Raw genomic sequence first — 56,272 nt, forward strand, 5'->3', positions numbered from 1 at the left:
CAGTACCTTGGCGAAGGTGAGACATCCTTTAACCTTTCCGGATTACTTTACCCGGAGCTCACGGGAGGGCGGCTTTCTCTCAAGGCGGTTGAGCTGATGGCGAATGAAGGGCGGGCATGGCCGTTGATAGACGGTACCGGCATCATTCACGGCATGTTTATCATTGAGAAAGTCACGCATACGCATTCGGATTTTTACAGCGATGGCACTGCCCGGAAAATTGATTTTACCCTGGTACTGAAACGCGTGGATGAATCGCTGATGACGACGTTTGGCGACCTGAGAACGCAGGCCTCAGAGCTGGTGGAAAGCGCACGTAATAGCATTGGAGGGCTGGTGGGATGATCACCGAAATGAATATCCGGGCGGGTGGGAAAATCGCCCCTGATTTTATGCTTAAGCTTGACGAGCGCGATATCACGCAAAATTTCAGCCATCGTCTTATTAGTTTGACCATGACCGACAAACGTGGGCTGGAAGCCGATCAGCTGGATATTCTACTGGATGATTCCGACGGGTTGTTAGACCTGCCTGCCCGGGGGGCAAGAGTGTCCTTATGGCTGGGATGGGAGGGAACACCGCTCCAGCCGAAAGGGGAGTTTACGATAGATGCGATTGAATTCCGGGGCACGCCGGACACGCTGACCATCCGGGGATGCAGCGCCGATTTTCGTGGGAAGCTCAACGTGCGGCGCGAACAGTCGTGGCATGACACGACGATCGGCGCGATAGTCAACACCATTGCTCAGCGTAACCAGTTTACCGCCAGCGTCGGGGCGGGACTTGCATCCATCGCCATTTCTCATATCGATCAGTCTCAGGAGACTGACGCGGCGTTTCTCTCCCGCCTGGCCGAACGTAATGGTGCATTTGTTTCAATCAAAGCCGGGAAGGTTATTTTTATGAAAGCGGGCCATGCCGTGACGGCCAGTGGCACACCGCTTCCCTTAATGATGATTGAACGTGGGGATGGCGATCGGCACCTTTTTTCCGTCGCTGACCGTGAAAATTATTCCGGCGTGACGGCCAAATGGCTGCAAACGCGTGACCCAAAACAACAAAATACTCAATTGAGCATTGCTCGTCAGCCCGGGGGGCAGCCGACAGAAGGACTACAGCACCCGGATGCCGCTACACCGGTAGCGGGAGCAGGAGGCAAGGCAGAGAAGCCGCAAGAGAGGCTGGTGGGATCGGCGGAAAACGTTTTTGAACTCACCACGGTTTATGCCTCTGAAGAGCAGGCGCTCAGGGCTGCGGAGGCGAAGTGGCGCGCGCTTCAGCGGGGTACCGTGAATTTTTCCATCCAGCTGGCGCTGGGACGTGCCGATCTGTATCCCGAAACGCCGGTGCTGGTCAACGGCTTTAAACGGGTCATTGACGAGCAGGCGTGGATTATCAACGAAGTGGTTCATACCCTCAGCGAGAGTGGATTTACCACGCAACTTAAGCTTGAGCTGAACGTCGCTGATGAAAAATTTTCTATCGCAAATGAGTAATGTATTTGCTATTGGTTTCTTTTTGGGTATTATCAATTCACAAATTGTGAATTATGTGGGGGTACATGTTTCATTGTCCTAAGTGCAAGCATTCCGCGCATGTGCGTACCAGTCGCTATTTAAGTGAAAATACCAAAGAGCGCTATCACCAGTGCACCAATGTGGACTGCAGCTGTACGTTCGTGACGATGGAGTCCGTGGAGCGTCTGATTGCGACACCTGGCGCCGCTGAGCGTGTCCGAACGGCTTCGCAGACCCACGGTTAGCGACTGCGCCACCGGCTCAAAAAAACCAATAAAAAAGCCACTCAATCGAGTGGCTTAATCATTTGATTCTACAGCTAAATTTGGTGGCCCCTGCTGGACTTGAACCAGCGACCAAGCGATTATGAGTCGCCTGCTCTAACCACTGAGCTAAGGGGCCGTGGCGGTGAATTATAGAGGAACTCCCTTCAGCAATCCAGCCATTCACACCTGCCTGCTGTTTTTATAAACAATGCATAATCAATCCTTTATACTTCCATAAGGATGTATCAATGGGAGTCGAGATGATCAACGATATTCTGGCCCCGGGCTTGCGGGTGGTGTTTTGCGGGATTAACCCTGGGAAGTCCTCGGCGCACACCGGTTTTCACTTTGCCCATCCGGGGAATCGCTTCTGGAAGGTTATCTATCAGGCCGGGTTTACCGACAGGCTACTGAAGCCTGAAGAGGAGCAGCACCTGCTGGATACGCGCTGCGGGATAACCATGCTGGTTGAGCGGCCCACGGTTCAGGCGAGTGAGGTGAACCTGCATGAACTGCGCAGCGGTGGGCGGGAGCTGATTAAGAAGATTGAAGATTATCAGCCGGCAGCGCTGGCCATCCTGGGCAAGCAGGCTTACGAACAGGCGTTCAGTCAGCGCGGTGCGCAGTGGGGCAAACAGGCCATCACCATTGGCGTCACGCAGGTGTGGGTGCTGCCAAACCCGAGCGGGCTTAACAGGGCAACGCTGGATAAGCTGGTGGAGGCGTATCGGGAACTGGATGAGGCCCTGGTTGTGCGTGGGCTGTAGGGCGGTGTTTCCTTGTCCCTGAGGGGCGGAGAAAATGCAAAAAAAAAAGCTCCCCAAAGGGAGCTTTTTCACTGACAGGATCGATTAATCGTCCAGGAAGCTACGCAGTACTTCAGAGCGGCTTGGATGGCGCAGTTTACGCAGCGCCTTCGCTTCGATCTGACGGATACGTTCGCGGGTAACGTCGAACTGTTTACCCACTTCTTCCAGCGTATGGTCGGTGTTCATATCGATACCGAAACGCATACGCAGCACTTTTGCTTCACGGGCGGTCAGGCCAGCCAGAACGTCGTGTGTTGCAGCACGCAGGCTCTCGGTCGTCGCAGAGTCCAGCGGCAGCTCGAGGGTGGTATCCTCGATGAAATCACCCAGATGCGAATCTTCATCATCACCGATTGGTGTTTCCATGGAGATTGGCTCTTTGGCGATCTTCAGCACTTTACGGATCTTGTCTTCCGGCATCAGCATGCGCTCAGCCAGCTCTTCCGGCGTTGGCTCGCGGCCCATCTCCTGCAGCATCTGGCGGGAAATACGGTTGAGCTTGTTAATGGTCTCAATCATATGCACCGGAATACGGATGGTACGCGCCTGATCCGCGATAGAGCGGGTGATAGCCTGACGGATCCACCAGGTAGCATAGGTGGAGAACTTATAACCACGACGGTATTCAAACTTATCAACCGCTTTCATCAGACCGATATTGCCTTCCTGAATCAGATCCAGGAACTGCAGGCCACGGTTGGTGTACTTCTTGGCGATAGAGATAACCAGACGCAGGTTCGCTTCAACCATCTCTTTCTTCGCACGGCGGGCTTTCGCTTCACCGATGGACATACGACGGTTGATGTCTTTAACCTGCTCAATGGTCAGGCCGGTCTCTTCTTCAATCTGATGCAGTTTCTGCAGGCCGCGGAACACGTCTTCTTTCACGTCATGCAGTTTTTCAGACCACGGCTTGTTCATCGCGATAGCCGCGTTGAACCAGGTTTCGCTGGTTTCGTTGCCGGTGAAGAGGGTGATGAAGTTCTTCTTCGGCATTTTGCACTGCTCAACGCACAGTTTCATGATGATGCGTTCCTGGGTACGTACGCGATCCATCATCACGCGCATGCTGTTAACCAGGTAGTCGAACTGTTTAGGCACCAGACGGAACTGTTTGAAGACTTCAGACAGTTTCAGGATCTCTTCCTGTGCGGCTGCGTGGCTGCGACCTTTTGCTTTGATGGTGTCACGCGTGACTTCGTACTGGGTACGCAGCTCGGCAAACTTCTCGCGCGCCAGTTCCGGATCGATGCTGTTGTCATCATCGGCGGTGTCGTCGTCGGCATCTTCCTCATCTTCGTCTTCGTCATCATCCATCTCTTCCTGAGACAGTTCAGAACCCACGTGAGTGGCGGTCGGTGCCATATCTTCTTCAGCGTTCGGGTCGACAAAACCGGTGATCAGGTCAGACAGGCGCGCTTCTTCCGCTTCAACACGATCGTACTGCTCCAGCAGATAGGTGATCGCTTCCGGGTATTCGGCAACAGAGCACTGAACCTGGTTGATCCCGTCTTCGATGCGTTTCGCGATGTCAATTTCGCCTTCGCGGGTCAACAGTTCAACGGTACCCATTTCGCGCATGTACATGCGGACCGGGTCAGTGGTACGCCCGATTTCAGATTCCACGCTGGACAGGACCTGTGCAGCAGCTTCTTCCGCATCTTCGTCAGTGTTGTTGGAGGTTTCAGCCAGCAACAGATCATCGGCATCAGGTGCTTCTTCCATCACCTGAATACCCATGTCATTGATCATTTGGATGATGTCTTCGATTTGATCTGAATCGACGATATCTTCCGGCAGATGGTCATTGACCTCGGCATAGGTCAGATAGCCTTGCTCCTTACCGCGTTGGACAAGAAGTTTCAGCTGTGACTGCGGGTTTTGCTCCATAAGACGGTATCCACACTTAATTCGTTTGATTGGTGTCGGCGATGGGGCTGCCAACCTTTAAAGCGAGGGCGTACTTATATTTGTGCCGCTGCCTCTCAGTGCGGCTGCCGGGGGCTTCCCGATCGATATTCGGCACTTAAGCCGTTGAATTCATTTTTTTGCCAGCTCCTGGTTCAGCATCCAGAGTTCCCGGCGTTCTTCGCTGCTTAAGCCGTGTGTGCGCTCGCGAGCTATCAACTCTTCCTGGCGCAGCTCAAGCATCGAATCAAACATATGGTTGAGTGAGTCGGTGAACGTTTTTTCTGCAATGTCCTTATCTGCTATATCGTCCCACATCGACAGTTTTTCAAGGGTAGCAGCCTCTTTTGTGCCGCGATAATGTTCTAAAAGTTGTCCGGTGGTCAGACCTGGCTGAGACAAACAAGTGTTGACCAATTCTGAAAATAAGCCAAGCCCGGGCAATTTTTCGTGGTTCAAACCCGCCAGCGATGGCACTTGCGGAGCAAGTTCGGGGTTTTGAACCAGTAACCCTATCAGTATACGCATGGTTGTGCGTTTTAGCTGAGGCGCGGGACGAACCGCACCGTTTTCAGACTGTTTAGGCATTAAACGTTCAAGCTGGCTGTCATCCAGAATGCCGAGCTTGTTGCCTAGCTCCTGACGCAGATAGATGCGCAGCGTTTCGCCGGGCACCTGACTGATTAACGGCAGCGCCAGCGTGCTGAGCTGCGCGCGCCCGTCAGGGGTACTCAAATCGACCTGCGGCATCAGGCTGTTAAACAAAAACGTGGAGAGCGGCTGAGCCTGCTCCATCCGCGCTTCAAACGCCGCTTTGCCCTCTTTACGCACCAGCGTATCCGGGTCTTCACCGTCGGGCAGGAACATAAAGCGTAACTGACGCCCGTCGGTCATATAAGGCAGTGCGGTTTCCAGCGCACGCCAGGCGGCGTCGCGCCCTGCACGGTCACCGTCGTAACAGCAGATGACATTGTTAGTCACCCTGTACAGCAGCTGAATGTGATCGGCTGTGGTCGAGGTGCCCAGAGATGCAACCGCATAATTGATGTCGTACTGCGCCAGCGCGACGACATCCATATAGCCTTCGACGACCAGAAGGCGCGGAGGTTCCGCGTTATCCTTCAGCGCCTCATAAAGACCGTAAAGCTGGCGGCCTTTATGAAAAATATCGGTCTCCGGGGAGTTGAGGTACTTCGGCAGGGCATCACCCAGCACGCGACCACCAAAACCAATCACCCGGCCACGCTTGTCGCGGATCGGGAACATCACCCGTTCGCGGAAGCGGTCGTAGCTTCGTCCCTGGTCATTGGTGACCAGCATGCCGGCATCGATAAGAGACTTACGATCTTCGCTATTGCCGCCAAAACGCTTTAACACGTTGTCCCAGCCGGGCGGGGCGTAACCAATAGCGAAACGCGCAATCACATCGTCACTCAGTCCGCGCGCTGTCAGGTACTGACGCGCAGGCTCAGCAGCAGCGTGCTTAAGAGACTGTTGATAAAACGAGTTCAGACCATCCATCAGTTGGTACAGCGTCTGCCGTTGATGGCGCTCGATCTGGCTTGGTCCACTGCCTGCTTCATACGGCACTTCAAGGTTGTGCATCGCCGCCAGCTCTTCGACGGTTTCAACGAACTCGAGCTTGTCGTAGTTCATTAAAAAATCGACAGCATTACCGTGAGCACCACAGCCGAAGCAATGGTAAAACTGCTTTTCACCGTTTACGGTGAAGGAGGGGGTTTTTTCGTTATGGAAAGGACAGCACGCATGGTAGTTCTTGCCCTGCTTTTTCAGCTTTACCCGCGCGTCGATGAGATCGACGATGTCGGTTCTGGCTAGCAGGTCATTGATGAATACGCGTGGGATTCGTCCGGCCATATGCCCCAAAAATTTTAGTAACTCATAAACGAAAACAAGCCGCGCATTCCTTCCGGAAGCACGGCCTTACGACTACAACTCTGTCTGTCATTGAGGGCTGAGGCCCTCAATTGATTAGTACAGACGAGTACGGCGTGCGTTTTCGCGAGCCAGTTTCTTCGCGTGACGTTTCACAGCAGAAGCTTTAGCGCGCTTACGTTCGGTCGTTGGTTTTTCATAGAACTCACGACGACGAACTTCAGCCAGAACACCTGCTTTCTCGCATGAACGTTTGAAGCGACGCAGTGCAACGTCGAACGGCTCGTTTTCACGTACTTTAATTACCGGCATGTAACTCTCACCTTTGATAAATTCGGTTTGCCGCTGGCATCAACGCCAGCTTATTTCAAAATGGTGCGGAATTTTACTGCAAATGCTGCTGCTTTGTAAAGCACCGACGCGTTTTTGAAAGGGACTTTAATAAGGGTGAGGAGTATACACGAGGCTTCTTCCTGGGGCGAACAAAGTTTTACATCAATCCGCATTGGCCCTACACTGCGCGGTATTGAAACGAGGTAAAACAAGTCATGCGTGTACTGGGTATTGAAACATCCTGCGATGAGACCGGCATCGCCATTTACGACGACGAAAAAGGGCTTCTTGCCAACCAACTGTATAGTCAGGTGAAATTACACGCTGACTACGGCGGCGTCGTGCCTGAACTGGCTTCTCGTGACCACGTGCGTAAAACGGTTCCCCTGATTCAGGCGGCGCTGAAAGAAGCCGGGTTGAGCTCTACTGATATTGATGCTGTAGCGTATACCGCAGGCCCAGGCCTGGTGGGTGCGCTGCTGGTCGGCGCAACGGTGGGCCGTTCGCTGGCATTCGCGTGGGATGTGCCGGCCATTCCGGTTCACCATATGGAAGGGCATCTCCTGGCGCCGATGCTGGAAGATAATCCGCCTGCGTTTCCTTTTGTGGCGCTGCTGGTTTCAGGTGGCCATACCCAGCTGATTAGCGTAACGGGGATTGGCAAGTATGAGCTGCTCGGCGAGTCCATTGACGACGCAGCCGGTGAGGCTTTCGACAAAACGGCCAAACTGCTGGGCCTGGATTATCCTGGCGGTCCGATGCTCTCGAAAATGGCATCGCAGGGCACGGAAGGGCGTTTCGTCTTCCCGCGTCCGATGACTGACCGTCCAGGGCTGGATTTCAGCTTTTCTGGTCTGAAAACCTTCGCGGCCAATACCATTCGCAATAATGACGATAGCGAGCAGACCCGTGCTGATATCGCCCGTGCGTTCGAAGACGCGGTGGTCGATACCCTGATGATCAAATGCAAACGCGCACTGGAAAAGACCGGCTTTAAGCGTCTAGTGATGGCCGGGGGCGTCAGCGCCAACCGCACGCTGCGTGCAAAACTCGCGCAGATGATGCAAAAGCGTGGTGGGGAAGTATTTTATGCCCGTCCGGAATTCTGTACCGATAACGGGGCGATGATCGCCTATGCGGGCATGGTGCGTCTGAACGCTGGCGCGACCGCCGATCTGAGCGTCTCTGTACGTCCACGCTGGCCGCTGGCGGAGTTGCCGGAGGCGTAATGTCTGACCCTCTCCCGCCAGGGAGAGGGGATTTATACGGTTACACCCGCAACATCCCTTTCTCTTCCAGAAATGTCACGATCGTCGCCAGTCCGTCGCCCGCCTTCAGATTGGTGAAGGTCCACGGGCGCTCGCCGCGCATGCGGTTGGTGTCACGCTCCATCACCTCCAGTGAGGCCCCCACATAGGGTGCCAGGTCGGTTTTGTTGATCACCAGAAAATCGGATTTGGTTATCCCTGGGCCGCCCTTACGCGGGATCTTCTCCCCTTCAGCGACGTCAATCACATAGATTGTCAGGTCAGCCAGCTCCGGGCTGAAGGTGGCGCTCAGGTTGTCACCGCCGCTTTCAACGAAGATCAGGTCCAGATTGCCGAACTTTTCGCTTAACGCTTCCACTGCCGCCAGGTTCATTGAGGCATCTTCGCGGATTGCGGTATGCGGGCAACCGCCCGTCTCCACGCCCACGATGCGCTCTGGCTCAAGGGCGCCCGCTTCGGTGAGAATGCGCTGATCCTCTTTGGTGTAGATATCGTTGGTCACCACTGCCAGGTGATAGGTGTCGCGCATTGCTTTGCAGAGTGCTTCCAGTAACGCGGTTTTGCCCGACCCCACCGGGCCGCCCACGCCCACGCGCAGGGGATGTTTGTAATCAGCCATGTTGTCTCCTCAGGAACGGAATAATCGTGAATATTGTGTTTCGTGGCGCGCAGAGGCGATGGCCGACAGCGGCGTTGCCGCACCCAGCGCGTCGTCGCCACGCAAAAAAGCCGGTTCAAGCCCGGCGGCAAAGTGGTCGCTCAGGTCGATAATCAGCTGCTGCGCCGCCTGTTGCCCGAACGGCACCAGCTTGACGCCTGCCATGACCGCGCTCTCAATCCAGCTGTAGCCCAGGCTCAGGGCCAGCTCATGGGCGCTAATGCCCCAGCGTACTCCGAGCCATGCCATGCCGCTGAGCTGGCTTTGCATAAACAGCGTCCGCCACTCTGCCGGACAGTCCGGCTCCCAGCTTTTGAGCAGGCGCGTAAAGGCCGCCCCGCGGTTGCGTTCCTCTTCACGCAGTTCACGCGTTTCCCGGCAGGCGAGAAGGTAGGCCGTCCAGCGTGTTGCCGTCGCCAAATCGTTTTGCTCGCACGCCTGATAAAGTCGGGAAAACAGCGGCAGATCGACACAGAAAAAGCTCTGCTCCATCTGCAGGATCTGCCAGTTTTTGAACGCCTCAGCATCGGGGACCCAGCCTGCTTCTACGGCCCACTCCAGCCCCTGCGACCAGGTGAATGACCCGACCGGAAGGCTGCTGCTGGAGAGCTGCATCAGGCGCAGCCGCTGGCGGACGTGCTCCATCAGCCCATCAGCGCCAGCAGCGCAGAGACAATCAGCCCGCCACCAAAGGTTTTACGTAACCCGTCGTGACGGCGCAGCAGCAACCCGGCGGCGAAGCTGGCGCACAGCACCGTGGCACTGGCAAACATAAAGCCGCTGGTGAAGAGCCAGAAGTTGTGGCCAGACATCTCTACCCCGTGCGCCCAGCCGTGGAACATTGCCAGCGCCGGCACGGCCAACAGCAGGCGATTTTCGGTTTTAAACATCATCGCGCCGCAGACCGCCAGCGAGGCGATAATCAGCATTTCCATGCCGCTAAAGCCGCCAAGCAGGCTGCCTGCAACGGCCCCGGCCAGCATCATGCCGAGAGTGGCAAAGGGCAGCAGCAGCTTGCGCCCGCTCAGGGCCGAAAGTACGCCCGCACCGGTTAGCATCAGCAGATGATCAAGACCCGTCAGCGGATGGAAAAAACCGGCCTGAAAGCTGTCTGTGCCGTGTCCGGGATGCGCCAGGGCAGGAAGAGAAAAGGCCAGCAGTAGCAGAGGTAAAAACGTACGCATGATGAATCCTTAATGTGAATGAGCGTGAGAGTGACTATGGCTGTGGGCATCGCTGGTATACGCCCCTGCTTCCGGTTCAAACGGGAGGGTGGCAAATGTCACCTCGAGCCCGAACTGGCGCAGCATGTCATCGAGCACATGATCGTGGTGGTAGCGCAGCTCGCCGGGCATGATCTGCAACGGCACGTGGCGGTTGCCGAGGTGGTAGCAGGCGCGGGCGAGCAGGAACGGATCGTCGCAGCGCACCACGGAGACCGATTCCGGCGCGGCGATCACCTCGATCACCTCGCTGCCGTCGTCAGTGGTCAGCAGATCTCCCCCGCGCAGCAGCAGGCCGCGCGGCAGCATCAGCCCGGCTTCGCGACCGTCATTCAGCGCCACGCGGGCACGGCTTTTCACCCGGACATCAATCGGCAGCGTGACGCTGGCGGTTATCGGATGGGCATGGTCAAGGCGTTGGGTCAGGTAGATCATCGTCACTCCTTAAAACAGGAAATAGCGTTGGGCCATCGGCAGAACGTCTGCCGGCTCGCTGGTAATGAGCTCGCCATCAACGCGAACCTCGTAAGTTTGTGCGTCAACGGTGATGTTGGGCTGCAGACTGTTGTGGATCATGTCGGCCTTTTTCACCGTGCGGCAGCCTTTTACGACGGCTATGCCGCTCTGCAGACTGAGCTGGTGCGAAATGCCCTTCGCATCGGCAGCCTGGGAGACAAACGTCAGCCGCGTCGCATGGCGTGCGGCACCCAGCGAGCCAAACATCGGACGGTAACGGACCGGTTGCGGCGTTGGGATAGAGGCGTTGATATCCCCCATCGGGGCGCAGGCGATCATCCCGCCTTTCACAATGGTGGCGGGTTTGACGCCAAAGAACGCGGGGGACCAGACCACTAAATCCGCCAGTTTCCCGGCCTCAATCGAGCCCACTTCATGAGCAATCCCGTGGGTCAGCGCCGGGTTAATGGTGTATTTGGCGATATAGCGTTTCACGCGGTAGTTATCGTTGTTCCCGGTCTCTTCCGGCAGTGCGCCGCGCTGAACCTTCATACGGTGCGCCACCTGCCAGGTACGAATAATCACTTCGCCGACGCGACCCATTGCCTGGGAGTCGGACGAGGTCAGCGAGAAGGCACCGATATCGTGAAGGACATCTTCCGCGGCGATGGTCTCCCGGCGAATGCGTGATTCAGCAAAGGCCACGTCCTCGGCGATATCCGGGTCGAGGTGGTGACACACCATCAGCATGTCGAGATGCTCGTCGATGGTATTCACCGTGTAGGGCAGCGTCGGGTTAGTGGAGGAGGGCAGAATATTCGGGTGCGCGCAGGCAGTAATAATATCCGGTGCATGTCCGCCGCCCGCCCCTTCCGTATGGAAGGTGTGAATGGTCCGTCCGCCGATAGCCGCCAGCGTGTCCTCAACAAACCCGGATTCGTTCAGCGTGTCGCTGTGCAGCGCCACCTGAATATCCATCTCCTCCGCCACCGCCAGTGAACAGTTAATGGCGGCCGGCGTCGCGCCCCAGTCTTCGTGGATCTTCAGCCCGATGGCACCCGCTGCGATCTGCTCGCGCAGGGCATCAGGGTTGGAACCGTTACCTTTGCCAAGCAGGCCGATATTCACCGGTAGTGTATCGGCCGCCTGCAACATTCGCGCGATATACCAGGGCCCCGGCGTACAGGTCGTGGCGTTGGTGCCTGCCGCAGGGCCCGTGCCCCCGCCAATCATGGTGGTGACGCCAGAGACCAGCGCCTCTTCCGCCTGCTGCGGGCAGATCCAGTGGATGTGCGTGTCGATCCCGCCGGCGGTGACAATTTTCCCTTCGGCGGCGATCACTTCTGTCGCTGCGCCAATCGGGATCGTGACCCCGGGCTGTATATCCGGGTTGCCGGCTTTACCCACGGCAAAGATCCGCCCGTTTTTTACGCCAATATCGGCTTTAACGATCCCCCAGTGATCGATAATCAGCGCGTTGGTCAGCACCAGATCCACGCAGCCGTCGGATGTCATCTGCCCCTGGCCCATACCGTCGCGGATCACCTTCCCGCCACCGAATTTGACCTCTTCGCCGTAGACCGTGAGATCGTTTTCCACTTCAACCCACAGCTCACTGTCGGCCAGACGCACTTTATCGCCAGTGGTGGGGCCGAACATATCGGCGTAGGCCTGGCGTGAAATTTCAGCCATTTTTCACCTCTCCCATCACCTTGCCGCGAAAGCCGAAAATACGCTGCGCGCCGCTGACCTGAACCAGCGTCACCTCGCGCTTCTGTCCGGGTTCGAAACGCACGGCGGTGCCTGCCGGAATATTCAGCCGATAGCCTTTGGTGGCTTCCCGGTCGAATTTCAGCGCCGGGTTAATCTCATAAAAGTGGTAGTGCGATCCCACCTGGATCGGCCTGTCGCCATGGTTTTCGACGATCACGTTTTGCGTGTCTCGCCCAACGTTGATCGCAATGTTTCCGGATTGGATCTGGTATTCGCCTGGGATCATCACGCGCTCCTTATACGATCGGGTTATGGACGGTGACGAGCTTTGATCCGTCCGGGAACGTCGCTTCCACCTGAATGTCGGGGATCATCTCCGGTACGCCTTCCATCACCTGGTCGCGCGTCAGGACGTGACGGCCCGCTTCCATCAGTGAGGCGACGGTTTCGCCATCGCGGGCGCCTTCCATAATAAACGCGCTGATCAGCGCGACTGATTCCGGGTAATTCAGTTTTACCCCGCGCGCAAGGCGGCGTTCGGCAACCAGCGCAGCGGTAAACAGCAACAGCTTGTCTTTTTCTCTGGGGGTCAGTTCCATAACGTTTCTCTTATGTCTGCCAGATACGCGGCGAACAGGCGGTTTTGGGGGTTAAAAGCGGGCGAAGCGACTGCCAGATATCGCGCATCACCCGCTGGCAAATCAGGTTGTCGTGGGAGAGAAAACGCACCGACAGCAGATCGTCTGTGAGCGTTGCCCCGGCAAAATGGCTCAGCGGCGTCAGCAGTTCGCGCACCGTTTCGAGGTGCGCTTCCCTGGCCGGAAAGAACAGCAGCGTGCCGACCCACGGGAGACCTGCAACGGGCGTGAGATCGCCATTGCTGAGGTGCTGACGTTCAATCAGCCGTGGCTCATCGTCGACCCAGATCTCAAGGCGGCTTTCCAGCGTGCCGTGGCTGAAGGTTTCGCCGATCACCGGGCGACCCAGACAGTACAGCTCCCACGCCAGCAGCGTACTGGAGGCCTTCAGATGAAAAACGGAACGCAGGGCGGCATTCGCACCGGGAAAGATAATGGTGTCCTGCGGCAGCCACTCCAGCGTAGCCTCATCACCGAGCCAGAAGTGCTGATTGAGACAGGCCTGCGGGCCGCTGCTGCGATAGAACTTGCTCGCGCCGGGCATGGTGATCAGCGCATGGCTTTTCGCGTCCAGATGCACCGAAATATCCAGCGTATCGCCGCCGACTATCCCGCCTGGCGGGTGCAGTAAATACAGGTGACAGGTGTCGCCTTCGGGATAAAAAGGTCGCTGTACGGTGAGGGGCCCGATGTGATGAGCAGCGTGCAGGAGGGTTTTCTCAGGGGTATAACAAAACTGCAGGGCAAGCGATGCCTGCCAGCCTTTGTAAGAATTATCAGTGACCTGAGCTGCTAACATGCTGCATCCATCTGCTCATCATCGGGAGACGTTTCAGTATGCCCTGGCAGAAATGAAGGCTGTCATATGAGTCGCTTATGGATAAAAAAACCGGCTCAAGGAGCCGGTTGAGAAGGTTATCGATAATCCTCTGCATCCACATCATAGCCGGACGGCTCCCAGCGGATTGCCAGCAGCGAAGCCAGCCCGATAAACGGTGCCAGGGCGATCACCCAGAACACGGCGGTATCAAGAGAGGCCACCAGCAGAGGGAACAGAAACAGCGAGAGCGTAGAACTGCTGCGCATCAGCGTCTGGTTAAGGCCCACGCCCACGCCGCGCAGAGAGGTGGGATAGCTCAGGGACGCAAACGTCATGGTATGGGCACCGGGCCCAAATCCCTGACCGAACAGGAACAGCGCCAGCATCGCGACGGCGATAACGCCTTCCGATACGCCTTCCGGACGACCAATCAGCGCCAGCCCCAGCAGAGCAATAAGCTGACAGGCGTAGCCCGCCAGCGACATCCGCCACGCGCCGAAACGCGGAACATAGCGCACTGCCAGCAATCCGCCGACGAAGGCAAACAGCAGGTTTAGCACCAGCGAGATCAGAATAGTGGTCAGCATCGACTGCACAAAGAAGCTGGAGATAATGACCGGCAGACCAAATGCGACGGCGTTATAGGCGAAAGACGACACCACCGAGAGCAGGGTAGCGAGCGTGGTACGTCGCAGATAGACGCCACGGAACAGGTTCAGATAATTTGCCCACTTCGCCTTGTTGACCACCGGTGCCGGTTGGTTAAGCGCATCCTGCGGCACGTGGGCGTTGATGTTATACGATTGCCGCAAGATAGCGGCCGCCTCTTTCAGGTTGCCCTGATTCGCCGCCCAGACCGGGGACTCGCTCATGTAGCGGCTACGAATGGCGATAATCATCAGCGCAGGCACCGCGCCAAACCCCAGGATTAAGCGCCACAGCCAGTCGCTGTGACTTTCTGGCAGTACGGCGTAGAAGAATAACACCAACAGGTAAGAGATGCTGATTGCGGCATACCAGGTTGGGCACCACATTGCCACGCTGGAGGCCTTGTTTCCGGGGCCTTTGAGCCTGGCGAACTCGCTAAGAAACGCCATCGCCACCGGCAGATCGATCCCCACGCCGAGGCCCATCACAAAGCGTGCGCCCGCCAGCGCATATTCGTTGGGTGCCAGTGCACAGGCGATGGCCGCTACCACGAAGAACAGCATATCGGCCATAAAGACGCGGTAGCGCCCGATCTTGTCCGTGAGATAGCCACCCAGCAGCGCCCCGACAATCGCGCCAAAGGTAATGGCCGAGGCCACCATGCCGGTACCGGCGGGGGTGAGATTAAATTCGCGGGTGATGTCTTTGATGCCGAACGCCAGCGCACCAAGGTCGTACGCATCAAGGAAAATACCGCCCAGCGCGATACCGACTACGATGCGGGCGTTGGCCCGACCCTGAGAACCGTCGTTGACCAGACGTGAAACGTCAGAGGCGTTACGTACCCACTTGATGTCGCCATCAGGCGAATGTCCTGCCGTTGAAAGGGGAGTTGTGTCTGTAATGTCTGCCATTTTCGTTTTGTGTGGTTGTGTTGTGTCATTAACAGTTACCACAGGCAGAGGGTGACCAAAATCACATTTGGTTATAAGGCATAACTAACCCCTTACGGGGCGTCTTTTTTCTTTCTCTTGAGCTTCGACCAAATTTTGGTCTCCTGGCGACGCCACAGGCGCTGAATATTATCGTGATGGCGCAGCAGGATGAGGCAGGAGAGCATCGACACCGGGAAGGTAAACTGCGGTTTGAACCACCAGACATAGAATGGCGCGATCAGCGCGCTGACGATGGCGCCCAATGATGAGTAACCGCTCAGCAGAATGGTCAGTAGCCAGGTGCCGGCCATCACGCCGGTTAAGTCCCAGCCGATAGGGGCAATAGCACCAAAGGCGGTGGCGACGCCTTTACCGCCTTTAAAACCAAAGAATACAGGCCAGATATGGCCGACACAGGCGGCGATAGCAATGAGCCCCAGCCAGAACGGCGTGACGCCCAGCGCATACGCTCCCCAGACGGGTAACATTCCTTTCAGAACATCAAAAATCAATACCGCTACGGCTGCTCCCTTGCCGCCAATTCGTAGTACATTGGTCGCCCCCGGATTCCCGGAACCACTTTCGCGCGGGTCAGGTAACCCGGCAATGCGGCAGACCAGAATGGCGCTGGAGATTGAGCCGCAAAGGTAGGCGAGGAGGATCATTCCAGGCGCGATTGCACTCATAACGCTGTTCCGTTTTGAAAATGTATCTGTATTCTCAGCATCTGTGGATAATACGCATAATTCGCCGGAAGTGGTATCCGGTTTAGCCAAAAAGCAGGCAGGTCGTGATGGATATTGTATTTATAGAGCAACTTTCGGTAATCACCACTATTGGTGTTTACGACTGGGAACAGACCATTGAGCAGAAACTCGTGTTCGATATCGAAATGGGCTGGGATAACCGCAAGTCAGCAAAAAGCGACGACGTGAATGACTGTCTGAGCTACGCCGATATCAGTGAAACGGTCGTGGGCCACGTCGAAGGGCAACGTTTTGCGCTGGTGGAGCGTGTGGCAGAAGAGGTGGCCGAGCTGCTGCTGAGCAAGTTCAACGCACCGTGGGTACGCATCAAATTGAGCAAACCGGGTGCCGTGGCGCGTGCCGCTAACGTCGGCGTGATCATTGAGCGTGGCACAAATCTGAAAGGGAAGATTTAACGTCATAATAGCTAAACCATTTTAGGTTATACCGGTCTTAAAGCTGTATCTTTCACGGTTGTCCGCGTGGGACACCGTTTTTTTATATCTTTTTAGGGGTTTATAGATGAGCGATATGCACTCGCTGCTGGTGGCGGCAATACTGGGTGTGGTCGAAGGATTGACGGAGTTTTTGCCGGTTTCCAGTACGGGCCATATGATTATCGTTGGCCATCTGCTGGGCTTTGAAGGTGATACCGCAAAGACGTTTGAAGTTGTCATTCAGTTGGGGTCTATTCTGGCGGTCGTTGTGATGTTCTGGCGTCGTCTGTTCGGGCTTATCGGTATCCACTTTGGCCGTCTTCCTCAGCGCGAGGGTGAAAGCAAAGGTCGCCTGACGCTTATCCATATTCTGCTTGGCATGGTTCCGGCAGTGGTTCTGGGCCTGGTTTTCCACGACACCATTAAATCGCTGTTTAACCCGATTAACGTCATGTATGCGCTGGTCGTCGGCGGTTTCCTGCTGATCGCGGCAGAACTGCTGAAGCCGAAAACGCCACGCGCGGAAGGTCTGGATGACATGACCTACCGTCAGGCGTTTATCATCGGTTGTTTCCAGTGTCTGGCGCTGTGGCCGGGCTTTTCACGCTCAGGCGCGACCATCTCTGGCGGGATGCTGATGGGCGTTAGCCGTTATGCTGCGTCGGAGTTCTCGTTCCTGCTGGCGGTGCCGATGATGATGGGCGCGACCGCACTCGACGTCTATAAAAGCATTGGCTTCCTCACCACGGGTGACATTCCGATGTTCGCCGTGGGCTTTGTCACCGCCTTTATTGTGGCGCTGATCGCCATCAAAACCTTCCTGCAGTTGATTAAACGTATCTCGTTTATTCCGTTCGCGATCTATCGCTTTATCGTGGCGGCTGCGGTTTACGTGGTCTTCTTCTGACCGACGGCCCTCAGTCTTTAGGCTGAGGGCAATGCTTTTCCTTCCAGTCCGACACCGCCTGAATTCGACGTTTCGTCAGCTCTTCCCGGATTTCCGGTCCCTTGAAGCCCGCCTCGACAACCGCTTTAGTCGGTACCGCTTTTGCCACGTCCCACGCTGCGCGTAACAGCCGCCCCTGCGGATAATCGCAGGCTTCAAAACCGGTGCGGCCACGTACGTCGGCTTCGCTGGTCAACGCGATCTGCTCGACGCGCTGGGGTTTGCGCCATGCGTCGATGTTATCAAACAGCTTAACGATGGTGGCCGGTTTGAGGATCGGGAAGGTGTGGATCAGGTCGTGAAATTCCGCCACCAGTCTGGCGAGATCGCGAATCTCATTGGGTACCCGCAGGCGCTGGCAAAGCCCTTCGACCAGCTTCACCCCGGCAGGACCGTGGCCATGGTGGCGCGGCCACATGGCTTTTGGCGTTAATCCTTTGCCGAGATCGTGGCACAGCGTTGAAAAACGCACATCCACCTCGGGGCTGAGCATGGCAGCCATACTCAGGGTCATCAGGGTATGCACGCCGGTATCGATTTCCGGGTGCCATTTCGCCGGGGCGGGCACGCCGAACAGCGCGTCAATTTCCGGGAACAGCACTTTCAGTGCGCCACAGTCACGCAGTACCTGGAAAAAGACCTGCGGGTTGCGGGTAGTAAGGGCGTTTTCCGTCTCTTTCCAGACGCGCTCTGGCGTGAGGTGGGCCAGTTCGCCCGCCTCGGTCATGGCGGTCATCAGTGCCAGGGTCTCATCGGCAATGCGGAAGCTCAGATGCGCGTAACGCGCCGCAAAGCGCGCCACGCGCAGCACGCGGAGCGGATCTTCAGAAAACGCCGGGGAGACGTGACGCAGCAGTCGATTACGCAGATCGTCCTGACCGCCATACGCGTCAATGATCTGGCCGTCTTCGTCCTGCGCCAGCGCGTTGATGGTGAGATCACGACGCAGGAGATCTTGCTCCAGCGTGACGTCCGGTGCGGCATAGCAGGTGAAGCCGGTATAACCCGAACCGGATTTCCGTTCGGTACGCGCCAGGGCGTACTCCTCACGACTTTGCGGGTGCAGAAACACGGGAAAATCGCGGCCTACCTGCTGGTAGCCCGCGTTAAGCATCTCTTCAGGTGTGGCTCCCACCACCACCCAGTCTTTATCTTTGACCGGCAGACCTAACAACGCATCACGTACCGCACCACCGACCAGATAACTCTTCACGCCCTGTACTCCCGTTTTCTCTTTTCGCAAGATAATACGTAAGTCTGGCAGAGAAGACGAATTAGTTCATCCAGCGGTCTTTACGCTTACGGCTTGGGATCAGGTGAGGAAGCACCAGACCCAGCACCAGGCCAACGCCCAGCACACCGCCACCGTACATAAACCACTGCATGATGATGGTACGTTGTTTGTCATCAAGTTGCAGATTGGCGGCGTTCACCTTCTTCTGCGCGACAATCAGCTCGTTTTTCAGTTTCTGATTCTCGTCTTTCAGACCGTTAATCACGCTGTCGCTCTGGGCCACTTTCTGCTGCATTTCCGCGGTACGCTGGTTCCAGGTACCGTCGATATTGTTCAGCTTGTCGGTCAGCGTTTTCACCTGATTTTCCAGATCCGGCACGCGGGTGCGCAGGCTTGGCACCGCGCTCAGCTCTTTCAGTGGGATCCAGGACGTGCGGCCGGTACTGTCGCGAACCTGACCATAATTGGTCTCCGCGTTGGTCTGTAACAGCGTCACTTCCTCGCCGGCATTGACCGTACCCACGAGGCGATAATTATCTCCAGGGCCACTGCGTACCCAGGTGTTCAGTTCGTCAGAAACGTAACGCTTCTCTTCAGCGTGCACGGCGGTTGCGGCGCTAAAAGCGAGGAAAGTAAGTCCAATCAGGCGTAATTTAAGCATCATTAGTCGTTATTTTCATAAATAGTGGAACGATAGTAGTGGCAACAGTGTCTCTACGCAAAGCATTCGTCAGCAATCAGAATCATCTGTGTCACGACCCTAAACATTTACGCCCGTCAAATTGCTCATTGCGTGGCAATTTGGCGCAAAATACTATGTACTGACAAACAAATGGCGAGGAAGTTCGCCCTCATTGACGCGTCTGTGACGCCTGCAAAAGTACAAGGCTATGGCTCAAGAAATCGAATTAAAATTTATCGTCGAAAAAGACAGCGTTGACGCACTCCGTCAGCATCTGCAGACCCTTTCCGGCGAACACCATGAACCGGTACAACTGCTTAATATCTATTACGAAACGCCAGACAACTGGCTGCGCCGCCATGATATGGGACTGCGCATCCGTGGCGCGAACGGGCGCTACGAGATGACGATGAAAATCGCTGGCCGCGTGGTCGGCGGTTTGCATCAGCGCCCGGAATACAATATCGACATCAATCAGCCAGAACTTGAGCTGGATCGTTTCCCGGCAGAAGTCTGGCCGAACGGCGTGCTGCCAGAAACCTTATCCGCCGAGGTGAAACCGCTGTTTAGCACCGATTTCTGGCGTGAAAAATGGCTGGTAACGGAAGGGAAAAGCCGCATTGAAATCGCCCTCGATCAGGGTGAGGTAAAAGCGGGTGAGCTTCAGGAGCCGATTTGCGAGCTGGAGCTTGAACTGCTGGAAGGTGAAGTCCAGGACGTACTGAAGCTGGCGCGTAAGCTGGTAAGTCAGCCGGGCCTGCGTCAGGGCAGCCTGAGCAAAGCGGCGCGGGGGTATCATCTGGCCGCCGGGAATGCGCCGCGCCTGCTGAAAGAGACGACTATTTTGCACGTGCCACCGAAAGCCAGCGTTGAGCAGGGCATGGAGGCGGCACTGGAGCTGGCGCTCTCACAGTGGCTTTATCATGAAGAGCTGTGGGTGCGTAATGTGAAAAACGCAAAAGCGCACGTGTTAGCGGCGATGAGCCTTGTGCGTCATACCCTGGCGCTGTTCGGCGGCATCGTACCTCGTAAAGCGAGCGCTCACTTACGTGACCTGCTGACCCAGACCGAAGCGCTGCTGCTCTCTGACGTATCCGCGCAAACGGCGCTCTACAGCCCGCAAAACGCCGCCGCCAGGCTGGCGCTGACCGAGTTTCTGGTGACGCGCAGCTGGCGTGCCTTCCTGGATGCAAAAGCGCAGGCCAAAATTGAAGATAACTTCAAACGTTTCGCGGATATCCATCTTTCACGCCACGCGGCGGAGCTTAAAACCACCTTTGCGTATCCGCTGGGAGACCAGTATGGCGATCAGCTGATCCGCCTGTCGCGCAATATCGACAGCATGCTGCTGCTGTCGGGTGCCTATGACGGCCCTAAAGCGCAGGCCTGGCTGGAGAACTGGCAGGGGCTGAAACATGCTATCGAAACCCGTCAGCACATAGAGATTGAGCATTTCCGCAATGAAGCCATTTCGCAGGAGCCGTTCTGGCTGCACAGCGGAAAACGTTAACTCTGGCAAGGAACCCTATAATGCCGCTTTCTTCGCAGTTACAGCAGCAGTGGCAGACCGTTTGCGAACGTCTGCCTGAGTCATTACCGGCGTCATCGTTAAGCGAGCAGGCCAGGAGCGTGCTCACCTTCAGTGATTTTGTGCAGGAAAGTATCACCGCTTACCCGGACTGGCTGGAGGCGCTTGAGAGCACCCCGCCGCAGGCAGACGAGTGGCGGCATTATGCGGGCTGGTTGCAAACCGCACTTGAAGAGGTCGCGGATGAAGCGACACTGATGCGCGTCCTGCGCCAGTTCCGCCGCCGGGTCATGGTGCGTATTGCCTGGGCTCAGGCGCTGGAACTGGTCAGCGAAGAAAGTACCCTGCAACAGCTGAGCGAGCTGGCACAAACGCTGATTGTTGCCGCACGGGACTGGCTCTATGCCGCCTGCTGTAAAGAATGGGGCACGCCGTGCAATGAGGATGGGGTTCCTCAGCCACTCTTGATTCTGGGCATGGGCAAGCTCGGGGGCTGCGAACTGAATTTCTCCTCGGATATCGACCTGATTTTTGCCTGGCCGGAGAACGGCTCCACACGCGGGGGCCGTCGTGAACTGGACAATGCGCAGTTCTTTACCCGTCTCGGGCAACGTCTGATTAAAGCGCTGGATCAACCTACCCAGGATGGTTTTGTCTATCGCGTGGATATGCGTCTGCGCCCGTTTGGCGACAGCGGTCCGCTGGTGCTGAGCTTTGCGGCACTGGAAGATTATTACCAGGAGCAGGGGCGCGACTGGGAGCGTTACGCGATGGTCAAAGCGCGGATCATGGGAGACAGCGACGATGCCTACGCCAACGAGCTGCGCGCCATGCTGCGCCCGTTCGTGTTCCGTCGCTATATCGACTTCAGCGTTATTCAGTCGCTGCGCAACATGAAAGGAATGATCGCCCGTGAAGTGCGTCGCCGGGGTCTGAAGGACAACATCAAGCTCGGCGCGGGCGGCATTCGCGAAATCGAATTTATCGTTCAGGTCTTCCAGCTGATCCGCGGCGGACGTGAGCCTTCACTGCAATCCCGTTCGCTGCTGCCGACGCTGTCAGCCATAGAGCAACTGCATCTTCTGCCGGAAGGCGACGCGCAGATCCTGCGTGAGGCCTATCTGTTCCTGCGCCGCCTGGAAAACCTGCTGCAAAGCATCAATGACGAGCAGACACAGACTTTACCAGGCGATGACCTGAACCGGGCGCGGCTGGCCTGGGGGATGCACGTCGACGACTGGTCAACGTTGACCGGGCAACTGGATGCGCATATGGCCGGCGTGCGCCGTGTCTTTAACGCGCTGATTGGTGACGATGAAAGTGAATCGCAGGACGATACGCTCTCTGAACACTGGCGCGAATTGTGGCAGGACGCGCTGCAGGAAGATGACACCACGCCGGTGCTGGCGCACCTGAGCGACGACGATCGCCATCGTGTGGTGGCGTTAATTGCTGATTTCCGTCTCGAACTGAATAAACGGGCCATTGGTCCGCGCGGTCGTCAGGTGCTGGATCATCTGATGCCGCACCTGCTGAGCAACGTCTGCTCGCGTGCGGATGCGCCGGTCCCGCTGTCGCGCATGATGCCGCTGCTGAGCGGCATCATCACCCGTACGACCTATCTTGAGTTGCTGAGCGAGTTCCCGGGCGCGCTCAAGCATCTGATTACGCTTTGCGCCGCCTCACCGATGGTGGCCAACAAGCTGGCGCGGTATCCGCTGCTGCTGGATGAGCTGCTCGATCCCAATACGCTCTACCAGCCGACGGCAACGGACGCCTACCGTGACGAGCTGCGTCAGTATCTGCTGCGCGTACCGGAAGAGGACGAAGAGCAACAGCTGGAGGCGCTGCGTCAGTTCAAGCAGGCGCAAATGCTGCGCGTGGCGGCGGCAGATATCGCCGGAACGCTGCCAGTGATGAAAGTGAGCGATCACTTAACCTGGCTTGCAGAAGCGATCATTGATGCGGTGGTGCATCAGGCATGGATTCAGATGGTGGCGCGCTACGGCCAGCCGAAACACCTTGCTGACCGCGAAGGCCGCGGTTTTGCCGTTGTGGGTTACGGTAAGCTCGGCGGATGGGAACTGGGATACAGCTCGGATCTCGATTTAATCTTCCTGCATGACTGCCCGGCAGACGTCATGACCGACGGCGAGCGTGAAATCGACGGGCGTCAGTTCTACCTGCGTCTGGCCCAGCGCATTATGCATCTGTTCAGCACCCGCACATCATCCGGCATTTTATATGAAGTGGATGCGCGTCTGCGTCCTTCTGGCGCGGCCGGCATGCTGGTGACCTCAACGGAGTCCTTCGCTGAGTACCAGAAGAATGAAGCCTGGACGTGGGAACATCAGGCGCTGGTGCGTGCCCGCGTGGTGTACGGCGATCCGTCGCTGAAAACGCAGTTTGATGCCATTCGTCGGGAGATTATGACAACCCCGCGTGACGGCAGCACGCTGCAGACCGAGGTGCGTGAGATGCGCGAGAAAATGCGCGCGCACCTGGGCAATAAGCATCGCGATCGCTTTGATATTAAAGCGGATGAGGGCGGCATTACCGATATTGAATTTATTACGCAATATCTGGTGCTACGCCATGCGCACGCTAAACTGAAGCTGACCCGCTGGTCTGATAATGTGCGTATTCTGGAACTGCTGGCGCAAAACGACATTATGGATGAGCAGGAGGCGCAGGCCTTAACGCGCGCCTACACCACGCTGCGCGACGAGCTGCACCACCTGGCCTTACAGGAGCAGCCTGGCCACGTCGCGCTGGACTGTTTCGCCACTGAACGCGCGCAGGTCACCGCCAGCTGGCAGAAGTGGCTGGTGGAACCGTGCGTAACAAAACAAGTGTGATATTATCGCGCGCAAATTGTGAATCTTTCTGGAGTCAGGAATGAAAGTAACACTGCCAGAGTTTGAACGTGCTGGAGTTATGGTTGTCGGGGATGTCATGCTGGATCGCTACTGGTACGGGCCGACCAGCCGCATCTCTCCGGAAGCACCGGTACCGGTAGTTAAGGTCGACACCATTGAAGAGCGTCCTGGCGGCGCGGCAAACGTGGCGATGAATATTGCCTCTCTGGGCGCGCAGTCGCGTCTGGTTGGCTTAACCGGCATTGATGATGCGGCGCGCGCGCTGAGCAAGTCGCTGGCGGACGTGAACGTGAAGTGCGACTTCGTTTCGGTTCCGACACACCCGACGATCACCAAACTGCGCGTTCTGTCGCGTAACCAGCAACTGATCCGCCTCGACTTCGAGGAAGGCTTTGAGGGCGTTGATCCTGAGCCGCTGCACGAGCGCATTAACCAGGCGCTGAGCACTATCGGCGCGCTGGTGCTGTCCGACTACGCCAAAGGTGCGCTGGCAAGCGTACAGCAGATGATTCAGCTCGCGCGTAAAGCCAATGTGCCCGTGCTGATCGACCCGAAAGGTACCGACTTTGAGCGCTATCGTGGCGCAACGCTGCTGACGCCAAACCTCTCTGAGTTTGAAGCGGTGGCGGGCAAATGTAAGACGGAAGAAGAGCTCGTTGAGCGCGGCATGAAGATCATTGCTGACTTCGAACTCTCTGCGCTGCTGGTGACCCGCTCCGAGCAGGGGATGACGCTGCTGCAGCCTGGCAAAGCGCCGCTGCATATGCCGACCCAGGCGCAGGAAGTGTATGACGTGACCGGTGCCGGCGACACGGTCATTGGCGTTCTGGCGGCGACGCTGGCGGCAGGGAACTCTCTGGAAGAAGCGTGCTACTTCGCTAATGCGGCAGCAGGCGTGGTCGTCGGCAAGCTGGGGACTTCCACCGTTTCGCCGATCGAACTGGAAAATGCGGTGCGCGGTCGTGCCGATACCGGTTTTGGCGTGATGAGCGAAGATGAGCTGAAAGTGGCCGTTGCCGCCGCCCGTAAACGCGGTGAAAAAGTGGTGATGACCAACGGCGTGTTCGACATCCTGCATGCCGGTCATGTCTCTTATCTGGCCAATGCGCGTAAGCTGGGCGACCGTCTGATTGTGGCGGTAAACAGCGATGCGTCGACGAAACGTCTTAAAGGTGAAACGCGTCCGGTGAACCCACTGGAGCAGCGCATGATCGTACTGGGTGCGCTGGAAGCGGTGGACTGGGTGGTGTCGTTTGAAGAAGATACCCCGCAGCGCCTGATTGCCGGTATTTTGCCGGATCTGCTGGTGAAAGGCGGCGATTACAAACCGGATCAAATCGCGGGCAGCGAAGAGGTCTGGGCCAATGGCGGTGAAGTGATGGTGCTCAACTTTGAGGACGGGTGCTCAACCACCAACATCATCAAGAAGATCCAGAAAGACAGCAAATAAAGTCAGCCAATAAAAAACGGGCCATCTGGCCCGTTTTTTTCACCCTCTCTTTGCAGGAGGGGGGTATCTTCGCAAACAGCCCGTTATACGCGGCTGTTATTCTGCTTCATCAACCGGTGGAATGGCCGGTGCCGGTTTTACTTCCGCTGGCGTATTGCGGTTTTCCAGCTCGTTCAGACGCTGCTCCAGCAGGGCCAGCTTCTCGCGGGTACGCAGCAGAACCTGCGTCTGCACGTCAAACTCTTCGCGGCTGACTAAATCAAGGCGAACCAACTGCGCCTGCAGCGTCTGGCGGATTTTCTTCTCTACGTCATCTCCAAACTCACGGATACCTTTTGGCATAGACTCATGAACCTGACGCGCAATTTGCTCAATTTTCTTCGGGTCAATCATTGTGGCTTCCCTTGATAAGACGGTGTTAATGAACATTGTAGCGCGTCATGCCCCAGGATAAAGGAGATTTTATGTCTGCGCATTGCCCAGGGTAATCAATCGCGTTATAGTTATCTCGCTTATTCTCAGGGCGGGGCGAAATTCCCCACCGGCGGTAAATCAGCGTAACGCTGAAAGCCCGCGAGCGCTTTGGGTCACCACTCAAAGGACAGCAGATCCGGTGTAATTCCGGGGCCGACGGTTAGAGTCCGGATGGGAGAGAGTAACGATCAAGTCGGGCCTGGCCCGCTCACGTTATCTTTTTGCCGCTTATACGGCGCTCCTAAGACTGCCCTGATTCTGGTAACCATAATGTTAATGAGGTTTTTTTACCATGAATCAGACGCTACTTTCCTCTTTTGGCACTTCTATTGAACGTGTTGAACATGCACTGGATGCACTGCGCGAAGGCCGCGGCGTGATGGTGCTTGACGATGAAAACCGTGAAAATGAAGGCGACATGATTTTCGCCGCCGAAAACATGACCGTTGAGCAGATGGCGCTGACCATCCGTCACGGTAGCGGCATCGTGTGCCTGTGTATCAACGAAGACCGTCGTAAGCAGCTCGACCTGCCCATGATGGTTGAAAACAACACCAGCGCCTTTGGAACCGGTTTTACCGTGACCATCGAAGCGGCACATGGCGTGACCACCGGCGTGTCGGCGGCTGACCGTCTGACCACCGTACGTGCCGCGATTGCCGATGATGCGAAGCCATCAGACCTGCATCGTCCAGGCCACGTCTTCCCGTTGCGTGCGCAGGCCGGCGGTGTATTGACCCGTGGCGGTCACACCGAAGCGACCATTGACCTCGTGACCCTGGCAGGCTTTAAACCTGCGGGCGTACTGTGTGAACTCACCAACGACGATGGCACCATGGCGCGTGCGCCGGAGTGCATCACCTTTGCCCGTCTGCATAATATGCCCGTGGTGACGATTGAAGATCTGGTGGAGTATCGCCAGGCGCACGCGCGCAAAGCCAGCTGAAAGGGCTGATGTGAAAAAGCCGGGGAAACCCGGCTTTTTTGTTGTGAGACGTTAATGCGCGATTGTTTTAGCCGATCCCTGCCGTTTGCAGCAGCACCAGGCTCAAGCCCATCACCGACATGCCGCACAGCACGCCATAGCTCGGGTTATTATTCGGATCGATCTCTTTCGCCAGCGGCATCAGCTCATCCACGGAGAGCGCCACCATTATCCCGGCCACGGCGGCCATGATAGCGGCCATCACCACAGGCGAGACCAGGCTGCCCAGAATCAACCACGCCAGCACGCCGCCGAGAATTTCGGCCATCCCCGAGATCCCCGCCCAGAAGACCGCGGTCCGTTTCGAGCCCGTGGCGGCATAAACCGGCCCGGCCACCGCCAGTCCTTCAGGAATATTGTGCAAAGCGACCGCCAGGGCGATACCAAAGCCCATCTCCAGATTGCTGCTGGCGGTGACATAGGTTGCCACGCCTTCCGGGAAGTTGTGCAGGCTTATGCCGAGCGTTAACAGAATGGCCGTGCGCTTAATATTGCGCGGCATCGGGGTCACGCTTTTTTGCATTAAATCCTGCGGATGCGCGTGCGGCAGCATGCGGTCGAGGGCAAAGTAACCAAGCAGGCCGAATACAAACATGCCATATCCCAGCACCGGAGACATGCCTTCGGTGCCCAGTGCGGCAGGGAGCATCTCCATCAGAGAGATGAGCAGCATGATCCCGGCAGCAAAGCCCAATGAGAAGGCCAGCACGCGGTTAGACGGCTTTTGACCAAGCACACCGAGAATGGCACCGATGAACGTTGCGGCGCCCGCCAGTATAGTCAGGATCAAGGGGACTGGCATGCATTGCTCCTTATGATAATGATTATCATTAATATTAATGGTTCATTTCGGTCAAAGCGAGAGGCGAAACCCTGCTTTACACATTCCTTACATTCAAATTTCCTGATGATGATCTTCACGCTTATCAGCGTTCATCCGGGCGAGATTGCGCGTAATGTAGAACCATTAAATTGACACCTTCTGTAAGGATATCACCATGACTTCTTCCCGTATGCCAGCACTGTTTTTAGGCCACGGTAGCCCAATGAACGTTCTGGAAGACAACGTCTATACCCGAGTATGGCGTCATCTGGGCGAGACGCTACCGCGTCCGAAAGCGATTGTGGTGGTGTCTGCACACTGGTTTACCCGGGGCACGGGCGTGACCGCAATGGAAACGCCAAAAACCATTCATGATTTCGGCGGCTTCCCGCAGGCGTTGTACGACACGCACTATCCGGCACCCGGCTCGCCAGCGCTGGCCCGACAGCTGGTGGAATTACTCGCGCCTGTGCCTGTGGCGCTGGATAACGAAGCCTGGGGCTTTGACCATGGCTCGTGGGGCGTACTGATAAAGATGTATCCCGAGGCGGACATCCCAATGGTGCAGTTGAGTATCGACAGCACTAAACCGGCGGCCTGGCACCTGGAGATGGGGCGAAAACTGGCGACCTTACGCGACGAGGGTATCATGCTGATCGCAAGCGGCAACGTGGTACACAACCTGCGTACAGCGCGCTGGCACGGTGAGAACACGCCATACCCGTGGGCGACGTCTTTTAACGATTACGTGAAAGCAAATCTGACCTGGCAAGGGCCGGTTGAGGAGCATCCGCTGGTGAACTATCTGGATCACGAAGGCGGTTCACTCTCTAACCCGACGCCGGAACACTTCCTGCCGTTGCTGTATGTACTGGGCGCGTGGGATGGTCAGGAGCCGATCAGCATACCGGTCGATGGCATTGAGATGGGAAGCTTAAGTATGTTGTCGGTGCAGATTGGATAACGTATGCGTGCCTTTCCCAAAGAGAAAGGGCCGGGGTGAGGGCTTCCACTCGCACCCCGGCACACTCGATCACTCGACGAAAATGTGCGGATAGAACCGTGACAGATCCTGCGTGATCAGCGCGCGATCTTCGCGGATGCCAATCCCGGCTGGCTGATCGTTGATGAGCCAGCTGCCAATCAGGGTATAGCTGTCACCAAACTTCGGCAGTTGATAAAACGCCTGGACGATCATTCCTTCCTCGCCGTAAGGCCCTTCAACGGCTTCCAGCGTTTTGCCATTTTCAATAATCAACACGTTCGCCCCTTCGCGGGAGAAGATCGGCTTAACGACGTATTTCTCCATCGGCGGGTGATCGTCTTCCGCAAAGTAAGCCGGCAGCAGATTCGGATGGTTCGGGAACATCTCCCACAGCATCGGCAGCAGGGCTTTGTTGGAGATGATGCTCTTCCACGCCGGCTCAAGCCAGCGCACGCCGGCGTCTTCCAGCTTGGTGGAGAACATTTCACGCAGCATGTATTCCCACGGGTAGAGCTTGAAAAGGTTGCTTATCACCTGATCCTGCAGGTCAGTAAACTGACCCTTCTCACCCAGGCCGATATCTTCGATATAGAGGAACTCGGTCGCCACTTCAGCTTCGGCCGCGCAGTCCTGCAGATATTGCACCGTGCCACGGTCTTCTTCCGTGTCGCGGCAGCAGGCAAGGTGCAGCAGATTAAAACCATGCTGTTCGCGCAGTTCGGCGAAACGCTCAATCAGCTTTTCCTGCAGGCTGTTGAACTGGTCGCTGCCTTGCGGCAGGTTGCCGGCATTGTCCTGGTCTTCCAGCCAGATCCACTGGAAGAACGCCGCTTCGTACAGCGAGGTTGGCGTATCAGCATTGTTTTCCAGAAGCTTAGGATCGCCCACGCCGTCCCATGCCAGATCGAGACGTGAGTAAAGCGAAGGCTGGTGGGTTTTCCACGACTGGCGGACGAAACTCCAGGTGTGCTTCGGAATGCGGAACTTCGCCATCAGCGCGTCGCTGTCGATGACTTTATCCACCACTTTCAGGCACATCTGGTGCAGCTCGGCGGTCACCTCTTCCAGTTTCTCCACCTGGGCAAGCGTGAGCTTGTAGTAAGCGTCTTCACACCAGTATGGCTCGCCGTACATGGTGTGGAAGTTAAAACCGTATTCGGTCGCTTTTTCGCGCCAGTCCGGGCGCTCGGTGATACTGACTCGTTCCATGATCAGCCGCCCATTGAGCGAGTGGACGTGCCTGACGCGCTACGCTGCATGCTGGTCTGTTTCGCCACAGACTCACCGAACCCGCCACGGGTAATGGTGCTGGTGGTCGCGGGTTTCGGAGCCATCGCCGTTTTCGGTACGGTTACGGAGCGGCCAGGGGTGGCTGCGCCATAGCCTTTGCCGCTGGCATCGGTATATTGACCATAAGCCGGGCTGGCCGGGTTTTTCGAGCTAAACAGCGGCTGCTGCTGGTAACCCGCACCACCACTCATCAGGCGGCCCATCATGTAACCTGCCATCAGCGGCATCCAGAAACTGCCGCTGGACTGGGCCTGAGCCTGGTTTTCAGGGGCTGTGCCTGCCTGAGCCGGCGCCTGCTGACACTGACCTTCACCGAACTCTGCCACGCAGTCTTCACGTGAAGCATATTTCGGCGCAGTACGTTCCGCCTCTTTAAGGGCGTTGGTATACGCCGTTTTACACTCTGCGGCGTTGCCGGTTGCAGCAGAGCAGTCGTCCGCGTTTTGATAAAGCGAAACTGTTTCATCGCTTTTCTCACAGCCTGCCAGCATAAAGACTGCCGTGACGGCCAGCGCAACAGGGGTGAGATGACGCGCGTTCCAGCTTTTGCGGAACGAAGCGTGATTGATAGATTTTGTCCGTTTCATCGTTGTCTTCCTGGACCCAGTGGTAATAACGCTCAGGATAGAGGATGAGTGGTTGAAAATGAAGCGATGATGGCCGGAATGAGGGGGATCTTTACGTTGGCTTACGTTCAGGTGTGATTTGCGTACGCCCTCTCCCGAAAGGAGAGGGGTATGGCGAAGGCATCAGGCCGCAGTGGGCCCGATGACATGCTTAATTGCGGAACGGATTGTTACCGCTGCTGGCGGGGGCAGTCGTACGTGCGGCAGCTGGCTGCGCGGCAGGTGCAGCACCGTTACCGTTGAAGTTATCAACGGCGGCAACCTGCTCAGGGTTCTCTGGCGCAACATTTTCCGGAGAAGTAGAGACAGGTTTACCCAGGGTGCTGTTCAGCATCTGCAGATCCTGCTCGTTCAACGTACCCAGCGCCTGTTTGATGTTCAGCTGGTTAATCAGGTACTGATAACGTGCGCTGGAGAGCTGCTGTTTCGCGTTGTACAGCGTGGTGGTCGCGTCCAGGACGTCAACGATGGTACGCGTACCCACGGAGTAACCCGCTTCCATGGCATCAAGAGAGCTCTGCGCAGACACGACGGCCTGTTTATAGGCGTTGATGCTGCTGATAGAGGCATTCACGTTGTTGAAGGACGAACGGACGGTCTGTACCACGTTGCGGTGGGCACTTTCCAGCTGTTCGCTCGCGCCAACAAAGTTGTACTGCGCCTGTTTCACCTGAGAGGTCACCTGGCCGCCCTGGTACAGTGGCAGCGAGAAGTTCAGACCCACTTTGTTCTGACCCATGTTGCTGTCGTCGTACTGGGAGGTGTTCGTTTTAGAACCACTGTAAGTGGTATCAGACACGCCGGTAGACGCGCTCAGGCTCAGGGTCGGCAGGTGGCCGTCCTGTGCCTGACGGATTTGCTCGCGGGCCAAATCCTGGCTCAGACGCGCCTGCAGTAACGTCAGGTTGCGGTTTTCCGCTTCTTTCAGCAGGGCGTTAACGGCCTGCGGTTTATCCGTTTTGAAGCTGTCGACGTTCAGCGACGCCAGCTCAGGGTAGTAATTCCCGGTAACCTGACGCAGGGATTCCAGCGCGTTATCGAGGTTGTTACGTGCGGTCACTTCGTTGGCCAGGACGCTATCGTATTGTGAACGGGCGTTCTGAACGTCAGTGATTGCCACCAGACCCACGTTGAAACGCTGGGTGGTTTGATCTAACTGGCGGTAAATCGCCTGTTTCTGCGCTTCGGTGTAGGAGAGCGAGTCAATTGCGCTCAGCACGTTGAAGTATGCGGTGGCGGTGTTCAGGATCAGCGTCTGCTGATCGGTCTGATACGTCACATCCTGGATGCCCGCGCTCTTTTCCTGCAGGGTCAGGGCACGCCATTTGGACATATCAAACAGCGTCTGTGTTAATTGCAGTGAGGCGCTGGTAGCATTGGAGTTAACGCCATTGGCGTCGCGGAAACCGTTGCTGTAGGTATAATCTGCACCTAAACCTAACTGTGGCAGCAATGGGCTACGCGCTTCGTTAATCTTTTCAAACGCAGCATCACGATCGGCCGCTGATTTACGTAAATCAGGGTTGCCCAGACGTGCCTGCTGGTAGACCTGTAACAGGTTTTCCGCCTGGCTCATTGCACTGAAGCCCGTCAGGCTCAGGCCGATAAGGATGGGGAGCAATTTCTTCATTTGCATTCCTTGTTGTGAAGCAGTATTAGCGCTGATCTAATTAAAAAATAATTGCCGATTCTAACAGAATCTTCCATACCAAAAGGTTGGCGTTACGTGCCATCTGGCGGTAATTTGCACCAATCTACCATATAGCCTTACAAACGGCAGCCAAACAGCCTTGAAATTCATAATTTCATCACCATTGCTACCAGGACTCGACTCATGCAAAAACCAGAAAACTTGCCCGTGACATTCGCGAAAAACGATGTAGAAATTATTGCACGAGAAACGCTTTATAGCGGTTTTTTTTCAATGGAACTTTACCGTTTCAGGCATCGCCTGTTTAACGGCGAAATGAGCGGTGAAATCAGACGCGAAATTTTTGAGCGCGGGCATGCGGCAGTCTTGCTACCCTTTGACCCAGTGCGTGATGAAGTCGTGCTGGTGGAGCAGATCCGTATTGCCGCGTATGACGTCAGCGCTAGCCCCTGGCTGCTGGAGATGGTGGCCGGCATGATTGAAGAGGGCGAATCGGTCGAAGACGTTGCCCGCCGCGAGGCGCTGGAAGAGGCGGGGCTGGTGGTTGGCCGGACAAAACCGGTGCTGAGCTATCTGGCAAGCCCAGGCGGCACCAGCGAGCGCTTGTCCATTATGGTGGGCGAAGTGGACGCCACGACGGCGGAAGGGATCCACGGTCTGGCAGATGAAAACGAAGATATTCGGGTTCATGTGGTGAGTCGGGAGCAGGCTTATCAGTGGGTAGAAGAGGGGAAAATCGACAACGCAGCGTCTGTCATCGCTCTGCAATGGCTGCAACTGCATTATCAGACTTTACGAAACGAGTGGAAAAAATGAAGCGTTATACACCTGACTTCCCAGAAATGATGCGCCTGTGCGAAACCAATTTCGCACAATTGCGTCGCCTGCTGCCGAAAAACGACGCACCCGGCGAAACGGTGAGCTATCAGGTGAGCAACGCGCAGTATCGATTAACGATAACAGAATCAACGCGCTACACTACGCTTGTCGAAATTGAACAAACGGCGCCCAGCATTAGCTACTGGAGCCTGCCGTCGATGACGGTGCGCCTTTACCATGACGCGATGGTCGCTGAAGTGTGTTCAAGCCAGCAGATCTTTCGCTTCAAAGCGCGGTATGATTATCCGAATAAAAAGTTGCATCAACGCGACGAAAAGCATCAAATTAACCAGTTTTTAGCCGACTGGCTAAGATATTGTTTAGCACATGGAGCAATGGCGATTCCGGTTTGTTAGCGTCATAAACCTACCTAAGGACACCATTTGGAAAGCCTGTTGAACCTGACTGTTGCTGGTGGGGCACCAGTCAGGATATTACAAATCACCGATACCCACCTTTTTGCCGAAAAGCATGAAACTCTGCTTGGGGTGAATACCTGGGAGAGCTATCAGGCGGTACTTAGCGCCATTCACGCTGAAAATCGCCCATGCGATCTGATTGTCGCGACGGGCGATCTGGCGCAGGACCAATCCTCCGCGGCCTACCAGCATTTCGCTGAAGGCATCGCGAGTTTTAGCGTGCCTTGCGTCTGGCTACCGGGAAACCACGATTTCCAGCCTGCCATGTACAGCTCGCTGCAGGATGCAGGGATCTCTCCGGCAAAATGTGTTTTTGTGGGTGAGCACTGGCAGATCCTGCTGCTGGACAGCCAGGTCTTTGGCGTCCCACACGGTGAGTTAAGCGACTTTCAACTCGACTGGCTTGAGACCAAACTGTCTGCCGAACCTGAACGTCATACGCTGCTGTTGCTGCATCATCATCCTTTGCCGGCAGGCTGTAGCTGGCTTGATCAACACAGCCTGCGCAACTCTGCCGCGCTGGACAGAGTGCTGGCGAAATTCCCGCGGGTGCAGAATCTCCTGTGCGGACACATTCATCAGGAGCAGGATCTCGACTGGAATGGCCGCCGACTGCTGGCCACGCCCTCGACCTGCGTTCAGTTCAAGCCGCATTGCGCAAACTTTACCCTGGACACCATCGCACCGGGCTGGCGCTGGCTCGAACTGCATCCCGATGGCCTGCTCACCACGGAAGTCTGCCGTTTAACCGGCGCAAAATTCCGCCCGGACACCGCTTCAGAAGGCTATTGATGTCTACGCTCCTCTATCTGCACGGATTCAACAGTTCGCCACGTTCTGCGAAAGCGACGCAGTTTCGCCAGTGGCTGAGCGAACATCACCCGCACGTTGAGATGATTATCCCTCAACTGCCGCCTTACCCGGCGGAAGCCGCAGAAATGCTGGAATCGGTAGTGATGGAACACGGCGGCGAATCGTTCGGCGTGGTCGGTTCTTCGCTGGGCGGATATTACGCCACCTGGCTCTCGCAATGTTTTATGCTGCCTGCGGTGGTGGTTAACCCGGCGGTTCGGCCATTTGAGCTGCTGCGGGACTTTCTCGGGCAAAACGAGAACCCCTACACCGGCCAACAATATGTGCTAGAGTCACGCCATATTTACGATCTCAAAGTTATGCAGGTAGACCCGCTTGAAGCGCCCGATCTTATCTGGTTGCTGCAACAGACGGGTGATGAAGTGCTGGATTACCGCCAGGCAGTGGCGTATTACGCATCCTGCCGCCAGACTATAGAAGAAGGCGGAAACCATGCTTTCACGGGCTTTGAGAATCATTTCACCCAGATTGTCGATTTTCTTGGACTGCACAGCCACTGACAATCAATGCGAACTGCTAGTTTAAATCATGACGCAAACCTATAACGCTGATGCCATTGAGGTACTCACCGGGCTTGAGCCGGTTCGCCGCCGCCCTGGGATGTACACCGATACGACACGCCCAAACCATCTGGGCCAGGAAGTTATTGATAACAGTGTGGATGAAGCGCTGGCTGGCCATGCCAAACGCGTCGACGTCATCCTCCATGCCGATCAGTCGCTGGAAGTCATCGACGACGGACGCGGCATGCCGGTGGATATCCACCCGGAAGAGGGTGTGCCAGCCGTTGAGCTGATCCTCTGTCGTCTTCATGCGGGCGGTAAGTTCTCCAACAAAAACTACCAGTTCTCGGGTGGTTTGCACGGCGTGGGGATCTCCGTGGTTAACGCCCTGTCCAGACGCGTGGAAGTCAACGTCCGCCGCGACGGTCAGGTGTATAATATCGCCTTTGAAAACGGCGAGAAGGTGCAGGATCTGCAGGTCGTCGGCACGTGCGGCAAGCGCAATACCGGAACCAGCGTCCACTTCTGGCCTGACGAAAGCTTCTTCGACAGTCCTCGTTTCTCTGTTTCACGCCTGACGCACCTGCTGAAAGCCAAAGCGGTACTGTGCCCTGGCGTAGAAATTACCTTTAAAGATAACGTCAACAACACCGAACAGACCTGGCGCTATGAAGACGGTCTGAACGACTATCTGTGCGAAGCCGTTAACGGCCTGCCAACCCTGCCGGAAAAACCGTTTGTCGGTAATTTCACCGGTGATACGGAAGCAGTGGACTGGGCGCTGTTGTGGCTGCCGGAAGGCGGCGAGCTGCTGACCGAAAGCTACGTCAACCTGATCCCGACCATGCTTGGCGGTACGCACGTCAACGGTCTGCGTCAGGGGCTGCTGGATGCAATGCGCGAGTTTTGCGAATACCGCAACATTCTGCCCCGCGGCGTGAAGCTGTCGGCGGAAGATATCTGGGATCGCTGCGCCTACGTCCTGTCGGTGAAGATGCAGGATCCGCAGTTCGCCGGTCAGACTAAAGAACGTTTGTCCTCACGTCAGTGTGCGGCGTTCGTCTCCGGCGTGGTCAAAGATGCTTTCACCCTGTGGCTGAACCAGAACGTGCAGGCCGCCGAGATGCTGGCAGAAATGGCCATTTCCAGCGCCCAGCGTCGTCTGCGTGCCGCCAAGAAGGTGGTGCGTAAAAAACTGACCAGTGGCCCGGCGCTTCCGGGCAAGCTGGCGGACTGTACCGCGCAGGATCTGAACCGCACCGAGCTGTTCCTCGTGGAAGGGGACTCGGCAGGGGGCTCTGCCAAGCAGGCGCGCGATCGTGAATATCAGGCGATCATGCCGCTCAAGGGTAAGATCCTGAACACCTGGGAAGTGTCGTCGGATGAAGTGCTGGCCTCGCAGGAAGTGCATGATATCTCCGTTGCGATCGGCATCGATCCGGACAGCGACGATCTGAGCCAGCTGCGCTACGGTAAGATCTGTATCCTCGCGGATGCGGACTCCGATGGTCTGCACATCGCCACGCTGCTGTGCGCGCTGTTTGTGAAGCACTTCAGGACGCTGGTGAAAAACGGTCACGTCCACGTGGCGTTGCCGCCGCTCTACCGTATCGACCTCGGCAAAGAAGTTTACTACGCGCTGACGGAAGAGGAAAAAGCGGGCGTACTGGAACAGCTCAAGCGTAAGAAGGGCAAACCGAACGTGCAGCGCTTTAAAGGGCTGGGCGAGATGAACCCGATGCAGTTGCGCGAAACCACGCTGGATCCAAACACCCGCCGCCTGGTGCAATTGACCATCAGCGACGAAGACGAACAGCAAACCAACGCCATGATGGATATGCTGCTTGCCAAGAAGCGTTCGGAAGACCGACGCAACTGGCTGCAGGAAAAAGGCGATATGGCGGATATTGAGGCCTGATATTGAGGCCTGATGCCCTCTCTTTACCCCTCTTCCACCGGGAGAGGGGATGGAACGAAGGCCCGGTAGGCGCTAGCGCCGCCGGGCTTTTTTACATCAAAATTCCATCTTCACCGTAAACTGCACTTCACGTGGATCGCCTGGCTGGTTGCCGAGGTTATTGGTCGCAATCGACGAGGTGTAGTAGGTCTTATCAAACAGGTTCTTCACGTTGACCTGCAGCGTCACCGGATACTGTAGCTTCATTTTATAGGCCGCAAAGGCATCAGCAACTACGTACCCTGGCAAATAATAATCCGCACCGTTGGTCGCGGAGCGACGGCTCACGCCGTGTCCACCGCCGCCAATTGTCAGGGTATTCCCGCCGATGACGTTGTGAATATCGTACGTCAGGAACAGCGAACCGGTATGGCGCGGCACGTTTGGCAGTGGTTTGCCGGCATAATCCGGGTCTTCCAGCACTTTCGCATCGGTGTAGCCATAGCTGGCAATAATATTGGTGTTCTCGGTCAGAGAGCCTGCCAGATCCACTTCCACGCCCTGCGAGCGCACGCGGCCAGCGGTTTTAGCAATGTTTTCACCCGCCACGCTTTCGGTGTACAGCACGTTGCGCTTGTGGATATCAAACAGCGCGATGTTGGCGGTAATACCGTTGAACAGGTCAAATTTAGCGCCGACTTCGTAGGCATTGGACGTTTCTGGTGGCAGGTCGCCAATGTAGCTCGCGATGGACGATTGCGGCATAAACGTCTGGGCGTAGTTCGCAAACAGCGAGACGGATGGCGTGAGCTTGTAGACCAGCCCCAGCTTTGGCGTCCACTGCTCGTCGCGGCTGTCGGTATTGACGTTGAACGGCCGGCCCTTGCCCGCGTACTGGGTGTAATACTGATAACGCAGCCCCGCGACGGCAATCCATTTATCCGTCAGGTACAGGGCGTCCTGAGCATAAGCGGAGTAACTCTCCTGCTTGAGCATCTGATCGCTGTCCGCGGCGGAAACGGTCGTACACTTGCTTAGATTGCCGTAAGACGGATGGTAAATATTGAAATCTTTTACATTCTTACAGCGAATCATATCCGTGCGCAGCAGGTCGTAATTCTCATACGACACGCCGGTCAGGATCTCATTGTAAAAGCCCGCGATATCCACGTTCCCCTGCAGGTCTGCACGGGTGGAATGCATGCGCTGCGTTGAGCCTTGCGTCGCATCGACACGACGGGTCAGGTTGCCGGTTTTCGCGTCATAGGCCATCACCCGCGCCTGGTTATCGCTGTATTTATCCTGGCTGTAGCTGTAATCGAACTTCGCCGTCCACTGGCTGTTAAGGCGGTATTCCGCGTTGAGCTGCGCCAGATCGGACTGGCCATCGGTAATGTTGAACGGCTCGTCAAACCGGGTTTTACGGTCAACATTCACCGGCTGTTTGGTCGTGAGATCGAAGATCGTGCCGCGATCGAACGGCGTCTTATAATCACGATGTGAATAGAGCACGGTCACGGTGGCGTCATCACCAAACCAGGTCAGCGAGGGCGCGATAAAGGTGCTGCGCGCCTTGCCGAAACTTCGCCAGTAATCTTCGTCCTGGTACTCGCCCGTCAGGCGGTAAGCCAGGCGCGTTCCTTCAATGGGACCCGTGACATCGAGCTGGCCGGTACCGCCGCCAAAACTTGAGGAGGTGCCCGAGATCGAACCGCCAAACTGTTTTTCCGGGCGTCGGGTGACCACATTGATAAGCCCTCCCGGATCGAGGATGCCGTACAGCGTTGAGGCCGGTCCCTTGAGGACTTCCACACGCTCGGTGGCCGCGTTAAAGCTGCGCGGCAGCACGGTGCGCAGGCCGTTGGTCATGATTGAGCCGTCGCGGTTCGCGCCAAATCCACGGCGTACAAACGCATCCTGCGTGCCGCCCAGCGTGTTGGTCTGCACCACGTTACTGACGTTATAGAGGGCCTCATCCAGCGTGGTAGCGTGCTGATCTTCCAGCACTTTATCGCTGACAGTATTTACCACCTGCGGGATATCCAGCATCGGCATGTTGGTCAGCGTGGCGGTGGAGGTGTTCAGCGGCTGATAGCCGTTGGTGGCATCGGCCACGGCATTAGGATCGGCGGTGACGGTAAGCGTTTCGCCGTCCTGAGCCGCGGTGTTGTCTGCTGCCTGCACCAGCGGCGTCATAAACAGCAGTGAAAAGAGCGCGCGCCCTTTTACCCCAGAGAGTGAAGGAGTGAACGTAGCCATTACATCTGTTTTCCCGAAATATCCCGCGAATGAAGCGTCACGGAAGAATGTGTGAGTCATTGCCCTTTACGGTCTGCTCGTTAGCCATCGCTGGCATCGAACATGTAATTGAGAATCATTCAATCATGCGCTGATGTAGTAGTAAATGGAAAAAAGCAAAAATCGACTACAGCAGCATGTCCCCTCTGATACTTAGCGTGGTAAGTAATTAACTTGTTGAAAATAAACTAATTAATGCGTTTAGCGGTTTTCCCATTTCTGCACGATAACCCTGGGGTTTTAAGGGTGTTTCTTCTCTTGACTACTACATGGCGCAGCGGCAAACTCTCAAAAGAGAATGAGTTTTATTTTTATTTGTTAGTTTTTTATTAAGTTGGCGTTCACGTGGCTCACAACACGAATAAGTCAGGGCTGGTTCTTGAGAACCTCTCTGCTGGCTATCAGAAAAAAATCATCGTCGATGAGATCTCGCTTGCGATCCCCCCACAGAAAATAACCGTTCTGGTGGGCGCGAACGGCTGTGGAAAATCCACGCTACTGAGCACGATCGCACGTTTGCTGCAACCTCTCGGGGGAGCTGCGCTGCTGGATGGCAAAGCCATTCACCAACAGCCAACCAAAGCGGTCGCCCGTCAGCTGGGCATTCTGCCGCAGTCACCGCTGTTGCCGGAAGGGTTAACCGTGTTTGAATTGGTTTCGCGCGGGCGTTTCCCCTGGCAAAATTTTATGCGCCAGTGGAGTGACGAAGACGAGCAGGCCGTGGAAGAGGCACTGCGCCTGACCGGTGCGGCGGAGTTTGCCCATTTGCCGGTGGAAAGCCTTTCCGGCGGCCAGCGTCAGCGCTGCTGGATTGCGATGGCGCTGGCACAGCAAACGCCCTATATCCTGCTCGACGAGCCGACAACGTTTCTTGACCTCCGCTATCAGGTGGAAATCCTTGAACTGCTGCATACGCTGACCCGTCAGCACGGGCGCACCGTCGTGGTGGTGCTGCACGATCTTAACTTCGCGGTGAACTACGGTGATTCCCTGGTCTTTTTACGCCAGGGGAAAGTCGAGGGCGTGCTTCACGAGGGCGATACCTGTACGCCGGAACTGATCAAAGCGGTGTTTGAGGTTGACGTACATATGTCAGTTAATCCGCTCACCGGCAAACCGTTCTTCATGCCGTTTCGCCAGGTCGCAGAAAAATCATGATACGAACGTCACTGGCTTTTCTGCTCTTTGCGTTACTGCTGGTGATGGGCGCAATTGCACACCTGGGCACGGGCGCGCGCGTTATTTCTCCCCTGACGGTCGTGCAGGCTTTTGTCGATTTCGACCCGCGCAATTTCGACCATAACATCATTATCAGGCTGCGCCTGTTACGCCTCCTTGCGGCCATGCTGACCGGCGCTGCACTTGGCGTGGCAGGCGTCTTGCTGCAGTCCGTTATCCGTAACCCGCTGGGTGAGCCACATATTCTGGGGCTGAATGCCGGTGCCGCGCTGGCCGTCGTGCTGACAAGCGCACTCGGGTTCACCCTGCCGTTTGGTCGCCCGCTGATTGCCGCCGCCGGCGCCGCCGCGCTGTTTCTGCTGGTCCTGATGCTCTCCTCTTCGGGACGCACCGGGTTAACGCCGATGAAAGTCACCTTGTGCGGGGTGGCGATGTCGGTGTTCGCCTCCTCGATTACCGCCACGGTCCTGATCCTCGATGAGCAGACGCTTCTCGCGTTACGCACCTGGCTGGCGGGGGATTTGGCCGGGATAACAGAAGGGACGCTTCGCAGCGCTTCGTGGGCCGCTGGCGCGGGTTTTGCCCTTGCGCTCTGGCTGTCGCCGTCACTCAATATGCTGGCACTGGGGGACCGGATGGCCCAGGGGCTTGGCGTATCGCTTCTCAGGACGCGCCTGTTCGCGCTGCTGGCAATCGCGCTGCTGTGCGGCGCGGCAGTCTCCGTTGCCGGGCCGATTGGTTTTATTGGCCTCGTGGTGCCACAGCTGATACGGCGTCTGGTGACGGTGGATCTGCGCGTGATGGTGCCGCTTTCAGCCCTGTGTGGAGGGTTGGTTTTGCTGCTGGCGGATCTCGCCGCCCGCACGCTGTTTACCCCTTATGAACTGGCGACCGGCATTATGACCTCGCTGGTCGGTGCTCCCGTCTTTATCTTTATGGCCTCGAGGGCGTTCAAATGAGCCGGGCCGGACTGCGCGCGTTGCGTATTGGCACCTTTTCTACGCTGGTACGCCCGAGGGCGCTGGCCTGCCTTGCGTTGATTTCGCTCGCGGCCTTTATCCTGCTCGGGTTTGGCCTGATGCACGGCTCGCTGCCGATCCCGACGTCGGCCATCGGACGGGCGCTGCTGTATCCGCAAAGTCTGGAGGCGGATACGCGCTACATCGTGATGGATATCCGTCTGCCGCGTCTGCTGATGGCGGTGTTATGCGGTGCCATGCTCGGCATGGCGGGGGCAGCGATGCAGTCTGTCACCCGTAATGGCCTTGCCGACCCGGGGCTTATCGGCGTGAAAGAGGGATGTAGCGCGGCGGTGCTGGTGCTGATTTTTCAGTTCCCGGCGCTCAGCCTGGCCTGGCGACCGCTGGCGGGAATGGCGGGGGGCATACTCACCGCGCTGCTGGTGGTGGCGCTGGCGCGCGATATTTCGCGGCCGCGATTTATCCTGACGGGGATCGGCGTTTCCTGGGCGTTTGCCGCGGCAATGGGGGTCTTTATGACCACCGCCGACGTGCGTGACGTGCAGACGGCGATGCTGTGGCTGGCGGGAAGCCTGCATGCAGCAAACTGGACGCTGGTGGTCATTGCGGCAGCCTGGACGCTGCCGGCATTTGCGCTATTGCTGTTGACCGCGCGCGCCGCAGACGTGGCCCTGATGGGCAACCCCACCGCAACGGGGCTTGGCGTACACACCTCACGGCTGGCGCTGCTGCGCGTACTTGCCCCGGTGGTGCTGACCGCGGCCTGCGTCTCCTGCGTGGGCAGTATCGGTTTTGTGGGACTGATTGCGCCACATATGGCACGCCTGCTGCTGCGCGGCGGACAAACCGCGCTGCTGGCGGGAAGTGCCGTGCTGGGTGCGCTGCTGGTTCTGCTGGCAGATAACGTCGGACGTCTGGCTTTCCTGCCGCTGCAGCTGCCGGCAGGCGTAGTCATTTCATTGATTGGCGGACCGTTTTTCCTGCTGCTGCTCTGGCAGCGACGGGACAGATTTTAGGGGATGGTGATGCGTATACTTTTTTCGATGTTGTTGCTGGTGGGGTTTACCGTGAGTGCGGCGGAGCCGACGCAGACGTTTACCGACGATCTGAACCGCAAGGTGACTGTGCCCCTTCACCCAAAGCGGATTGTCTCGCTGCACGATCTGGATATCACCATTCCGCTGATTGAGCTCGGCGTGCCGCCAGTGGCAAGCCACGGGCGCACGCGGCCGGACGGTAGCCATTTTCTGCGCGCCAGCGGCATGCTGACGGGCGTTGATTTTGATAACGCCGACATCAAATTTATCGGCTCCGCGGATATCGACATCGAGGCCATCGCCGCTGCAAAGCCGGATCTGATCATCACCGAACCGACCCGTAACACGCCGGTTGAACAGCTGGAGAAAATTGCCCCGACGGTGAGTATCGATCATCTCAATGGCGGCGCGCCGGAGATCTACCGCAAGCTGGCACAGCTCACGGGCACTGAAGCCCGGCTGAAGATCCTTGAACGTCGCTATCAGGAGCAGATTAACGCCCTGAAAGCGACCATCGACACCCGCAACATCACCGTGTCGGTGATACAGGCCAACCAGGGCAAAATCAACGCCATGCACAGCTACCACTCGCTGGGGCGCGTGCTGCGCGACGCAGGATTCACATTCCCGCCGCTGATTGAGTCCATCCCTGACGGCGGTCGAATTGACGTCAGCGCCGAGCGTCTGCCCGAGCTGGATGCAGATTTTGTCTTTGCCACCTGGCGCGGGGATACCGGCGGCAAACCGCAGGATGAGCTGGCAGCGATGGATGCCGTGATGCCTGGCTGGTGTCAGTTCCTCAATGCCTGTCGCACCGGCCACTACATACTGATCTCCCGTGAAGAGGCCATCTCGAACTCCTTTGCCTCCTTAGGCCTGATGGCCGCCCAGGTGCAGTCGCAGATTGCCGGTCGACCGCTGCCGGAGGCGTCACAGTGATCAGAAAAGACAAAGCCCGGGTTGATGTCTATGGCGACCGCTTTCGCTCGCGGGGGCACCAGCTCACGCCGCGCCTGCTGCAGGTTGCGCGTTACATCAATGAAAACCGCGAAGCGGTGATGGAGCAGACGGCGATGGAGATTGCCGCGTTGCTGAAAACCTCGGACGCTACGGTGGTACGCGCCATTCAGGCTCTTGGCTTTGCCGGGCTGCGTGACCTGAAGCAGACTCTGGAGCAGTGGTTTGGGCCGGTGGTCTCCTCCAGCGAAAAAATGTCCACCACGGTGAATACGCTCACCAGCGACGTGAACGCGAGCATCGATTTTGTGCTGGAAGGGCATCAGCATACCTGTGACGTGCTATCCGAGCCGCACAACCGCTACGCAATGGCGCAGGCGGTGTCGTTGCTGGCGCAGGCACGTCAGGTCGCGATCTTTGGGATTGGGGCTTCCGGCATTCTGGCCGAGTACACTTCCCGGCTGTTCAGCCGTATCGGCCTGCCCGCTATTGCACTCAACCGCACCGGCATTGGTCTGGCAGAGCAGTTGATTGCCTTACAGCGCGGCGACGTGCTGGTGATGATGGCGCAAAAATCGGCCCACCGGGAAGGACAAACCACGCTGCGTGAAGCGAAACGACTGGGTATTCCCACGATATTGCTGACCAATGCTACGGACTCGCGCTTCAGCAAAGAGGCCAGCGTGGTGATCCACGTTCCGCGCGGCGGTGAAAAGGGCAAAATTCCGCTCCACGGCACGGTGCTGCTGTGTCTGGAGATGATCATTTTATCTGTAGCGTCAACGGAGCCCCAGCGCACCATCAGGTCGATGAAGCGCATTAACGAATTTCATCGCGGGTTAAAACCGGGCAAGAAGAGCGGGTGAGGGGTTCACGCCGCGCCATGATTTTTCCGGTACTGCAGCGGCGTCTCGCCAATCCCTTTTTTAAAGGCGCTGATAAACCACGTCACGTCGGAAAATCCCACCCGCGCGGCAATCTCACGCACGCTGGCATTGCTGTGCAGCAAGTACTCGCAGGCTTTTCGCAGCCGTAGCGTATTCAGATAGTCGTGGATCTTCTCGCCTGTTTCCGCATGGAATTTTCGCGATACATAGCTGCGTGATTTTCCCAGCTCAGCCGCCAGCGCATCCAGGCGAAATTTCTCCCGATAGTGCTCATCCAGCCAGAACATCACCTGGCTTGCCACGCCCTGACTGCTCCCCGGGGCACCGTCGTTATCATCTGGCAGCATGGCAAACAGGCTAATCAACAGCCCGGCAATGTTTTCGCTGTTCAGCGGCGGCTGATAACAGCCAAGAAGATAATCGATATGCTTCTGGCAATGCGCCAGGTCAGCGACCCAGGCCTCGCCACCACGACGAGACAGCTTCTGCAGACGCTGCTGAGCCTGCGGAAAATCACGCAGGGTTTTCAGTACGGCATGCTGGTCGAGATGAATAATGGTGCGCCTGTAAAGGGCCTCTGCCTTCTCGTCCACCATCACCTTATGCAGGGTAAACGGTGGGAAGAAAAACAGCCGCCCGGGGCGCATGGTGTAGTGACGGTTATCGACAATCGCCACGCCAAAGCCTTCTTCCACATAGAGAATTTCCAGACACTGATGCCAGTGGTGGTAGCGCACCGTATTGGCGAACAGGCGGCTAAACGACACCACGGTGTCATTTAAAGTAATCAGCTCCAGATGATCGGATGTTGGCGTGTCGCGCATAGTGCAATAAAACTCAACTTTTTCCCGTCAGAATCTCTTTATAAACCACCTTTTTAAATTTTCTTAACTGTGGGTTTATTCATCGCTCTTAGCTGTGACATGGCTAACATTTCTGCCCCGTGTGGATTCACTATGCTTTGCCGCAGTTGATTACGAGGGTGAGCGTATGTGGGCGGCAAATAAAGAAAAATCAAATCCGTTGTCTTCACGCCAGGATATCGTGGCGTCACTGAATACTCTGTTGAGTGCGCTGGATAAAGCGTTTGCGCCGGGCAGTTCACGATTTTCGCTGGGTGAAACCTGTGCGCATTACAGCACGGATATCGCGCAGATGGAGGGACTCTCACGTGCGCTATGGGGGCTGTTTCCGCTGCTGGCATCCGGCGATGCCAGCCCCTTTTGCGAAAAATACCTTACCGCGATCAAACTCGGCACCGATCCGCACAGTGACGGTTACTGGGGCGAAACCGGCCCCTACGATCAGCGTCTGGTCGAGATGGCGGCCTACGGTCTGGGGCTTGCCCTGCTGGGGGATAAACTCACCGCGCACTTCACCGGGCGCGAGGTCATAAACCTGCACGCATGGCTCAACCAGAGCGCCCATGCGCAAATGCCGGACAGCAACTGGAACTACTTTGCCATTATGGTGCAGCTCGGTTTTAAGCGCGCCGGGCTGCCGTATGACCAGACGGCGATTGACCGACGGTTTGCGATGATGGAGGCCTATTACCTTGGCGATGGCTGGTATTCCGACGGGCCGGGGCGGCCGAAAGACTATTACATCTCGATGGCATTCCATTTCTACGGCCTGATTTACGCCACCCTGAGCGGTGACGAGGAGAGGGCGCAGGTGCTGCGAGCGCGTTCGCGTCTGTTCGCCGAAGACTTTATCTACTGGTCAGCCGCCGACGGTGCCTCGGTACCGTTTGGTCGCAGCCTGACCTATCGCTTTGCAATGGTCGCCTTCTGGAGTGCCGTCGCCTTTTCCGGTCTGGAGGTGTTCACGCCGGGGATTGTGAAGGGCATCGTGCTGCGCCATCTGCGCTGGTGGCAGCAACAGCCCATCACCGATCGGGACGGCATTCTGACCCTCGGTTTTGCTTATCCGAACCTGGCGATGTGTGAGGACTATAACGCCCCCGGCTCGCCATACTGGGCGCTGAAAACCTACCTGATTCTGGCTATGCCGGAGGACCATCCGTTCTGGCAGGCTGAAGAGCAGCCGCTGCCCGCGCTTGCGGAAAAACGCGTCATCCCGCATGCACAGCAGATCCTGATGCATGCCGGTCAGTCGCAGCACGTCACTATGCTTACCGCCGGGCAGCTTGAGCTGAATAACTATGTGAATACGGAAGCCAAATACACCAAATTTGCCTACTCCAGCCGCTTTGGTTTCACGATTGAGCGCGGACGGTTTGGCCTGAAACATGCCGCCTGCGACTCCATGCTGCTGCTGGCAGACGGGGATAACTATTTCCGCGGGCGCCGCGAATGTGAAGCGGTGCGGATCACTGACGATTATCTCTACTCACGCTGGTCTCCGTGGCATGACGTCCATATCGAAACCTGGCAAGTGCCGTTTGGTGAGTGGCACCTGCGCCTGCACCGTATCAACAGCGCCCGTCGACTGAATACGGCGGAGGGCGGTTTTGCGGTGATGAACACCGAACCGCAGATCCGTGAGAACGGATGCTGGCTTGTCGCCGGTAACGGCACCAGCGTGCTGGTCGATCTCTCTCCGGTGGTTAACCGTGAACCGGACAGCATCGTCACACCGCCGAACAGCAGCATTATGTTCCCGGAATGCGCTGCCATTCCGCTGTTGAAAACCACGCTTGCGCAGGGGGAGAGCTGGCTCTGTTGTGCCGCCGTCGCCGGCGAAAGCCAGCCGGTTATGGCAGTCCCACAACTGAATATCAGCGAGAACCGGGTTGTTATCCGCGAGCCCGGCAGTGAGCGACAGCTGTCGTTCTCATTATAAAAACTCTGACCCTACACGTCGGCGAGGATGATATGAAAAAGACCGCTACAACAAACAGAACTGAATATTACAAAATCAGCAGTTTTATATTTCTCTATTTCTTTACCTGGTCTGCCAGTATTGGCCTGCTGGCTATCTGGTTAGGCCAGAAAGCGAACCTCAGTGGTTCGGTGATTGGTACCGTATTTGCGGTGAACGGGATTTTCTCCGTCATTCTGAAGCCCATCTATGGCTATATTCTCGATAAGATCGGCATGAGCAAATACCTGCTCTATTTTGTGGTGGCAATGTCTGCCCTGATGGCGCCGTTCTTTATTTATGTCTATCAGCCGCTGTTAATGTCCAACACGCTGCTGGGGATTATTATTGGCGCACTCTATTTAAGCTTTGCCTGGTATGCGGGCGTGGCGGCGTGCGAATCCTATTCTGACCGTTTTAGCCGTTTAAACGGTATGGAGTTTGGTCAGATCCGGATGTGGGGCTCCCTTGGCTGGGCAGTGGCGTCCTCCTTCTCCGGCCTGCTGTTTAATCTCTCGCCAGCGTATAACTTTATTATGGGCAGCGTGGCATCGGTGGTGATGTTGATTGTCCTGTTGAGCCTGAAAGTGAACACTAACTCCGCACATGCCGGCGAAGTGCTGACGAAAGAGAAAATTGCCCCGTCAGACGTTTACGCGCTGCTGCGTAACCGTAAATTCTGGGCCTTCTGTCTGTACGTGGCCGGTGTGGCGTGGATGATGTTTATCGCCGAGCAGCAGTTTTCGCGCTATTTCGTGACCTTCTTTGATGATATTCACCAGGGCAATGCGGTGTTTGGTTATCTGGGGACCGTGCAGTCGGGAATGGAGTTTGTCATGTATATGGTGATCCCGCTGCTGGTGAACGCTATTGGCGCCAAACGTGGGCTGTTAATTGTCGGGCTGGTGGTCGGTGCGCGTCTGATTATTTCCGGTCTGTGTGATTCACATCTGTTAATTTCCATTCTTAAGCCGCTGTACGGTCTGGAAATTTGTCTGCTGCTGGTCTCCGTCTTTAAATATATTGCCGAACATTTCGATAAGCGCGTTAACGCCACCATGTATTTGCTGGGATATCAGGCGATGCTGTATGTCGGCAATGTTGTGGTCTCGTCGCCTGCCGGCTATATGTATGACCGCATTGGTTTCGAGAACACCTATATCATCATGGGCGCCACGGCGCTGATCTTCACGTTTATTTCTGCCTTTACGTTATCTGCCTGCCAGAGTAAATGGCGCGGCCCCCGCGCGCTGAACGTAGCAGAACCCTCATCACGATAATTAAGCCGTCAAAGAAGGAACCGAAATATGTTAAGTCGTATCGCAGAGGAACGCCTGCCCGCTATCCCCGTGCCCGTTGATTCGCGCGTATTCCGCGATGAACTGAGTTCAGCGCGCGACCATGTCCTCGCGCTGATTAGCCGCCATTTAACGGCGTTTGGTGAGCAGTTCCCGGCGGAAACCTGCCAGCAGGGTTTTTATCCGCTGACCGACAACGTGGAGTGGACCACCAGCTTCTGGACCGGGCAGCTGTGGCTGGCGTGGGAGATGAGCGGCGAAGCGAAATTCCGCGCGATGGCGGAAAAACATGTGCGCTCGTTTGGCCTGCGTATCGCCGGGCGCCACGACACTAACACCCACGATCTGGGCTTTTTGTATACGCTCTCCTGCGTGGCGGCCTGGCGACTGACCGGTAACCGTGAGGCGCGTGGCTTCTCGCTGCTGGCGGCGGAGGCGCTGCTGGAGCGCTTCCACGAGAAGGCAAAAATTATTCAGGCGTGGGGCGATCTGGCTGACCCGGAACAGGCCGGGCGGATGATTATCGACTGTAATATGAACCTGCCGTTGCTCTACTGGGCGAGCGAACAGACGGGCGATCCGCGCTTTGCCGATGCCGCCAAAGCACACGTGATGCAGGCAGCGAGGTACCTTATCCGTGAAGATGCCTCAACGTTCCACACCTACTATATGGATGTGCACACCGGCGCGCCGCGCTACGGCAATACTCAGCAAGGCTATGCCGATGACTCCTGCTGGTCGCGCGGGCAGGCGTGGGGAATTTACGGCTTCCTGTTGAGCTACATCTATACCGGTGATGCGACGATGATTGCCCTGTCGAAACGGCTGGCGAACTACTTCCTCAACCGTCTGCCGGAAGATTACGTCTGCCACTGGGATCTGGCGCTGGTCGGCACGGATGCGCTACGCGACGCGTCCTCGGCGGCGATTGCGGTATGTGGCCTGCTGGAGCTGGTGAAGCACCTGCCGGTGACCGACCCGGATCGCGAGCGGTATTCTGAATGGGCAAAAGGAATGATGTCGTCACTGACGAAACACTACCTGATGGGCAAAGATGAGAAGGGCACTGGGCTGCTGAAGCACTCCGTTTATCATCTGGCAAGCAATAAAGGCGTGGACGAATGCGCGAGCTGGGGAGACTACTTCTACGTGGAGGCGTTGGTCAGGTTTACCCAAAGCTGGAAGTTGTACTGGTAATATGCCTCCCTGACCCTCTCCCGGAAGGGGGAGGGCAGGAATCAGGAACAGGGTAAACTTACACCCCTTGCTCCAGAATGCGGATATGCGTTTCCAGCACATCGCCCTTCACCGCGTCGCTCCACGCTTTCATGTGCGCGGTCTGCAGGTGGGCTTCAAGATGGGCCACGGTTTCCCACTGCTCAATCATAATGATCGAGTCTGGGGCCGTAGCCTGGAAGCTGGCGGTAGTGGTGGCGTCGACCATCGGCGCGTAGCCGTGGCAGCCTTCTTCCTTCAGTACAGTGGGGATAATTTTCACGAACTCATCCAGCACCGCCTGGCGGTGATGTTGGCCTGGACGAGTACGGATTTCAGCAATAACAGTAAGCATGGTTAACTCCTTCTAATTCCAGGTTACCAGTTAAGCAAAAATTTCCGCGAGATGCTTGCGATATTCTGCGATATAGCGCGGGACGTCAGGCATTTTGATGACGTCGTTCACGATAAAGGTTGGCAGCGGCGTCATTCCGAGGAACTGGTTAGCTTTGTGGAACGGCAGATACGCGCCGTCAACGCCCACCCCTTCGAAGAACTGATCTTTCTCGGTGAACGCTTCCAGTGGTGCGTTCCAGGTCAGGGAAAGCATATATTTTTTGCCCTGAATCAGGCCGCCAGAACCGTATTTTTTGGATGCGTCGGAGCGGGTGCGACCGTCGCTGGCGTACAGTGCGCCATGGCCTTCGGTGAAGACATCATCCATGTATTTTTTCACGGTCCAGGGGGCGCCCATCCACCAGCCAGGCATCTGCCAGATAATCACGTCAGCCCACAGGAAATTCTGCACTTCCGCGTTGACATCGTAATCGCTGTCCGCGCGCACGACCTTAACATCATGCCCGGCGTCGCGCAGAAAACCGTCCGCGACCTCGGTCAGGGTGTCATTCAGTTGGCCTTTAGAGTGCGCAAATTCTTTTGCACCGTTGATAATCAGAATGTTGCTCATGAGGTGTCCTCGAAGATGAAAGTATGGCGAGGATTTTACGCGCGCGAGCGATGCGGTTAAATGAGCAAAATGTGCAAAGTCTTTTGCATTAAACGCAATAATCCCTTACCAGCTGACCTTCACTTCGAAGCCACCTTCTGCCGCATTGCCCAGCGCGACGCGCATACCATGCAGGGCGGCAATGCGCCTGACGATAGATAACCCCAGGCCGCTACCCGTTGCATCCTGTCCCGGTGGGCGATAAAAACGCTCGCCAATACGCGCCAGCGCATCGGTGGAAACGCCGGGGCCGGTGTCACGCACGGTAAAACGCCGGGTGTCCAGCGTGACGTCCACCACGCTGCCATGCGGGCTATAACGCACGGCGTTGTCCAGCAGGTTACGCACCAGCAGGCTCAGCAGCAGCGGCTGGCCCTGACGTGTGACCTGTGGGGCATGAATGTTCAGACGAATATCAATCCCGGCCTGCTGTGCCGGATGCCAGATATCCAGCACCGCCGACTGCAGGAGATCGGCCATCACGATCGGTTCGATATCGTCGAGGTTATCCAGCGAGTCCAGACGCGACAGCGTAAGGAGCTGATCCACCAGCCGGGATGCGCGATCGATACCCGCATGCAGCTGCGCCAGCGCTTTTTGCTGCGCCTGCGGATCGTCCTGATACAGTTGCGCCACGTCGGTTTGCACCTTCAGGGCCGCGAGAGGGCTGCGTAGCTCGTGCGCGGCATCTGAGGTAAAACGACGCTCGCGGGTCATCATCTCCTGGGTTCGCGTGAACAGATGGTTCAGCGAGTCGAGCAGCGGGCGCACTTCAGTGGGAACCCCCTGAGTCGGGAGCGCGTCGGTGGCATCCGGTGAGCGGGAGCGCAGGGTCTGCGCCAGTTTTTTTAACGGTTTCAGTTCCCGGCTCAGCAGAACGATCAGCAACAGCAGCATCAGAGGCAGCGCCACCAGCCACGGGGTCAACTGGGAGCTGACCACATCTACCGCCATCTCCTGGCGATACTCCCACTCCTGGCCGACCACCACGCGGTACTTCCCGTCGGGTGAGGTGAGCCATAAAAAACGCCACTCGTCGTTGTCGCCCTGTAGCCGTCCATTATCAAACCCGTCACGGCGATAGTGGTACGGAATGTCCCGCCCGTTTTCGCCGTCATTTAACATCATCTTGCCGTCGGTGGCGTAGATGGCGAAGGCCAGCGCGTCGTCATCCAGACGACCATGCTTCGCTTTTTTGGGGATCTCACGCATCCGTTCGGGGGCCCGGATCTCATCCAGATCCATGGTCAACAGCCGTTTGGCAAACAGCATCTGCTGCGTATCGAACAGCTTATCCAGCGTGTGGGTGGTCTGCTGCCAGGCGACCAGGCTTGCGGCAAACCACGCCGTCAGCGACAGCACTAAAAAGAGGAGCGTCAGGCGCAGCTTCAGGCTCAGGCGTTGGGTCAGTTTCATGCGTCACCCAGGGTATAGCCGATACCGTGCACGGTGCGGATAAATTCGCTGCCCAGTTTACGACGAAGATGGTGGACGTGGACTTCAACGGCGTTGCTGGAGACGTCGTCGTCCCAGGTGTAGAGCTTTTCCTCGATCAGCTTGCGCGGCAGCACGCGGCCCGCGTTACGCATCAGCAGCTCCAGCAGGGCGAACTCTTTCGGCTTGAGCGTCAGCGTTTCGCCGTCCAGCGTGGCCACGAGACTGGAGGGATCGAGCGTGACCTTTCCGTGGTGCAACTCGCTGCGGGTCTGGCCGTGGCTTCGGCGCACCAGCGCCTCAAGGCGGGCAGCCACTTCGATCAGTGCAAAGGGCTTGCACAGGTAATCATCCGCCCCCAGACGCAGCCCTTCGACACGCTGGTTCAACGCATCCCGCGCCGTCAGAATCAATACTGGCTCGCGGCGTCCGCTTTCGCGCCAGGCGCGCAGAATATCCAGTCCGTCGATTTCCGGCAGCGTCAGATCCAGCACTACGGCATCATACGGTGCAGAATGAAGCGCGGTCTGGCCGGTTTTTCCGTCGGTGAACCAGTCCACGCTAAAGCCCATTTTGCTTAACCCCGCTTTGATGCCATCGCCGATCAACTTGTCGTCTTCAACCAGTAAAATGCGCATGTTCCCTCCTTGATAACGTCAGTAAACCCTCTGCATCAGCCTGCTGTACAGTAATAATAAATAAATTTTTCCCTTAAGAAGTTGTTAAGGTTTACCCTGTTAAATGGACTGCGAAACCACATTAAAGGGAGAGTTAATATGAAAAAATTCGCTGCGATTGCCGCCATCATGATGATGACCACTGCCCCTGTTTTTGCTGCACAGGGCGGATTTAACGGCCCCTCTGCCGCACAAACCCAGGCCCAGACGCAGGCGGGCGGTTTTGTCGATAATGACGCGAACCTCACCACCGCGGTGAAAGTGAAGGACATGAAGGACGACAGCTGGGTGAAGCTGCGCGGGAACATCACTCAGCGCCTGTCTGATGACCGCTACACCTTCCGCGATGAGACCGGTACGGTTAACGTGGAGATTGACCACAAGCGCTGGAACGGCGTGACCGTAACCCCGCAGGATAAGGTGGAAATCCAGGGTAAAGTCGATAAAGAGTGGAACGATTTTGAAATCGACGTGAAGCAGGTTATCAAACTGAACAAATAACCCCGAAAGGGCCGCGGATGCGGCCCTTTTTCTTTGTGACTCAACACGCCAGATAAGGTAGTATCTGCGGCAATATTGCCTGAAACCTTTCGGTTTCTGAGTTGAGGAATCACACATAATGAGCGATATGGCAGAGCGCCTCGCGCTACATGAATTCACGGAAAACGCCTACCTGAACTACTCCATGTACGTCATCATGGACAGGGCGTTGCCGTTTATCGGGGATGGCCTGAAGCCCGTTCAGCGCCGCATCGTCTATGCGATGTCCGAGCTGGGGCTGAATGCGACCGCCAAGTTCAAAAAATCTGCCCGTACCGTCGGTGACGTACTGGGTAAATACCATCCGCACGGCGACAGCGCCTGTTATGAAGCGATGGTGCTGATGGCACAGCCGTTCTCTTACCGTTATCCGCTGGTGGATGGTCAGGGGAACTGGGGGGCGCCGGACGATCCGAAATCCTTCGCAGCGATGCGTTATACCGAATCCCGTCTCTCCCGCTATGCTGAAGTGCTGCTGGGCGAGCTGGGTCAGGGAACCGTGGACTGGGTGCCAAACTTCGACGGTACGATGCAGGAGCCGAAAATGCTGCCTGCGCGTCTGCCGAACATCCTGCTGAACGGCACTACCGGTATCGCGGTGGGTATGGCGACGGACATTCCGCCGCACAACCTGCGTGAAGTGGCGAAAGCCGCCATCACCCTGATTGAACAGCCGAAGACCACGCTGGACGATCTGCTGGATATCGTGCAGGGGCCGGACTACCCGACCGAGGCCGAAATCATCACCTCGCGCGCGGAAATCCGCAAAATCTACCAGAACGGTCGCGGCTCCGTGCGCATGCGTGCGGTGTGGACCAAAGAGGACGGCGCAGTGGTCATCACCGCGCTGCCGCACCAGGTCTCCGGCGCGAAAGTACTGGAGCAGATTGCCTCCCAGATGCGCAATAAAAAGCTGCCGATGGTGGATGACCTGCGCGACGAATCCGACCACGAGAACCCGACGCGTCTGGTGATCGTGCCGCGTTCCAACCGCGTGGACATGGAGCAGGTGATGAACCACCTGTTTGCCACCACCGATCTGGAAAAAAGCTACCGCATCAACCTGAACATGATCGGCCTCGACGGTCGTCCGGCAGTGAAAAACCTGCTGGAGATCCTGAGCGAATGGCTGACGTTCCGCCGCGATACCGTTCGCCGCCGTCTGAACTATCGACTGGAAAAAGTGCTTAAACGCCTGCACATCCTTGAAGGTTTGCTGGTGGCGTTCCTCAATATCGACGAAGTTATTGAGATAATCCGTTCCGAGGACGAGCCGAAGCCGGCGCTGATGTCGCGCTTTGGCATCAGTGAAACCCAGGCCGAAGCAATCCTTGAGCTGAAACTGCGTCATCTCGCCAAACTCGAAGAGATGAAGATCCGCGGTGAGCAGAACGAACTGGAAAAAGAGCGCGATCAGCTGCAGGCGATCCTCGCGTCCGAACGCAAGATGAACAACCTGCTTAAGAAAGAGCTGCAGGCTGACGCCGATGCATTCGGTGACGACCGTCGTTCTCCGCTGCATGAGCGCGAAGAAGCGAAGGCGATGAATGAGCACGACATGCAGCCATCAGAGCCGGTCACCATTGTGCTGTCTCAGAGCGGCTGGGTGCGCAGTGCTAAAGGTCACGATATCGACGCGCCAGGGTTGAGCTACAAGGCGGGCGATAGCTTTAAAGCCGCCGTGAAAGGTAAGAGCAACCAGCCGGTCGCCTTTATCGACTCGACGGGGCGCAGCTACGCCATCGACCCGATCACGCTGCCTTCTGCCCGCGGACAGGGCGAACCGCTTACCGGTAAGCTGACGCTGCCGCCGGGTGCGACGGTTGACCATATGCTGATGGAAGCCGATGACCAGAAACTGCTGCTGGCGTCTGACGCGGGGTACGGCTTTATCTGTACCTTTAACGATCTTGTTTCCCGCAACCGTGCCGGTAAGGCGCTGATCAGCCTGCCTGACAACGCGCATGTGATGCCGCCGCTGGTGGTGGAAAACGATAGCGATATGCTGCTGGCGATCACTGCCGCCGGACGTATGCTGATGTTCCCGGTCAGCGACCTGCCGGAATTGTCAAAAGGCAAGGGCAACAAGATCATCAGCATCCCGTCAGCGGAAGCGGCGAAAGGGGTAGATGGTCTGGCGCACCTCTTTATTCTGCCGCCGCAGAGCACGCTGACCATTCATGTCGGCAAACGTAAAATCAAGCTTCGTCCGGAAGAGTTGCAGAAAGTGGTGGGCGAGCGCGGTCGACGCGGCTCGCTGATGCGCGGCCTGCAGCGTATTGACCGCGTGGAGATTGACTCTCCTGCGCGCAGTACCGCGGGCGACAGCGAAGAGTAACGCCGTTATCTCCCCCTCTGTTCCGGAGGGGGAATTTCAATAAAATTTCCCGTAAAATCGTTGTTAATTCGTGCGTTGCGATTAACAATACGCGCTCGTAATAAAGTCCTTACCTGGCCACAGGTGAAGTATAATTGTCAGCTGTCAGGGCTTCAGAGGTCGCTATGCTATTCATTGTTCGTTTAATTCTTACCATTATTTACTGCATTCTGGTCTGTATTTTCGGCTCTATTTATTGCCTGTTCAGTCCGCGCAATCCGAAACATGTCGCCACCTTCGGCCATATGTTCGGCCGCCTTGCGCCGCTGTTTGGCCTGAAGGTTGAAAAACGCCTGCCGGAAGGGGCTGAGAACTTCGGTAACGCCATCTTTATCGCTAACCATCAGAACAACTACGATATGGTGACGGCCTCCAACATTGTTCTGCCACCGACCGTGACCGTCGGCAAAAAGAGCCTGCTGTGGATCCCTTTTTTCGGCCAGCTGTACTGGCTGACCGGTAACCTGCTGATTGACCGTAACAACCGCGCGAAAGCGCACAGCACTATTGCTGAAGTGGTTAATCACTTCAAAAAGCGCAGGATCTCAATATGGATGTTCCCGGAAGGGACGCGCAGCCGTGGCCGTGGCCTGCTGCCGTTCAAAACCGGTGCGTTTCATGCTGCAATTGCGGCAGGTGTTCCAATTATTCCTGTGTGTGTTTCCAATACTTCTAATAAGATTAATCTTAACCGCCTGAATAACGGGCTGGTGATTGTCGAAATGCTGCCGCCGGTGGATACCAGCAAATACGGTAAAGATCAGGTTCGCGAGCTGGCAGCACACTGCCGTGAACTGATGGCTCAGCATATTGCGCTGCTCGACAAAGAAGTCGCAGAGAGAGAAGCCGCCGGTAAGAAGTAAGCCGGCGTTAAAAGGGAAAACGAATTCCCGCGTTGTTAGTCGTTTCAGATGGAGCTTATATGTCATTCAGTCGGCGTCAGTTTATTCAGGCTTCCGGGATCGCCCTTTGTGCGGGTGCGCTGCCGCTGACAGCCAACGCCGCCGGGCAGCAACAGCCGCTGCCCATTCCGCCGTTAATAGAATCCCGTCGCGGGCAGCCGCTTTTCCTGACGCTACAGCGCAGCCACTGGTCCTTTACCCAGGGCACGCGTGCGCCGGTGTGGGGCATTAACGGGCGTTACCTTGGGCCGACCATACGCGTGTGGA

General features: G+C 56.7%; 55 protein-coding genes, 1 tRNA gene and 1 riboswitch (2 of these 57 only partly in view). Of the genes, 29 read left to right on the forward strand and 27 right to left on the reverse strand.

The window, feature by feature from the left end:
* From HV157_RS17890 to HV157_RS17900, 3 genes are all read left to right on the forward strand, one after another.
* Positions 1-345 carry the 3' portion of a phage tail protein gene (locus HV157_RS17890; RefSeq protein WP_014171677.1) on the forward strand. It extends 120 nt beyond the left edge of the window, so the window shows 345 of its 465 coding nt (coding positions 121-465); the start codon falls outside the window, past its left edge; the stop codon is at positions 343-345.
* A complete protein-coding gene (locus HV157_RS17895; protein ID WP_182268782.1) occupies positions 342-1,496 on the forward strand; it encodes a phage late control D family protein in 1,155 nt (384 codons plus the stop codon). Before HV157_RS17890 ends, HV157_RS17895 begins: the two co-directional genes overlap by 4 nt.
* 65 nt (positions 1,497-1,561) lie before the next feature.
* Complete coding sequence (locus tag HV157_RS17900; protein ID WP_182268783.1) at positions 1,562-1,762, forward strand: ogr/Delta-like zinc finger family protein; 201 nt, start codon at positions 1,562-1,564, stop codon at positions 1,760-1,762.
* Between the two features lie 81 nt (positions 1,763-1,843).
* Here the strand turns inward: HV157_RS17900 and HV157_RS17905 are convergent.
* A tRNA-Ile gene (locus tag HV157_RS17905) sits at positions 1,844-1,919 on the reverse strand.
* Between the two features lie 124 nt (positions 1,920-2,043).
* On the opposite strand from HV157_RS17905, the gene mug reads away from it, so the two are divergent.
* Positions 2,044-2,550 carry a G/U mismatch-specific DNA glycosylase gene (gene mug / locus HV157_RS17910; RefSeq protein ID WP_025202984.1) on the forward strand — a complete coding sequence of 169 codons (507 nt, stop codon included), beginning with the start codon at positions 2,044-2,046 and terminating at the stop codon, positions 2,548-2,550.
* Positions 2,551-2,634: 84 nt separating this feature from the next.
* Here the strand turns inward: mug and rpoD are convergent, their stop codons facing one another.
* From rpoD to rpsU, 3 genes are all read right to left on the reverse strand, one after another.
* On the reverse strand, positions 2,635-4,482 hold the full coding sequence (rpoD, locus tag HV157_RS17915; RefSeq protein WP_020883616.1) for an RNA polymerase sigma factor RpoD: 1,848 nt from the start codon (positions 4,480-4,482) through the stop codon (positions 2,635-2,637).
* Positions 4,483-4,632: 150 nt separating this feature from the next.
* Positions 4,633-6,378 (reverse strand): DNA primase, encoded by a 1,746-nt coding sequence (gene dnaG / locus HV157_RS17920; protein WP_025202985.1) that lies wholly within the window; start codon positions 6,376-6,378, stop codon positions 4,633-4,635.
* A gap of 114 nt (positions 6,379-6,492) precedes the next feature.
* Positions 6,493-6,708, reverse strand: coding sequence for a 30S ribosomal protein S21 (rpsU, locus tag HV157_RS17925; protein ID WP_001144069.1), 216 nt, complete (start codon positions 6,706-6,708; stop codon positions 6,493-6,495).
* A 236-nt stretch (positions 6,709-6,944) separates the two neighbouring features.
* Here rpsU and tsaD point away from each other — a divergent pair, with 236 nt between their 5' ends.
* Positions 6,945-7,958, forward strand: coding sequence for a tRNA (adenosine(37)-N6)-threonylcarbamoyltransferase complex transferase subunit TsaD (gene tsaD / locus HV157_RS17930; protein WP_020883618.1), 1,014 nt, complete (start codon positions 6,945-6,947; stop codon positions 7,956-7,958).
* A 40-nt stretch (positions 7,959-7,998) separates the two neighbouring features.
* On the opposite strand, the gene ureG is transcribed toward tsaD, so the two are convergent.
* The 10 genes from ureG to plsY all read right to left on the reverse strand — a co-directional run bounded on the left by ureG (position 7,999) and on the right by plsY (position 15,774).
* Positions 7,999-8,616, reverse strand: a complete 618-nt coding sequence (gene ureG / locus HV157_RS17935; protein WP_014171666.1) for an urease accessory protein UreG — start codon at positions 8,614-8,616, stop codon at positions 7,999-8,001.
* Positions 8,617-8,625: 9 nt separating this feature from the next.
* On the reverse strand, positions 8,626-9,300 hold the full coding sequence (locus HV157_RS17940) for an urease accessory protein UreF (protein ID WP_049023872.1): 675 nt from the start codon (positions 9,298-9,300) through the stop codon (positions 8,626-8,628).
* Positions 9,300-9,839 (reverse strand): HupE/UreJ family protein, encoded by a 540-nt coding sequence (locus HV157_RS17945; protein WP_047355858.1) that lies wholly within the window; start codon positions 9,837-9,839, stop codon positions 9,300-9,302. Before HV157_RS17945 ends, HV157_RS17940 begins: the two co-directional genes overlap by 1 nt.
* Positions 9,840-9,848: 9 nt before the next feature.
* Positions 9,849-10,313: an urease accessory protein UreE gene (ureE, locus tag HV157_RS17950; protein ID WP_020883622.1), complete on the reverse strand. Its 465-nt coding sequence runs from the start codon at positions 10,311-10,313 to the stop codon at positions 9,849-9,851.
* 9 nt (positions 10,314-10,322) lie between these two features.
* The gene (ureC, locus tag HV157_RS17955) at positions 10,323-12,026 is read right to left on the reverse strand and encodes an urease subunit alpha (protein WP_182268784.1); all 1,704 of its coding nucleotides are present in this window, start codon (positions 12,024-12,026) and stop codon (positions 10,323-10,325) included.
* Entirely contained in the window at positions 12,019-12,333 is a 315-nt protein-coding gene (locus HV157_RS17960) for an urease subunit beta (RefSeq protein WP_182268785.1), read from the reverse strand. The genes ureC and HV157_RS17960 overlap by 8 nt, the downstream gene beginning before the upstream one ends.
* A gap of 10 nt (positions 12,334-12,343) precedes the next feature.
* The gene (locus HV157_RS17965; RefSeq protein ID WP_003862556.1) at positions 12,344-12,646 is read right to left on the reverse strand and encodes an urease subunit gamma; all 303 of its coding nucleotides are present in this window, start codon (positions 12,644-12,646) and stop codon (positions 12,344-12,346) included.
* Positions 12,647-12,656: 10 nt separating this feature from the next.
* Positions 12,657-13,484: an urease accessory protein UreD gene (locus tag HV157_RS17970; RefSeq protein ID WP_025203001.1), complete on the reverse strand. Its 828-nt coding sequence runs from the start codon at positions 13,482-13,484 to the stop codon at positions 12,657-12,659.
* Between the two features lie 116 nt (positions 13,485-13,600).
* Positions 13,601-15,067: an MFS transporter gene (locus HV157_RS17975; RefSeq protein WP_134179677.1), complete on the reverse strand. Its 1,467-nt coding sequence runs from the start codon at positions 15,065-15,067 to the stop codon at positions 13,601-13,603.
* A gap of 92 nt (positions 15,068-15,159) precedes the next feature.
* On the reverse strand, positions 15,160-15,774 hold the full coding sequence (gene plsY / locus HV157_RS17980; RefSeq protein ID WP_020883628.1) for a glycerol-3-phosphate 1-O-acyltransferase PlsY: 615 nt from the start codon (positions 15,772-15,774) through the stop codon (positions 15,160-15,162).
* A gap of 107 nt (positions 15,775-15,881) precedes the next feature.
* Here plsY and folB point away from each other — a divergent pair, with 107 nt between their 5' ends.
* Both folB and bacA read left to right on the forward strand, forming a co-directional pair.
* A complete protein-coding gene (gene folB, locus HV157_RS17985) occupies positions 15,882-16,250 on the forward strand; it encodes a bifunctional dihydroneopterin aldolase/7,8-dihydroneopterin epimerase (protein WP_020883629.1) in 369 nt (122 codons plus the stop codon).
* 106 nt (positions 16,251-16,356) lie between these two features.
* Positions 16,357-17,178, forward strand: a complete 822-nt coding sequence (gene bacA / locus HV157_RS17990; protein ID WP_014171656.1) for an undecaprenyl-diphosphate phosphatase — start codon at positions 16,357-16,359, stop codon at positions 17,176-17,178.
* Between the two features lie 10 nt (positions 17,179-17,188).
* On the opposite strand, the gene HV157_RS17995 is transcribed toward bacA, so the two are convergent.
* Both HV157_RS17995 and HV157_RS18000 read right to left on the reverse strand, forming a co-directional pair.
* Positions 17,189-18,430 carry a multifunctional CCA addition/repair protein gene (locus tag HV157_RS17995; protein ID WP_025203003.1) on the reverse strand — a complete coding sequence of 414 codons (1,242 nt, stop codon included), beginning with the start codon at positions 18,428-18,430 and terminating at the stop codon, positions 17,189-17,191.
* Between the two features lie 61 nt (positions 18,431-18,491).
* Positions 18,492-19,112, reverse strand: a complete 621-nt coding sequence (locus HV157_RS18000; protein WP_025203004.1) for a TIGR04211 family SH3 domain-containing protein — start codon at positions 19,110-19,112, stop codon at positions 18,492-18,494.
* 229 nt (positions 19,113-19,341) lie between these two features.
* Here HV157_RS18000 and HV157_RS18005 point away from each other — a divergent pair, with 229 nt between their 5' ends.
* Genes HV157_RS18005 through hldE form a run of 3 tightly spaced genes read left to right on the forward strand, consistent with a single transcriptional unit; the run spans position 19,342 to position 24,990 of the window.
* Positions 19,342-20,643 carry an inorganic triphosphatase gene (locus HV157_RS18005; protein WP_040018816.1) on the forward strand — a complete coding sequence of 434 codons (1,302 nt, stop codon included), beginning with the start codon at positions 19,342-19,344 and terminating at the stop codon, positions 20,641-20,643.
* 17 nt (positions 20,644-20,660) lie between these two features.
* Entirely contained in the window at positions 20,661-23,519 is a 2,859-nt protein-coding gene (glnE, locus tag HV157_RS18010) for a bifunctional [glutamate--ammonia ligase]-adenylyl-L-tyrosine phosphorylase/[glutamate--ammonia-ligase] adenylyltransferase (protein ID WP_182269135.1), read from the forward strand.
* A gap of 40 nt (positions 23,520-23,559) precedes the next feature.
* On the forward strand, positions 23,560-24,990 hold the full coding sequence (hldE, locus tag HV157_RS18015) for a bifunctional D-glycero-beta-D-manno-heptose-7-phosphate kinase/D-glycero-beta-D-manno-heptose 1-phosphate adenylyltransferase HldE (protein WP_020883633.1): 1,431 nt from the start codon (positions 23,560-23,562) through the stop codon (positions 24,988-24,990).
* A gap of 96 nt (positions 24,991-25,086) precedes the next feature.
* Here the strand turns inward: hldE and ubiK are convergent, their stop codons facing one another.
* Positions 25,087-25,383, reverse strand: coding sequence for a ubiquinone biosynthesis accessory factor UbiK (ubiK, locus tag HV157_RS18020; protein ID WP_020883634.1), 297 nt, complete (start codon positions 25,381-25,383; stop codon positions 25,087-25,089).
* Between the two features lie 117 nt (positions 25,384-25,500).
* A riboswitch (FMN riboswitch) is annotated at positions 25,501-25,651 on the forward strand.
* 105 nt (positions 25,652-25,756) lie between these two features.
* On the opposite strand from ubiK, the gene ribB reads away from it, so the two are divergent.
* Entirely contained in the window at positions 25,757-26,410 is a 654-nt protein-coding gene (gene ribB / locus HV157_RS18025) for a 3,4-dihydroxy-2-butanone-4-phosphate synthase (RefSeq protein ID WP_014171649.1), read from the forward strand.
* A 67-nt stretch (positions 26,411-26,477) separates the two neighbouring features.
* Here ribB and zupT read toward each other — a convergent pair whose 3' ends face one another.
* Positions 26,478-27,251: a zinc transporter ZupT gene (gene zupT, locus HV157_RS18030; protein WP_182268786.1), complete on the reverse strand. Its 774-nt coding sequence runs from the start codon at positions 27,249-27,251 to the stop codon at positions 26,478-26,480.
* Between the two features lie 196 nt (positions 27,252-27,447).
* Here zupT and ygiD point away from each other — a divergent pair, with 196 nt between their 5' ends.
* Positions 27,448-28,236, forward strand: coding sequence for a 4,5-DOPA dioxygenase extradiol (ygiD, locus tag HV157_RS18035; RefSeq protein WP_020883636.1), 789 nt, complete (start codon positions 27,448-27,450; stop codon positions 28,234-28,236).
* A gap of 69 nt (positions 28,237-28,305) precedes the next feature.
* Here the strand turns inward: ygiD and HV157_RS18040 are convergent, their stop codons facing one another.
* From HV157_RS18040 to tolC, 3 genes are all read right to left on the reverse strand, one after another.
* Positions 28,306-29,466, reverse strand: coding sequence for a glutathionylspermidine synthase family protein (locus HV157_RS18040; RefSeq protein ID WP_182268787.1), 1,161 nt, complete (start codon positions 29,464-29,466; stop codon positions 28,306-28,308).
* A gap of 2 nt (positions 29,467-29,468) precedes the next feature.
* Positions 29,469-30,134 (reverse strand): DUF1190 family protein, encoded by a 666-nt coding sequence (locus HV157_RS18045; RefSeq protein WP_014171645.1) that lies wholly within the window; start codon positions 30,132-30,134, stop codon positions 29,469-29,471.
* Positions 30,135-30,324: 190 nt separating this feature from the next.
* The gene (tolC, locus tag HV157_RS18050; RefSeq protein ID WP_020883637.1) at positions 30,325-31,803 is read right to left on the reverse strand and encodes an outer membrane channel protein TolC; all 1,479 of its coding nucleotides are present in this window, start codon (positions 31,801-31,803) and stop codon (positions 30,325-30,327) included.
* Positions 31,804-32,007: 204 nt separating this feature from the next.
* Between tolC and nudF the strand changes: the two genes are divergently transcribed.
* The 5 genes from nudF to parE are packed head-to-tail and all read left to right on the forward strand — an operon-like array spanning position 32,008 to position 36,416.
* Positions 32,008-32,640, forward strand: coding sequence for an ADP-ribose diphosphatase (gene nudF / locus HV157_RS18055; RefSeq protein ID WP_014171643.1), 633 nt, complete (start codon positions 32,008-32,010; stop codon positions 32,638-32,640).
* Positions 32,637-33,059, forward strand: a complete 423-nt coding sequence (locus HV157_RS18060; protein WP_014833293.1) for a DUF1249 family protein — start codon at positions 32,637-32,639, stop codon at positions 33,057-33,059. The genes nudF and HV157_RS18060 overlap by 4 nt, the downstream gene beginning before the upstream one ends.
* A gap of 27 nt (positions 33,060-33,086) precedes the next feature.
* A complete protein-coding gene (cpdA, locus tag HV157_RS18065) occupies positions 33,087-33,914 on the forward strand; it encodes a 3',5'-cyclic-AMP phosphodiesterase (RefSeq protein ID WP_020883638.1) in 828 nt (275 codons plus the stop codon).
* The gene (gene yqiA / locus HV157_RS18070) at positions 33,914-34,495 is read left to right on the forward strand and encodes an esterase YqiA (protein ID WP_025203008.1); all 582 of its coding nucleotides are present in this window, start codon (positions 33,914-33,916) and stop codon (positions 34,493-34,495) included. Before cpdA ends, yqiA begins: the two co-directional genes overlap by 1 nt.
* A 28-nt stretch (positions 34,496-34,523) precedes the next feature.
* Positions 34,524-36,416 carry a DNA topoisomerase IV subunit B gene (gene parE / locus HV157_RS18075; protein ID WP_020883640.1) on the forward strand — a complete coding sequence of 631 codons (1,893 nt, stop codon included), beginning with the start codon at positions 34,524-34,526 and terminating at the stop codon, positions 36,414-36,416.
* Positions 36,417-36,512: 96 nt separating this feature from the next.
* Here parE and HV157_RS18080 read toward each other — a convergent pair whose 3' ends face one another.
* Entirely contained in the window at positions 36,513-38,654 is a 2,142-nt protein-coding gene (locus HV157_RS18080; RefSeq protein WP_182268788.1) for a TonB-dependent siderophore receptor, read from the reverse strand.
* Positions 38,655-39,038: 384 nt separating this feature from the next.
* Here HV157_RS18080 and HV157_RS18085 point away from each other — a divergent pair, with 384 nt between their 5' ends.
* Genes HV157_RS18085 through HV157_RS18105 form a run of 5 tightly spaced genes read left to right on the forward strand, consistent with a single transcriptional unit; the run spans position 39,039 to position 43,712 of the window.
* Entirely contained in the window at positions 39,039-39,851 is an 813-nt protein-coding gene (locus HV157_RS18085; RefSeq protein WP_182268789.1) for an ABC transporter ATP-binding protein, read from the forward strand.
* A complete protein-coding gene (locus tag HV157_RS18090; RefSeq protein WP_182268790.1) occupies positions 39,848-40,831 on the forward strand; it encodes an iron ABC transporter permease in 984 nt (327 codons plus the stop codon). Before HV157_RS18085 ends, HV157_RS18090 begins: the two co-directional genes overlap by 4 nt.
* Positions 40,828-41,868 carry an iron ABC transporter permease gene (locus HV157_RS18095; RefSeq protein ID WP_182268791.1) on the forward strand — a complete coding sequence of 347 codons (1,041 nt, stop codon included), beginning with the start codon at positions 40,828-40,830 and terminating at the stop codon, positions 41,866-41,868. Before HV157_RS18090 ends, HV157_RS18095 begins: the two co-directional genes overlap by 4 nt.
* 9 nt (positions 41,869-41,877) lie before the next feature.
* On the forward strand, positions 41,878-42,828 hold the full coding sequence (locus HV157_RS18100; protein WP_182268792.1) for an iron-siderophore ABC transporter substrate-binding protein: 951 nt from the start codon (positions 41,878-41,880) through the stop codon (positions 42,826-42,828).
* On the forward strand, positions 42,825-43,712 hold the full coding sequence (locus HV157_RS18105) for a MurR/RpiR family transcriptional regulator (protein ID WP_014171632.1): 888 nt from the start codon (positions 42,825-42,827) through the stop codon (positions 43,710-43,712). Before HV157_RS18100 ends, HV157_RS18105 begins: the two co-directional genes overlap by 4 nt.
* A 5-nt stretch (positions 43,713-43,717) precedes the next feature.
* On the opposite strand, the gene HV157_RS18110 is transcribed toward HV157_RS18105, so the two are convergent.
* A complete protein-coding gene (locus tag HV157_RS18110) occupies positions 43,718-44,557 on the reverse strand; it encodes an AraC family transcriptional regulator (RefSeq protein WP_014171631.1) in 840 nt (279 codons plus the stop codon).
* Positions 44,558-44,723: 166 nt separating this feature from the next.
* Here HV157_RS18110 and HV157_RS18115 point away from each other — a divergent pair, with 166 nt between their 5' ends.
* The 3 genes from HV157_RS18115 to HV157_RS18125 are packed head-to-tail and all read left to right on the forward strand — an operon-like array spanning position 44,724 to position 49,051.
* The gene (locus HV157_RS18115) at positions 44,724-46,538 is read left to right on the forward strand and encodes a DUF2264 domain-containing protein (protein ID WP_182268793.1); all 1,815 of its coding nucleotides are present in this window, start codon (positions 44,724-44,726) and stop codon (positions 46,536-46,538) included.
* A 32-nt stretch (positions 46,539-46,570) separates the two neighbouring features.
* Complete coding sequence (locus HV157_RS18120; protein ID WP_025203155.1) at positions 46,571-47,836, forward strand: oligosaccharide MFS transporter; 1,266 nt, start codon at positions 46,571-46,573, stop codon at positions 47,834-47,836.
* Positions 47,837-47,863: 27 nt separating this feature from the next.
* Positions 47,864-49,051: a glycoside hydrolase family 88 protein gene (locus tag HV157_RS18125; RefSeq protein WP_020883650.1), complete on the forward strand. Its 1,188-nt coding sequence runs from the start codon at positions 47,864-47,866 to the stop codon at positions 49,049-49,051.
* A 58-nt stretch (positions 49,052-49,109) separates the two neighbouring features.
* Here HV157_RS18125 and HV157_RS18130 read toward each other — a convergent pair whose 3' ends face one another.
* From HV157_RS18130 to qseB, 4 genes are all read right to left on the reverse strand, one after another.
* On the reverse strand, positions 49,110-49,424 hold the full coding sequence (locus HV157_RS18130) for a putative quinol monooxygenase (RefSeq protein ID WP_014171627.1): 315 nt from the start codon (positions 49,422-49,424) through the stop codon (positions 49,110-49,112).
* A gap of 30 nt (positions 49,425-49,454) precedes the next feature.
* On the reverse strand, positions 49,455-50,036 hold the full coding sequence (locus tag HV157_RS18135) for an NAD(P)H-dependent oxidoreductase (RefSeq protein ID WP_014171626.1): 582 nt from the start codon (positions 50,034-50,036) through the stop codon (positions 49,455-49,457).
* A 105-nt stretch (positions 50,037-50,141) separates the two neighbouring features.
* Positions 50,142-51,491, reverse strand: a complete 1,350-nt coding sequence (gene qseC / locus HV157_RS18140) for a quorum sensing histidine kinase QseC (RefSeq protein ID WP_014171625.1) — start codon at positions 51,489-51,491, stop codon at positions 50,142-50,144.
* Entirely contained in the window at positions 51,488-52,147 is a 660-nt protein-coding gene (gene qseB, locus HV157_RS18145) for a quorum sensing response regulator transcription factor QseB (protein ID WP_014171624.1), read from the reverse strand. The genes qseC and qseB overlap by 4 nt, the downstream gene beginning before the upstream one ends.
* 138 nt (positions 52,148-52,285) lie before the next feature.
* Between qseB and HV157_RS18150 the strand changes: the two genes are divergently transcribed.
* From HV157_RS18150 to ftsP, 4 genes are all read left to right on the forward strand, one after another.
* Complete coding sequence (locus HV157_RS18150; protein ID WP_020883653.1) at positions 52,286-52,687, forward strand: NirD/YgiW/YdeI family stress tolerance protein; 402 nt, start codon at positions 52,286-52,288, stop codon at positions 52,685-52,687.
* Positions 52,688-52,805: 118 nt separating this feature from the next.
* Positions 52,806-55,064: a DNA topoisomerase IV subunit A gene (parC, locus tag HV157_RS18155; RefSeq protein ID WP_014171622.1), complete on the forward strand. Its 2,259-nt coding sequence runs from the start codon at positions 52,806-52,808 to the stop codon at positions 55,062-55,064.
* A 164-nt stretch (positions 55,065-55,228) separates the two neighbouring features.
* A complete protein-coding gene (gene plsC, locus HV157_RS18160; protein WP_020883654.1) occupies positions 55,229-55,966 on the forward strand; it encodes a 1-acylglycerol-3-phosphate O-acyltransferase in 738 nt (245 codons plus the stop codon).
* Between the two features lie 59 nt (positions 55,967-56,025).
* Positions 56,026-56,272, forward strand: partial view of a cell division protein FtsP gene (ftsP, locus tag HV157_RS18165; RefSeq protein ID WP_020883655.1) — the beginning only. 1,166 nt of this gene lie beyond the right edge of the window; the window shows 247 of its 1,413 coding nt (coding positions 1-247); the start codon lies at positions 56,026-56,028; the stop codon falls past the right edge of the window.

The sequence above is a fragment of the Enterobacter sp. RHBSTW-00318 genome, assembly GCF_014101375.1.
Classification (GTDB): Bacteria; Pseudomonadota; Gammaproteobacteria; order Enterobacterales; family Enterobacteriaceae; genus Enterobacter; species Enterobacter ludwigii.

What these genes read in the sequence shown, in the direction of transcription:
- HV157_RS18130 (WP_014171627.1), bottom strand. Translation starts at nt 49,424, where the DNA reads ATGCTTACTGTTATTGCTGAAATCCGTACTCGTCCAGGCCAACATCAC.
- ureG (WP_014171666.1), bottom strand. Translation starts at nt 8,616, where the DNA reads ATGGCTGATTACAAACATCCCCTGCGCGTGGGCGTGGGCGGCCCGGTG.
- HV157_RS17895 (WP_182268782.1), top strand. Translation starts at nt 342, where the DNA reads ATGATCACCGAAATGAATATCCGGGCGGGTGGGAAAATCGCCCCTGAT.
- HV157_RS18120 (WP_025203155.1), top strand. Translation starts at nt 46,571, where the DNA reads ATGAAAAAGACCGCTACAACAAACAGAACTGAATATTACAAAATCAGC.
- zupT (WP_182268786.1), bottom strand. Translation starts at nt 27,251, where the DNA reads ATGCCAGTCCCCTTGATCCTGACTATACTGGCGGGCGCCGCAACGTTC.
- HV157_RS18095 (WP_182268791.1), top strand. Translation starts at nt 40,828, where the DNA reads ATGAGCCGGGCCGGACTGCGCGCGTTGCGTATTGGCACCTTTTCTACG.
- HV157_RS18080 (WP_182268788.1), bottom strand. Translation starts at nt 38,654, where the DNA reads ATGGCTACGTTCACTCCTTCACTCTCTGGGGTAAAAGGGCGCGCGCTC.
- mug (WP_025202984.1), top strand. Translation starts at nt 2,044, where the DNA reads ATGATCAACGATATTCTGGCCCCGGGCTTGCGGGTGGTGTTTTGCGGG.
- HV157_RS17970 (WP_025203001.1), bottom strand. Translation starts at nt 13,484, where the DNA reads ATGTTAGCAGCTCAGGTCACTGATAATTCTTACAAAGGCTGGCAGGCA.
- hldE (WP_020883633.1), top strand. Translation starts at nt 23,560, where the DNA reads ATGAAAGTAACACTGCCAGAGTTTGAACGTGCTGGAGTTATGGTTGTC.
- HV157_RS18135 (WP_014171626.1), bottom strand. Translation starts at nt 50,036, where the DNA reads ATGAGCAACATTCTGATTATCAACGGTGCAAAAGAATTTGCGCACTCT.
- HV157_RS18090 (WP_182268790.1), top strand. Translation starts at nt 39,848, where the DNA reads ATGATACGAACGTCACTGGCTTTTCTGCTCTTTGCGTTACTGCTGGTG.
- nudF (WP_014171643.1), top strand. Translation starts at nt 32,008, where the DNA reads ATGCAAAAACCAGAAAACTTGCCCGTGACATTCGCGAAAAACGATGTA.
- HV157_RS17975 (WP_134179677.1), bottom strand. Translation starts at nt 15,067, where the DNA reads ATGGCAGACATTACAGACACAACTCCCCTTTCAACGGCAGGACATTCG.
- HV157_RS17945 (WP_047355858.1), bottom strand. Translation starts at nt 9,839, where the DNA reads ATGCGTACGTTTTTACCTCTGCTACTGCTGGCCTTTTCTCTTCCTGCC.
- qseB (WP_014171624.1), bottom strand. Translation starts at nt 52,147, where the DNA reads ATGCGCATTTTACTGGTTGAAGACGACAAGTTGATCGGCGATGGCATC.
- HV157_RS18005 (WP_040018816.1), top strand. Translation starts at nt 19,342, where the DNA reads ATGGCTCAAGAAATCGAATTAAAATTTATCGTCGAAAAAGACAGCGTT.
- folB (WP_020883629.1), top strand. Translation starts at nt 15,882, where the DNA reads ATGGATATTGTATTTATAGAGCAACTTTCGGTAATCACCACTATTGGT.
- bacA (WP_014171656.1), top strand. Translation starts at nt 16,357, where the DNA reads ATGAGCGATATGCACTCGCTGCTGGTGGCGGCAATACTGGGTGTGGTC.
- HV157_RS18150 (WP_020883653.1), top strand. Translation starts at nt 52,286, where the DNA reads ATGAAAAAATTCGCTGCGATTGCCGCCATCATGATGATGACCACTGCC.
- HV157_RS17965 (WP_003862556.1), bottom strand. Translation starts at nt 12,646, where the DNA reads ATGGAACTGACCCCCAGAGAAAAAGACAAGCTGTTGCTGTTTACCGCT.
- rpsU (WP_001144069.1), bottom strand. Translation starts at nt 6,708, where the DNA reads ATGCCGGTAATTAAAGTACGTGAAAACGAGCCGTTCGACGTTGCACTG.
- tolC (WP_020883637.1), bottom strand. Translation starts at nt 31,803, where the DNA reads ATGAAGAAATTGCTCCCCATCCTTATCGGCCTGAGCCTGACGGGCTTC.
- ygiD (WP_020883636.1), top strand. Translation starts at nt 27,448, where the DNA reads ATGACTTCTTCCCGTATGCCAGCACTGTTTTTAGGCCACGGTAGCCCA.
- HV157_RS18045 (WP_014171645.1), bottom strand. Translation starts at nt 30,134, where the DNA reads ATGAAACGGACAAAATCTATCAATCACGCTTCGTTCCGCAAAAGCTGG.
- rpoD (WP_020883616.1), bottom strand. Translation starts at nt 4,482, where the DNA reads ATGGAGCAAAACCCGCAGTCACAGCTGAAACTTCTTGTCCAACGCGGT.
- HV157_RS17940 (WP_049023872.1), bottom strand. Translation starts at nt 9,300, where the DNA reads ATGGAGCACGTCCGCCAGCGGCTGCGCCTGATGCAGCTCTCCAGCAGC.
- yqiA (WP_025203008.1), top strand. Translation starts at nt 33,914, where the DNA reads ATGTCTACGCTCCTCTATCTGCACGGATTCAACAGTTCGCCACGTTCT.
- plsC (WP_020883654.1), top strand. Translation starts at nt 55,229, where the DNA reads ATGCTATTCATTGTTCGTTTAATTCTTACCATTATTTACTGCATTCTG.
- HV157_RS17900 (WP_182268783.1), top strand. Translation starts at nt 1,562, where the DNA reads ATGTTTCATTGTCCTAAGTGCAAGCATTCCGCGCATGTGCGTACCAGT.
- HV157_RS18040 (WP_182268787.1), bottom strand. Translation starts at nt 29,466, where the DNA reads ATGGAACGAGTCAGTATCACCGAGCGCCCGGACTGGCGCGAAAAAGCG.
- ureE (WP_020883622.1), bottom strand. Translation starts at nt 10,313, where the DNA reads ATGATCTACCTGACCCAACGCCTTGACCATGCCCATCCGATAACCGCC.
- ribB (WP_014171649.1), top strand. Translation starts at nt 25,757, where the DNA reads ATGAATCAGACGCTACTTTCCTCTTTTGGCACTTCTATTGAACGTGTT.
- qseC (WP_014171625.1), bottom strand. Translation starts at nt 51,491, where the DNA reads ATGAAACTGACCCAACGCCTGAGCCTGAAGCTGCGCCTGACGCTCCTC.
- parC (WP_014171622.1), top strand. Translation starts at nt 52,806, where the DNA reads ATGAGCGATATGGCAGAGCGCCTCGCGCTACATGAATTCACGGAAAAC.
- HV157_RS18060 (WP_014833293.1), top strand. Translation starts at nt 32,637, where the DNA reads ATGAAGCGTTATACACCTGACTTCCCAGAAATGATGCGCCTGTGCGAA.
- dnaG (WP_025202985.1), bottom strand. Translation starts at nt 6,378, where the DNA reads ATGGCCGGACGAATCCCACGCGTATTCATCAATGACCTGCTAGCCAGA.
- ubiK (WP_020883634.1), bottom strand. Translation starts at nt 25,383, where the DNA reads ATGATTGACCCGAAGAAAATTGAGCAAATTGCGCGTCAGGTTCATGAG.
- HV157_RS18110 (WP_014171631.1), bottom strand. Translation starts at nt 44,557, where the DNA reads ATGCGCGACACGCCAACATCCGATCATCTGGAGCTGATTACTTTAAAT.
- HV157_RS18100 (WP_182268792.1), top strand. Translation starts at nt 41,878, where the DNA reads ATGCGTATACTTTTTTCGATGTTGTTGCTGGTGGGGTTTACCGTGAGT.
- parE (WP_020883640.1), top strand. Translation starts at nt 34,524, where the DNA reads ATGACGCAAACCTATAACGCTGATGCCATTGAGGTACTCACCGGGCTT.
- HV157_RS18115 (WP_182268793.1), top strand. Translation starts at nt 44,724, where the DNA reads ATGTGGGCGGCAAATAAAGAAAAATCAAATCCGTTGTCTTCACGCCAG.
- HV157_RS18125 (WP_020883650.1), top strand. Translation starts at nt 47,864, where the DNA reads ATGTTAAGTCGTATCGCAGAGGAACGCCTGCCCGCTATCCCCGTGCCC.
- HV157_RS17960 (WP_182268785.1), bottom strand. Translation starts at nt 12,333, where the DNA reads ATGATCCCAGGCGAATACCAGATCCAATCCGGAAACATTGCGATCAAC.
- plsY (WP_020883628.1), bottom strand. Translation starts at nt 15,774, where the DNA reads ATGAGTGCAATCGCGCCTGGAATGATCCTCCTCGCCTACCTTTGCGGC.
- ureC (WP_182268784.1), bottom strand. Translation starts at nt 12,026, where the DNA reads ATGGCTGAAATTTCACGCCAGGCCTACGCCGATATGTTCGGCCCCACC.
- tsaD (WP_020883618.1), top strand. Translation starts at nt 6,945, where the DNA reads ATGCGTGTACTGGGTATTGAAACATCCTGCGATGAGACCGGCATCGCC.
- HV157_RS18000 (WP_025203004.1), bottom strand. Translation starts at nt 19,112, where the DNA reads ATGCTTAAATTACGCCTGATTGGACTTACTTTCCTCGCTTTTAGCGCC.